This is a genomic window from Streptomyces sp. NPDC093586 (genome assembly GCF_044764905.1).
Taxonomy (GTDB): Bacteria; Actinomycetota; Actinomycetes; order Streptomycetales; family Streptomycetaceae; genus Streptomyces.
This window is the reverse complement of record NZ_JBIWJA010000051.1, coordinates 1-45,911: the sequence shown is the minus strand read 5'-3', so window position 1 is coordinate 45,911 and position 45,911 is coordinate 1. Positions and strand designations below refer to the sequence as shown.

45 protein-coding genes, 1 tRNA gene and 1 pseudogene are annotated in these 45,911 nt (G+C 72.8%); 22 read left to right on the top strand and 25 right to left on the bottom strand.

Translation table 11 applies throughout. The features are described from left to right. Nucleotides 1-124: 124 nt before the first annotated feature. Both ACIRFH_RS33325 and ACIRFH_RS33320 read left to right on the top strand, forming a co-directional pair. A complete protein-coding gene (locus tag ACIRFH_RS33325; protein ID WP_403529243.1) occupies nt 125-415 on the top strand; it encodes a YiaA/YiaB family inner membrane protein in 291 nt (96 codons plus the stop codon). A gap of 84 nt (nt 416-499) precedes the next feature. Continuing rightward, nucleotides 500-1,147, top strand: coding sequence for a TetR family transcriptional regulator (locus tag ACIRFH_RS33320; protein ID WP_403529240.1), 648 nt, complete (start codon nt 500-502; stop codon nt 1,145-1,147). A 52-nt stretch (nt 1,148-1,199) separates the two neighbouring features. On the opposite strand, the gene ACIRFH_RS33315 is transcribed toward ACIRFH_RS33320, so the two are convergent. After that, nucleotides 1,200-1,661 carry a MaoC family dehydratase gene (locus ACIRFH_RS33315; protein ID WP_403529237.1) on the bottom strand — a complete coding sequence of 154 codons (462 nt, stop codon included), beginning with the start codon at nt 1,659-1,661 and terminating at the stop codon, nt 1,200-1,202. A 143-nt stretch (nt 1,662-1,804) separates the two neighbouring features. Between ACIRFH_RS33315 and soxR the strand changes: the two genes are divergently transcribed. Then, complete coding sequence (gene soxR, locus ACIRFH_RS33310) at nt 1,805-2,323, top strand: redox-sensitive transcriptional activator SoxR (RefSeq protein ID WP_403529234.1); 519 nt, start codon at nt 1,805-1,807, stop codon at nt 2,321-2,323. 160 nt (nt 2,324-2,483) lie between these two features. Here soxR and ACIRFH_RS33305 read toward each other — a convergent pair whose 3' ends face one another. Both ACIRFH_RS33305 and ACIRFH_RS33300 read right to left on the bottom strand, forming a co-directional pair. Beyond that, nucleotides 2,484-3,215 carry a 3-keto-5-aminohexanoate cleavage protein gene (locus ACIRFH_RS33305; RefSeq protein WP_403529231.1) on the bottom strand — a complete coding sequence of 244 codons (732 nt, stop codon included), beginning with the start codon at nt 3,213-3,215 and terminating at the stop codon, nt 2,484-2,486. Between the two features lie 69 nt (nt 3,216-3,284). Further along, entirely contained in the window at nt 3,285-3,887 is a 603-nt protein-coding gene (locus tag ACIRFH_RS33300) for a hypothetical protein (RefSeq protein WP_403529228.1), read from the bottom strand. Nucleotides 3,888-4,123: 236 nt separating this feature from the next. On the opposite strand from ACIRFH_RS33300, the gene ACIRFH_RS33295 reads away from it, so the two are divergent. After that, the gene (locus ACIRFH_RS33295; protein ID WP_403529226.1) at nt 4,124-6,931 is read left to right on the top strand and encodes a penicillin acylase family protein; all 2,808 of its coding nucleotides are present in this window, start codon (nt 4,124-4,126) and stop codon (nt 6,929-6,931) included. Nucleotides 6,932-6,960: 29 nt separating this feature from the next. On the opposite strand, the gene ACIRFH_RS33290 is transcribed toward ACIRFH_RS33295, so the two are convergent. Further along, nucleotides 6,961-8,214 (bottom strand): exo-beta-N-acetylmuramidase NamZ domain-containing protein, encoded by a 1,254-nt coding sequence (locus ACIRFH_RS33290; protein ID WP_403529223.1) that lies wholly within the window; start codon nt 8,212-8,214, stop codon nt 6,961-6,963. A gap of 160 nt (nt 8,215-8,374) precedes the next feature. Between ACIRFH_RS33290 and ACIRFH_RS33285 the strand changes: the two genes are divergently transcribed. From ACIRFH_RS33285 to ACIRFH_RS33275, 3 genes are read left to right on the top strand one after another with little or no spacing between them, the layout of a single operon-like run. Continuing rightward, entirely contained in the window at nt 8,375-9,145 is a 771-nt protein-coding gene (locus ACIRFH_RS33285; protein WP_403529221.1) for an SDR family oxidoreductase, read from the top strand. Next, a complete protein-coding gene (locus tag ACIRFH_RS33280) occupies nt 9,142-10,812 on the top strand; it encodes a class I adenylate-forming enzyme family protein (protein ID WP_403529218.1) in 1,671 nt (556 codons plus the stop codon). Before ACIRFH_RS33285 ends, ACIRFH_RS33280 begins: the two co-directional genes overlap by 4 nt. A 25-nt stretch (nt 10,813-10,837) precedes the next feature. Continuing rightward, nucleotides 10,838-11,431, top strand: coding sequence for a TetR/AcrR family transcriptional regulator (locus ACIRFH_RS33275; RefSeq protein ID WP_403529215.1), 594 nt, complete (start codon nt 10,838-10,840; stop codon nt 11,429-11,431). A 42-nt stretch (nt 11,432-11,473) separates the two neighbouring features. Here the strand turns inward: ACIRFH_RS33275 and ACIRFH_RS33270 are convergent, their stop codons facing one another. The 3 genes from ACIRFH_RS33270 to ACIRFH_RS33260 all read right to left on the bottom strand — a co-directional run bounded on the left by ACIRFH_RS33270 (nt 11,474) and on the right by ACIRFH_RS33260 (nt 14,184). Beyond that, the gene (locus ACIRFH_RS33270; RefSeq protein WP_403529213.1) at nt 11,474-12,688 is read right to left on the bottom strand and encodes an acyl-CoA dehydrogenase; all 1,215 of its coding nucleotides are present in this window, start codon (nt 12,686-12,688) and stop codon (nt 11,474-11,476) included. A gap of 6 nt (nt 12,689-12,694) precedes the next feature. Further along, the gene (locus ACIRFH_RS33265; RefSeq protein ID WP_403529210.1) at nt 12,695-13,720 is read right to left on the bottom strand and encodes a phosphotransferase family protein; all 1,026 of its coding nucleotides are present in this window, start codon (nt 13,718-13,720) and stop codon (nt 12,695-12,697) included. Between the two features lie 167 nt (nt 13,721-13,887). After that, nucleotides 13,888-14,184 carry a hypothetical protein gene (locus tag ACIRFH_RS33260; RefSeq protein ID WP_403529207.1) on the bottom strand — a complete coding sequence of 99 codons (297 nt, stop codon included), beginning with the start codon at nt 14,182-14,184 and terminating at the stop codon, nt 13,888-13,890. A 135-nt stretch (nt 14,185-14,319) separates the two neighbouring features. Between ACIRFH_RS33260 and ACIRFH_RS33255 the strand changes: the two genes are divergently transcribed. Then, a complete protein-coding gene (locus ACIRFH_RS33255) occupies nt 14,320-15,285 on the top strand; it encodes an NADP-dependent oxidoreductase (RefSeq protein WP_403529204.1) in 966 nt (321 codons plus the stop codon). A 227-nt stretch (nt 15,286-15,512) separates the two neighbouring features. On the opposite strand, the gene ACIRFH_RS33250 is transcribed toward ACIRFH_RS33255, so the two are convergent. From ACIRFH_RS33250 to ACIRFH_RS33235, 4 genes are all read right to left on the bottom strand, one after another. Next, nucleotides 15,513-15,857, bottom strand: a complete 345-nt coding sequence (locus tag ACIRFH_RS33250) for a DUF202 domain-containing protein (protein WP_403529201.1) — start codon at nt 15,855-15,857, stop codon at nt 15,513-15,515. After that, complete coding sequence (locus tag ACIRFH_RS33245) at nt 15,845-16,237, bottom strand: YidH family protein (RefSeq protein ID WP_403529199.1); 393 nt, start codon at nt 16,235-16,237, stop codon at nt 15,845-15,847. The genes ACIRFH_RS33250 and ACIRFH_RS33245 overlap by 13 nt, the downstream gene beginning before the upstream one ends. 378 nt (nt 16,238-16,615) lie before the next feature. After that, nucleotides 16,616-17,131 (bottom strand): NUDIX hydrolase, encoded by a 516-nt coding sequence (locus ACIRFH_RS33240; protein WP_403529197.1) that lies wholly within the window; start codon nt 17,129-17,131, stop codon nt 16,616-16,618. Nucleotides 17,132-17,164: 33 nt separating this feature from the next. Further along, a complete protein-coding gene (locus tag ACIRFH_RS33235; protein ID WP_403529194.1) occupies nt 17,165-18,058 on the bottom strand; it encodes a DMT family transporter in 894 nt (297 codons plus the stop codon). A 134-nt stretch (nt 18,059-18,192) separates the two neighbouring features. Between ACIRFH_RS33235 and ACIRFH_RS33230 the strand changes: the two are divergent. Beyond that, nucleotides 18,193-18,557, top strand: a pseudogene (locus tag ACIRFH_RS33230) (hypothetical protein); the annotation flags it as partial. Between the two features lie 231 nt (nt 18,558-18,788). Here ACIRFH_RS33230 and ACIRFH_RS33225 read toward each other — a convergent pair. Continuing rightward, nucleotides 18,789-20,186, bottom strand: a complete 1,398-nt coding sequence (locus ACIRFH_RS33225) for a gluconate:H+ symporter (protein ID WP_403529191.1) — start codon at nt 20,184-20,186, stop codon at nt 18,789-18,791. Between the two features lie 112 nt (nt 20,187-20,298). After that, on the bottom strand, nt 20,299-20,826 hold the full coding sequence (locus ACIRFH_RS33220; RefSeq protein ID WP_403529189.1) for a gluconokinase: 528 nt from the start codon (nt 20,824-20,826) through the stop codon (nt 20,299-20,301). Nucleotides 20,827-20,956: 130 nt separating this feature from the next. Here ACIRFH_RS33220 and ACIRFH_RS33215 point away from each other — a divergent pair, with 130 nt between their 5' ends. Beyond that, nucleotides 20,957-21,658, top strand: a complete 702-nt coding sequence (locus ACIRFH_RS33215; RefSeq protein ID WP_403529186.1) for a FadR/GntR family transcriptional regulator — start codon at nt 20,957-20,959, stop codon at nt 21,656-21,658. A gap of 191 nt (nt 21,659-21,849) precedes the next feature. On the opposite strand, the gene ACIRFH_RS33210 is transcribed toward ACIRFH_RS33215, so the two are convergent. Both ACIRFH_RS33210 and ACIRFH_RS33205 read right to left on the bottom strand, forming a co-directional pair. Then, complete coding sequence (locus ACIRFH_RS33210; RefSeq protein ID WP_403529183.1) at nt 21,850-22,224, bottom strand: YchJ family protein; 375 nt, start codon at nt 22,222-22,224, stop codon at nt 21,850-21,852. 71 nt (nt 22,225-22,295) lie between these two features. Then, nucleotides 22,296-22,383 (bottom strand) — tRNA-Leu (locus ACIRFH_RS33205). A gap of 186 nt (nt 22,384-22,569) precedes the next feature. Here ACIRFH_RS33205 and ACIRFH_RS33200 point away from each other — a divergent pair. The 3 genes from ACIRFH_RS33200 to ACIRFH_RS33190 all read left to right on the top strand — a co-directional run bounded on the left by ACIRFH_RS33200 (nt 22,570) and on the right by ACIRFH_RS33190 (nt 25,194). Then, nucleotides 22,570-23,895, top strand: a complete 1,326-nt coding sequence (locus tag ACIRFH_RS33200; RefSeq protein WP_403529180.1) for a M20/M25/M40 family metallo-hydrolase — start codon at nt 22,570-22,572, stop codon at nt 23,893-23,895. 167 nt (nt 23,896-24,062) lie between these two features. Beyond that, nucleotides 24,063-24,296: a chaplin ChpH gene (gene chpH / locus ACIRFH_RS33195; RefSeq protein ID WP_403529177.1), complete on the top strand. Its 234-nt coding sequence runs from the start codon at nt 24,063-24,065 to the stop codon at nt 24,294-24,296. A gap of 178 nt (nt 24,297-24,474) precedes the next feature. Then, entirely contained in the window at nt 24,475-25,194 is a 720-nt protein-coding gene (locus tag ACIRFH_RS33190) for a chaplin family protein (protein WP_403529174.1), read from the top strand. 87 nt (nt 25,195-25,281) lie between these two features. On the opposite strand, the gene ACIRFH_RS33185 is transcribed toward ACIRFH_RS33190, so the two are convergent. Further along, entirely contained in the window at nt 25,282-25,470 is a 189-nt protein-coding gene (locus tag ACIRFH_RS33185) for a DUF5703 family protein (protein ID WP_161163089.1), read from the bottom strand. Nucleotides 25,471-25,517: 47 nt separating this feature from the next. On the opposite strand from ACIRFH_RS33185, the gene ACIRFH_RS33180 reads away from it, so the two are divergent. Beyond that, a complete protein-coding gene (locus ACIRFH_RS33180) occupies nt 25,518-26,246 on the top strand; it encodes a hypothetical protein (RefSeq protein WP_403529170.1) in 729 nt (242 codons plus the stop codon). 90 nt (nt 26,247-26,336) lie between these two features. Here ACIRFH_RS33180 and ACIRFH_RS33175 read toward each other — a convergent pair whose 3' ends face one another. Together ACIRFH_RS33175 and ACIRFH_RS33170 are read right to left on the bottom strand one after the other, a co-directional pair. Beyond that, nucleotides 26,337-28,649, bottom strand: a complete 2,313-nt coding sequence (locus ACIRFH_RS33175; protein ID WP_403529167.1) for a helix-hairpin-helix domain-containing protein — start codon at nt 28,647-28,649, stop codon at nt 26,337-26,339. Then, nucleotides 28,646-29,632, bottom strand: coding sequence for an aldo/keto reductase (locus ACIRFH_RS33170; protein WP_403529164.1), 987 nt, complete (start codon nt 29,630-29,632; stop codon nt 28,646-28,648). The genes ACIRFH_RS33175 and ACIRFH_RS33170 overlap by 4 nt, the downstream gene beginning before the upstream one ends. A gap of 112 nt (nt 29,633-29,744) precedes the next feature. Here ACIRFH_RS33170 and ACIRFH_RS33165 point away from each other — a divergent pair, with 112 nt between their 5' ends. After that, entirely contained in the window at nt 29,745-30,800 is a 1,056-nt protein-coding gene (locus tag ACIRFH_RS33165) for an LLM class F420-dependent oxidoreductase (protein ID WP_403529161.1), read from the top strand. Between the two features lie 324 nt (nt 30,801-31,124). Beyond that, a complete protein-coding gene (locus ACIRFH_RS33160; RefSeq protein WP_403529158.1) occupies nt 31,125-31,913 on the top strand; it encodes a ferritin-like domain-containing protein in 789 nt (262 codons plus the stop codon). A gap of 22 nt (nt 31,914-31,935) precedes the next feature. Here ACIRFH_RS33160 and corA read toward each other — a convergent pair whose 3' ends face one another. Continuing rightward, nucleotides 31,936-32,925 carry a magnesium/cobalt transporter CorA gene (gene corA / locus ACIRFH_RS33155; protein ID WP_403529155.1) on the bottom strand — a complete coding sequence of 330 codons (990 nt, stop codon included), beginning with the start codon at nt 32,923-32,925 and terminating at the stop codon, nt 31,936-31,938. 61 nt (nt 32,926-32,986) lie between these two features. Between corA and ACIRFH_RS33150 the strand changes: the two genes are divergently transcribed. The 5 genes from ACIRFH_RS33150 to ACIRFH_RS33130 all read left to right on the top strand — a co-directional run bounded on the left by ACIRFH_RS33150 (nt 32,987) and on the right by ACIRFH_RS33130 (nt 37,568). Continuing rightward, the gene (locus tag ACIRFH_RS33150) at nt 32,987-33,673 is read left to right on the top strand and encodes a histidine phosphatase family protein (RefSeq protein ID WP_403529153.1); all 687 of its coding nucleotides are present in this window, start codon (nt 32,987-32,989) and stop codon (nt 33,671-33,673) included. An 84-nt stretch (nt 33,674-33,757) separates the two neighbouring features. Continuing rightward, nucleotides 33,758-34,348, top strand: a complete 591-nt coding sequence (locus ACIRFH_RS33145) for a DUF3090 domain-containing protein (protein ID WP_403529150.1) — start codon at nt 33,758-33,760, stop codon at nt 34,346-34,348. After that, nucleotides 34,312-35,142, top strand: a complete 831-nt coding sequence (locus ACIRFH_RS33140; RefSeq protein WP_403529148.1) for an SCO1664 family protein — start codon at nt 34,312-34,314, stop codon at nt 35,140-35,142. The genes ACIRFH_RS33145 and ACIRFH_RS33140 overlap by 37 nt, the downstream gene beginning before the upstream one ends. A gap of 103 nt (nt 35,143-35,245) precedes the next feature. Continuing rightward, nucleotides 35,246-36,475, top strand: coding sequence for a cysteine--1-D-myo-inosityl 2-amino-2-deoxy-alpha-D-glucopyranoside ligase (gene mshC, locus ACIRFH_RS33135; RefSeq protein ID WP_403529145.1), 1,230 nt, complete (start codon nt 35,246-35,248; stop codon nt 36,473-36,475). A gap of 130 nt (nt 36,476-36,605) precedes the next feature. Beyond that, nucleotides 36,606-37,568 (top strand): superoxide dismutase, encoded by a 963-nt coding sequence (locus ACIRFH_RS33130; RefSeq protein ID WP_403529143.1) that lies wholly within the window; start codon nt 36,606-36,608, stop codon nt 37,566-37,568. A gap of 37 nt (nt 37,569-37,605) precedes the next feature. Here the strand turns inward: ACIRFH_RS33130 and ACIRFH_RS33125 are convergent, their stop codons facing one another. The 6 genes from ACIRFH_RS33125 to ACIRFH_RS33100 form a co-directional block, all read right to left on the bottom strand. After that, complete coding sequence (locus ACIRFH_RS33125; protein ID WP_403529140.1) at nt 37,606-38,592, bottom strand: PAC2 family protein; 987 nt, start codon at nt 38,590-38,592, stop codon at nt 37,606-37,608. A 132-nt stretch (nt 38,593-38,724) separates the two neighbouring features. After that, nucleotides 38,725-39,300, bottom strand: coding sequence for an SMI1/KNR4 family protein (locus tag ACIRFH_RS33120; RefSeq protein WP_403529137.1), 576 nt, complete (start codon nt 39,298-39,300; stop codon nt 38,725-38,727). A gap of 123 nt (nt 39,301-39,423) precedes the next feature. Further along, nucleotides 39,424-41,040 carry an FAD-dependent oxidoreductase gene (locus ACIRFH_RS33115; protein WP_403529134.1) on the bottom strand — a complete coding sequence of 539 codons (1,617 nt, stop codon included), beginning with the start codon at nt 41,038-41,040 and terminating at the stop codon, nt 39,424-39,426. Between the two features lie 8 nt (nt 41,041-41,048). After that, on the bottom strand, nt 41,049-42,587 hold the full coding sequence (glpK, locus tag ACIRFH_RS33110; RefSeq protein WP_403529131.1) for a glycerol kinase GlpK: 1,539 nt from the start codon (nt 42,585-42,587) through the stop codon (nt 41,049-41,051). 84 nt (nt 42,588-42,671) lie between these two features. Beyond that, nucleotides 42,672-43,466 carry an MIP/aquaporin family protein gene (locus tag ACIRFH_RS33105; protein WP_403529128.1) on the bottom strand — a complete coding sequence of 265 codons (795 nt, stop codon included), beginning with the start codon at nt 43,464-43,466 and terminating at the stop codon, nt 42,672-42,674. A 342-nt stretch (nt 43,467-43,808) separates the two neighbouring features. Then, entirely contained in the window at nt 43,809-44,573 is a 765-nt protein-coding gene (locus ACIRFH_RS33100; RefSeq protein ID WP_403529125.1) for an IclR family transcriptional regulator, read from the bottom strand. Nucleotides 44,574-44,961: 388 nt separating this feature from the next. Between ACIRFH_RS33100 and ACIRFH_RS33095 the strand changes: the two genes are divergently transcribed. Then, on the top strand, nt 44,962-45,911 hold a 950-nt coding region (locus ACIRFH_RS33095; protein WP_403529122.1), incomplete at its 3' end, for a homocysteine S-methyltransferase family protein.

Here is a 45,911-nt window from a genome sequence, read left to right as displayed (position 1 = left end):
GGGGGGGGGGGGGGGGGGGGGGGGGGGGGGGGGGGGGGGGGGGGGGGGGGGGGGTTTTTGTGGGGGGGGGTTGGGGGGGGGGGGGGGGGCGCCCCCCCCCCCCCCCCCCCCGACGCTTGTCCCCATGAGTGACACACCGGTCAAGCAGCAGAGCACCGCCGCCTTCTACGGGCAGGCCGTCGCGTCCTTCGCAGTCGCCATGGCCGCCACCGCCATCGGCATCTACCAGCTCCAGGCCGACGCGTGGGTGCGCGCCTTCCTCGCCATCGCCGTCCTGTACCTCGTCACGTCCGCCTTCACCCTGGCCAAGATCATCCGGGACCGGCAGGAGGCCGGGCAGATCGTCAGCCGCGTCGACCAGGCCCGGCTGGAGAAGCTCCTCGCCGAACACGACCCCTTCGAGAAGCTGGGCTGACGCCTTCCCGCCGGACGTCCCTAAGCGCCCGCTCAGCTTCGACGGTATGGTGGAGCTCCTGTCACCGAGAGGGGCGAACGAGCGATGAGTACGGCGGCCGAGACGGCGTGCGGCGACAACGAGCCGTGGGAAGAGGTCACGCCCGACGCGGCCCGGCGACTGCTGGTCGCCGCCGTGGAAGCCTTCGCCGAGCGCGGATACCACGCGACCACGACCCGCGACATCGCCGGGCGGGCCGGCATGAGCCCGGCCGCGCTCTACATCCACTACAAGACCAAGGAAGAGCTGCTCCACCGCATCAGCCGGATCGGCCACGACCGGGCGCTCGGCATCCTGCGCGCGGCGGCCGAGGGCGAGGGCAGTGCCACGGAGCGGCTCGCCGACGCCGTCAGCTCCTTCGTGCGCTGGCACGCCGGGCGGCGCACCACCGCGCGGGTGGTGCAGTACGAGCTGGACGCGCTCGGGCCGGACGCCCGTGCCGAGATCGTCGCGCTGCGCCGTCAGGTCGACGCCGAGGTGCGCGGCATCATCGAGGAGGGCGTGGCCTCGGGCGAGTTCGAGGTGGCGGACGTGCAGGGCACGACGCTCGCCGTGCTCTCCCTCTGCATCGACGTCGCCCGCTGGTTCAACGTGAACGGCCCCCGTACGCCCGACGAGGTCGGCGCGCTCTACGCCGACCTCGTGCTGCGGATGGTGCGGGCCAAGGAGCCCGGCGCCGCTCAGGGGCGGTAGCGGCCCGCGGGCGGCGGCTCGCGAGTCGTGACGGCCCGCGGGTGGCGGCGGCTCACAGGTGGTAGCGCGAGACGGACTCGGCCACGCACACCGGCTTGTCGCCGCCCTCGCGCTCCACGGTGAAGGCGACGGTCACCTGGATCCCTCCCCTGACGTCCTCGACGCCGGTGATCGTCGCCGTGGCGCGCAGCCGCGAGCCGACCGGGACGGGGGAGGGGAAACGGACCTTGTTGGTGCCGTAGTTGACGCCCATCTTCACGCCCTCGACCCGGATCAGCTGCGGTCCGAAGAGCGGGAGCAGCGACAGGGTCAGGTACCCGTGCGCGATGGTGGTGCCGAACGGGCCCGCGGCCGCCTTCTCCGGGTCCACGTGGATCCACTGGTGGTCGCCGGTCGCCTCCGCGAACAGGTCGATCCGCTTCTGGTCGACCTCCAGCCAGTCGGTGTACCCCAGCTGCTCGCCCACCGCCGCCTTCACGTCGTCGGCGGATGTGAAGATCCTCGGCTCTGCCATGTCCCGGCCTCCCGTGTCTGAGGTACTCGTAGCTCTGCTGGCCCAGTGCCCGCCGCTCGATGCTAAGCAACTGCTTAGCATGGTGCTCCGCGAAGCCCATGTCAACGGACCGGAGGGGTGAGCGGGTGGGTAGGGTTCGGGGAGTGCCTCAGATTCCCGAGAAGATCCACGAGCTCACGGTCGGCCAGCTCGCCGCGCGCAGCGGCGCCGCCGTCTCCGCCCTGCACTTCTACGAGTCCAAGGGCCTGATCACCAGTCGCCGCACCTCGGGCAACCAACGCCGCTTCAGCCGCGACGCCCTGCGCCGGGTCGCCTTCGTGCGGGCCGCGCAGCGCGTCGGCATCCCGCTCGCCACGATCCGCGAGGCGCTCGCCGAGCTGCCGGAGGAGCGCACGCCCACCGAGGAGGACTGGGCCCGGCTCTCCGCGGCCTGGCGCTCCGAACTGGACGAGCGGATCAAGCAGTTGAACCGGCTGCGGGACCACCTCACCGACTGCATCGGCTGCGGCTGCCTGTCCCTGGACACCTGCGTCCTGTCCAACCCCGACGACGTCTTCGGCGAGAGCCGCGCGGGCTCCCGCCTGCTGGTGGAGCGGAGGGCCGGGAAGACGCCGGCCGGCAAGCGCGCACGGGCCGCCTCCGACACCGCCTGCTGCGACTGACGCCCCCGCCGCCGACGCCCGCGAGGCGAACGCGGTCGCCGCGCGAGGAACCCGCATCCGGCCCCGGTGCCGGCCCGTGCGGCGTCACGTCCCTCGCGTCCGGGGCGGCGTCACGTCCCGCGTCGCCCGGCCGCCACTCGGCCGGTGCCGCCGGGCCGTGTCACGCACCGGCGGCCCGACGCCACTCGGCCAGTGCCGCCCCGACCAGCTCGGCGTTCGAGCGGGCGGGGCGGCCGTCCGGCATGAGGAGGGTGTCCTCCAGGCCGATGCGGGTCGCGAGGCCCAGCCGGCCGGCCAGGCGCAGTACCGGCCAGGCGCCGCCGTCCTCGCCGTGCAGCAGCACCGGACGGCCGTGCGCCGCGTCCAGAGCGGCCAGCAGGGACCGCGCGGACGCCTCCGCGGTGTCCGCGTCGGTGTCCGTGACCTCCGCCAGTACCCGCAGCACCCTCGGGCCCAGCGGCGAGCGCGCGAACCGTTCCGCGCCGTCCGTGCCGGACCAGATGCCCGCCTCGACCCCCACCCCCCGCTCGATCAGCGCGGCGGCGACCGCCTCGGCGCCCGGCTCGTGCCAGTTCACCGAGGCGTGGTCGGGCAGCGCCCGCCAGCTCCGGACGCGCGCGACCCGGGCGTCCGGCCCGGGCTCGGCCCACGCCCCCGTCGTCACCCCGACCGGCACCGGCTCCGGCGACCGCGCCCGTATCGCCGCCAGGGTCACCGCGAGGACCCGCGGCGACAACGTGTCCCGCCCGCACGGGGTCTTGGGGTGGACATGGACGTCCGTGGCCCCGGCGGCCACCGCCTCGGCCACGGCGTCCGCCATCGCCTCCGGCGTCAGCGGCACCACCGCGCCGTCGGCGCCCCCGCGGGCCCCGTTCACACACACCTGCACCATGCCTCCAGGGTGCCGGGCGCCACTGACACGTACCCCCGGCACCGCGGCCCGGCACACCCCCCTCGACCCCTACGCCGACATCAGCAGCCGTTCACGCCGGGCGTCCGCCAGGGCCTGCGGGGTCAGCACCGGCCGCGGCACCAGGATCCCGCAGTCCGTGCAGACGGGCCCCGCCGACGGTTCGTGGTCCAGGTCGTACTTCCAGACCAGCCGGTCCCCGTCGCACACCGGGCACACCACCCCCGGTTCGCGCTCCAGCGCCGAGATCAGCCGGCGCAGCACCTCCGCCAGCGGCCCGTCGGGATGCAGCCCGGGGTCGTCGCACCAGGCCACCCCGAAACCGCCCCAGGTCATCCGGTGCCAGTCGTCCACGCTGCCCGGCCTGCGCAGCCCGCCGTACTTCTCCTTCCTGCGCCGCTCGGCGAACTCCGCCTCGTAGGCCAGCCACACCGAACGCGCCTCCTCCAGCTCCTCCAGTGCGGCCACGAGCCGCGCCGGGTCGGGGGAGCGGTCCTCGGGGCCGAACCCGGCCCGCGAACACAGATGGTCCCAGGTCGCCCTGTGCCCGTAAGGGGCGAACCGCTCAAGGCACTTGCGCAGCGAATAGCGCCGTAGCGCCAGGTCGCACCGTGGATCGCGGACCTGTCTCGCCAGACTCCGGAAACCGGCCATCGCCCTGCACCTCCGTCACACCTGCACCTGCACTTCGGTCACTTCGGCGTCGTCGTACGGAGTCGTCCTCCCGACGTCGCCGAATAGACGTATCGACACGCGATTCGGCTCCATCCGATTTCCGATGCCTCCCATAAGCCGATCGCACCCGCTTCCGGAAAGTGACGCACGTTCATCTTCCAACTCGGGGATACCGGCGGTAACGTCCGGGCTCACCCTCGTCGGGAGGAGCTGCCATGCCACGGCGCACCCCACGCAACGCCCTTGACGGACTGAGAACTCCCCGCGGCTTCCACGGGTTCCTGAAGGGCGCATCACTATGCGCCCTCATTGCCGGTCTTTTGTCACCGCTTTCCCCCGCGGTGGCCGCCGGCGCGAACACCCCCACCCCCACGACCACGCGGGCGACGGCCGAGGACCACTGCGGCGGCCGGTGTTCCGACATCCTGCCGCCCGGCCAGAACGGCAACGCCACCCTCGCCCAGATCCTCCTCAACCAGGCCCTCGGCACCCAGCCCGCGCACGCCGAGGACCAGCTCGGCCCCTACGCGAGCCTCGCCACCGGTTACTCCGGGCTCACCAACGAGAAGGTCGACACCTTCTTCAACGACGCCTCCTTCGGCGTCCCCGCCGATCAGGTCGCCTCCACCGTCCGCCCCGCCGGACGCGACGACGTGACCATCGTCCGCGACAAGAAGACCGGCGTGCCGCACATCACCGGCACCACCCGCTACGGCACCGAGTTCGGCGCCGGCTACGCCGCGGCCCAGGACCGGCTGTGGCTGATGGACCTCTTCCGGCACGTCGGGCGCGGCCGGTTGACCCCCTTCGCCGGCGGCGCCCCCGCCAACCAGGGCCTGGAGCAGCAGTTCTGGCGCAGCGCCCCGTACACCGAGGCCGACCTGGAGGCGCAGATCCTGAGCGCCGCCGCCAAGGCCGGTGAGCGCGGCGAGCAGGCCCTCGCCGACGTCGACGCCTACGTCGCCGGCGTCAACGCCTACATCGACGCCTCCGACAAGGGCCGCTATTTCCCGGGCGAGTACGTCCTGACCGGCCACAAGGACGCCATCACCAACGCCGGCACCATCGACCGCTTCAAGCGCACCGACCTGATAGCCCTGGCCTCCGTCATCGGCTCCCTCTTCGGCGCCGGCGGCGGCGGAGAGGTCGACAACGCGCTCTCCCTCCTCGCCGCCCAGGAGAAGTACGGCGTCGCCGAGGGCACCAGGGTGTGGGAGTCCTTCCGCCAGCGCAACGACCCCGAGGCGGTCCTCACCCAGCGGAGCGGCAGCTTCCCGTACCTGCCCCGCCCCGACGCCCCGCAGGGCCGCGCCCTGCCCGACGCCGGCTCGGTCCGGGCGGAGCCCCTGGTGTACGACCGCACCGGCGGCGCGGCCACGGCGAGCGCGGCCGGCGCCTCCGCCACGGCGGCGGACACCGCCGTCACCTCGGCCCGGCGCGGCATGTCCAACGCCCTCGTCGTCAGCGGGAAGCACACCGCGAGCGGCCACCCGGTCGCCGTGTTCGGCCCGCAGACCGGCTACTTCGCACCCCAGCTGCTCATGCTCCAGGAACTCCAGGGGCCGGGCCTGAGCGCCCGCGGCGCCTCCTTCGCGGGCCTGAGCATGTACGTCGAGCTCGGCCGCGGCCAGGACTACGCCTGGAGCGCGACCACCTCCGGCCAGGACATCATCGACACCTACGCGGTCGAGCTGTGCCAGGACGACCACCACTACCTCTACCGCGGCACCTGCACGCCGATGGAGAAGATCGAGCGCCGGAACGCCTGGAAGCCGACCGTCGCCGACTCCACCGCGGCCGGCTCCTACACGATGCGGGTCTGGCGTACGAAGTACGGCCCGGTCGAGTACCGCGCCACGGTCGGCGGCAAGAAGGTCGCCTACACCACGCTGCGCTCGTCCTTCCTGCACGAGGCCGACTCCATCATCGGCTTCCAGATGCTCAACGACCCGGACTACCTCGACAGCCCGGAGCGCTTCCAGAGCGCCGTCCAGCACATCAACTACACCTTCAACTGGTTCTACGCCGACTCCGGGCACACCGCGTACTACAACAGCGGCGACAACCCGGTACGGGCGGACGGCGTCGACGCCGAGTTCCCGGTGTGGGCGCGTGAGGCGTACGAGTGGCGGGGCTGGGACCCGGCCGCCAACACGGCCCGGTACACGCCGGCCTCCGCCCACCCGCAGTCCCTGGACCAGGACTACTACATCTCCTGGAACAACAAACAGGCCGAGGACTACCCGGCCGCCTCCTGGGGCAACGGCTCCGTCCACCGCGGCGACCTCCTCGACGACCGCGTCGGGAAACTCGTCGCCCGGGGAGGCGTCACCCGGGCCGCGCTGGTGAAGGCCATGGCCGAGGCGGGCCTCGCCGACCTGCGGGCCGAGGACGTGGTGCCCGGTCTGCTGAAGGTGATCGAGTCCGCGCCGGTGACCGACCCCGCGGCGAAGGCGGCCGTCGACCGGCTCAAGGCCTGGCTGGCGGCGGGCGGTCTGCGCACGGAGACCTCGGCGGGCTCGAGGAAGTACGCCCACGCCGACGCGATCCGCACCCTGGACGCCTGGTGGCCGCTGCTGGTGAAGGCCGAGTTCGAACCGGGCCTCGGCAGTGACCTCTACACCGCCTTCACCCGCAACCTGCCCGTCGACGAGTCGCCGTCCGCCGCCCACGGCCCGACCGGCGCCCACGCCGGCAGCGCCTTCCAGTACGGCTGGTGGAGTCATGTCGACAAGGACATCAGGGCGGTGCTCGGCGAGCCCGTCAAGGGCCCGCTGGCCCGCGAGTACTGCGGCGGGGGCGACCTCGCCGCCTGCCGGGACACCCTGGTCTCCACCCTGAAGGAGGCCGCGGGCCGTACCGCCGCCCAGGTCTACCCGGGCGACGACAGCTGCTCCGCGGGCGACCAGTGGTGCGCCGACTCGGTGATCCACCGCGCCCTCGGCGGCATCAGGCACGGAGGTGTCAGCTGGCAGAACCGGCCGACCTACCAGCAGGTCGTGGAGTTCACGACCCACCGGTGACCGGCCGGCACCGCGATCAGCGGCAGGGGTCAGCGGTACAGGAGGTACTGGCGGCGCGTCCTGCGGAACGCCGCCAGGTCCCGCTCCCAGCCGTCCACCACCTCGTCGGTGTCCGCGCCCGCGTCGATCATCGTGCGCACCCGCGTGGAGCCGGTGAGCTTGTCGATCCAGTTGTCCGGCCGCCAGGCGAAGCCGTTCCAGCTCCGCCTGGCGGTCACCAGCAACGCGATCCCGGTGCGCACCGGGTCGAAGGCGGCCCGGTCGTGCACGTGGAGCTGCACGCCGCCGACCGTCCTGCCCTGGAACTTGGAGAAGGTCGGCGCGAAGTACGCCTCCCTGAACCGCACGCCCGGCAGGCCGAGTCCGTTCGCCGCGGCGGCCCAGCGCCCGTCGATGCCCTCCGCGCCGAGCAGTTCGAACGGGCGGGTGGTGCCGCGCCCCTCCGACAGGTTCGTGCCCTCGAACAGGCAGGTGCCCGAGTAGACCAGGGCGGTCTCGGGCGTCGGCATGTTCGGGCTCGGCGGCACCCAGGGCAGCCCGGAGGCGTCGAAGAACTCCGACCGCTTCCAGCCCGTCATCGTGACGGTCTCCAGCGGCACGGGCGAGGGCAGGAACTCGCCGTTGAAGAGCAGAGCGAGCTCGGCGACCGTCATGCCGTGCGCCTGGGCGATCGGCTGCCGCCCGACGAAGGTGGCGAACTCCTTGCGCAGGACCGGGCCCAGGGCCGCCCGCCCGGTCACCGGGTTCGGCCGGTCCAGCACCACGAACCGCTTGCCCGCCAGCCGGGCCGCCTCCATGCAGTCGAACAGCGTCCAGATGTACGTGTAGAAGCGCGCGCCGACGTCCTGGATGTCGAAGACGACGGTGTCCACGCCGGAGGCCGTGAAGACGTCCGCGAGCGGCTGCCCGCTCTTCAGGTACGTGTCGTAGACGGGCAGCCCGGTCGCCGGGTCGTCGTAGCGGCCCTCGGAACCGCCGGCCTGCGCGGTGCCGCGGAAGCCGTGCTCGGGACCGAAGACAGCCGTGAGGTTCACCCGTTCGTCGGCGTGCATCACGTCCACGATGTGGCGCACGTCCCGGGTGACGCCGGTGGGGTTGGTGACGATGCCGACCCGCTCGCCGGCGAGCAGGTCGTAGCCGTCGTCGGCGAGCCGCTCGAACCCGGTGCGCAGCCGTCGGCCGCCGCCCGAGGGGGCCGCCTGGGCCGGGCCGGCGCCGGCGGCCGAGGCGCCGGCCGCCACCGCGGCCGAGGTGGCGAGCAGGGTCCGTCTGGACAGCGTCATGCGGTGACCTCCGTGATCGCGGCGGGTGTCATGCGCACGCACGCTAACCCGCGCCCCGGGTCCCGCGGAACGAGTCGGACCGCGTTTCACCTCTTCCGCCGTGCATACCGACTGGTTAGTCTGTCGTCCGGCAGCGCCCGAGCCGCGTCGAAGGAGACCGATGGTGGAAGCCGTGCAGGATGCCTCAGTCGTCGTCACCGGGGCGGGAGGCGGCATCGGCGCCGCGCTGGCCCGCCGCTTCGCGGCCGAGGGCGCCCGGGTGGTCGTCAACGACCTGGACGCCGGACGGGCGAAGGCCGTCGCCGAGGAGATCGGCGGCATCGCGGTCCCCGGGGACGCCTCCGCGGTCATCACCGAGGCCCGCGACGCGCTGGGCGGCACGGTGGACGTCTACTGCGCCAACGCCGGTGTCGGCTCCGGCGGCTCGGAGGCGGCCGACGAGGCCGTCTGGGCGCTCGCCTGGGACGTCAACGTCATGGCCCACGTCCGCGCGGCCCACGAGCTGATCCCCGACTGGCTGGAGCGCGGCACCGGCCGCTTCGTCTCCACCGTCTCGGCGGCCGGACTGCTCACCATGATCGGTGCCGCCCCCTACAGCGTCACCAAGCACGGCGCCTACGCCTTCGCCGAGTGGCTGTCCCTCACCTACCGCCACCGCGGGATCAAGGTGCACGCCATCTGCCCGCAGGGCGTGCGCACCGACATGCTCACCGCCAGCGGCAGCGCCGGCGAGCTGGTGCTCGCGCCGACCGCGATCGCGCCCGAGGACGTCGCCGACGCCCTCTTCAAGGGCATCGAGGAGGACCGCTTCCTGATCCTGCCGCACCCCGAGGTCGCCGAGTACTACCAGGCCCGCGCCGCCGACCCCGAGCGCTGGCTGCGCGGCATGAACCGCCTCCAGCGCCAGTGGGAGGAGGGGACGGCCCGATGACCGGCTCCCGCTACGCCGCACGGCCCTGGCTGGACCTGCTGACCGACGCCCAGAAGGCCCCGCTCGACCCCGACGCCTCCCTGGTGCACGCCCTGCGCCGGGCCGCCGCCGAGGCCCCCGACCGCCCCTTCCTCGCCTACTTCGACGGCCGCCTCACCTACCGCGAGACGGACGAGCTGAGCGACTCCGTCGCCGGCCACCTCGCCGCCCGCGGCCTGGAGCGCGGCGACCGGGTGGCGGTCCTGCTGCAGAACTCCCCGCACTTCGTGCTCGCCGTCCTCGGCGCCTGGAAGGCGGGCGCGGTCGTCGTGCCCGTCAACCCCATGTACAAGTCGGGGGAGGTCGGCCACGTCCTGCGCGACGGCGAGGTGGCCGCCCTGATCTGCTCCGACCGGGCCTGGGAGGGGTACCTGCGCGAGACGGCCGCCGACTCGCCGGTGCGGACCGTGCTCACGGCCTGCGAACTGGACTTCCAGACCCGCGGCGACGCCCGCGTGCTGACCTTCGAGCGGCTGCCGCGGACCGGCGACGCCGACGACCTCACCGAGGTGGCCCGCGCCGGCCACAAGGCACCCGAGGGCCGCGACCCCGAGCCCGCCGGCGCCGCGCTCATCAGCTACACATCGGGCACCAGCGGCACGCCCAAGGGCGCCACCAACACGCACCGCAACATCATGTACAACGCCGAACGGCAGCGCACCGGCCTCGGCCTGCCCGAGGCGCCGGTCTACTTCGCGCTGGCGCCGCTGTTCCACATCACCGGCATGGTCTGCCAGCTCGGCGCCTGCCTGAACAGCGTGGGCACGCTCGTCCTGGCGTACCGCTTCGAGGCGGGCGTCGTCCTGGACGCGTTCGCCGAGCACCGGCCGCACTACACGGTCGGCCCGTCCACCGCCTTCATGGCGCTGGCCGCCCATCCGTCCGTCACCCGGGAGCACTTCGCGTCCTTCGCCGTCATCTCCTCCGGCGGCGCCCCGCTTCCGCCCGCCCTGGTGGAGAAGTTCCGCACGGGCTTCGGCCCGTACATACGCAACGGCTACGGGCTCACCGAGTGCACCGCGCCCTGCGCCTCCGTACCGCCCCACCTGGAGGCGCCCGTCGACCCGGTCTCCGGGACCCTCGCCGTCGGCGTGCCAGGACCCGACACGGTCGTGCGCATCGTGGACGACCTGGGCGAGGAGGTGCCCTTCGGCGAGCAGGGCGAGATCGTCGTCAGCGGCCCGCAGGTCGTCCCCGGCTACTGGCGCCGCCCCGACGCCACCGCCGAGACCTTCCCCGGCGGCGAGCTGCGCACCGGCGACATCGGCTTCATGGACGAGCGGGGCTGGCTCTACGTCGTCGACCGCAAGAAGGACATGATCAACGCCTCCGGCTTCAAGGTCTGGCCCCGCGAGGTCGAGGACGTCCTCTACACCCACCCGGCGGTGCGCGAGGCCGCCGTCGTCGGCGTCCCCGACGGGTACCGCGGGGAGACCGTCAAGGCGTACATCAGCCTTCGTCCGGGCGCCGACACCGACCCGGACACGCTGGCCGCGTACTGCAAGGAGAGACTGGCCGCCTACAAGTACCCGCGTCAGGTGGAGATCCTGACCGACCTGCCGAAGACGGCGAGTGGCAAGATCCTCCGTCGGGAACTGCGTTCCCGTACGCACGACGACGGACAGTGAGACAACGGAAAGGCAGGTGACGGCAGTGCCCAGGACCACGGACGGGGACGGCACTCCGGTGCCGCAGCGGCTCCTGGCCGCCGCCACCCGGCTCTTCGCGGAGCAGGGCTACGACCGCACCTCGGTGCAGGAGATCGTGGAAGCGGCAGGCGTCACCAAGGGGGCGCTCTACCACTACTTCGGCTCCAAGGACGACCTCCTGCACGAGGTCTACGCCCGCGTGCTCCGCCTCCAGCAGGAACGCCTGGACGCCTACGCGGACTCCGACGAGCCGGTCGAGAAGCGGGTGCGCGACGCGGCGGCCGACGTCGTCGTCACCACCATCGACAACCTCGACGACGCGTCGATCTTCTTCCGCTCCATGCACCAGCTGAGCCCGGAGAAGAACAAGCAGGTGCGCGCCGAGCGCCGGCGCTACCACGAGCGCTTCCGCGCGCTCATCGAGGAGGGCCAGCGGGCCGGCGTCTTCACCGAGGAGGTCCCGGCCGACCTCGTCGTGGACTACCACTTCGGCTCCGTGCACCACCTGTCGACCTGGTACCGCCCCGACGGCCCGCTCAGCCCGCAGGAGGTGGCCGACCACCTGGCCGACCTGCTGCTGCGGGCCCTGCGTCCCTGAGGCGACGCGGGCGCCCCCCGCTTCCGGGGGGCGCCGCTTCGTTCACAGGTACTTCTTGATCTCCCGGCGCGCCAGCGAGCGCTGGTGCACCTCGTCCGGGCCGTCGGCGAGCATCAGCGTGCGGGCGCCGGCGTACAGCTCGGCCAGCGGGAAGTCCTGGCTCACGCCGCCCGCGCCGTGCAGCTGGATCGCCCGGTCGAGGATGCCGACCACCGCACGCGGCGTGGCGATCTTGATGGCCTGGATCTCGGTGTGGGCGCCCCGGTTGCCGACGGTGTCCATCAGCCAGGCGGTCTTCAGCACCAGCAGCCGCAGCTGCTCGACGGTGACCCGCGCGTCCGCGATCCAGTTCTGCACGACGCCCTGCTGGGCCAGCGCCTTGCCGAAGGCCGTGCGGGAGGTCGCCCGCCGGCACATCAGCTCGATCGCCCGCTCGGCCATGCCGATCAGCCGCATGCAGTGGTGGATCCGGCCAGGACCGAGCCGGGCCTGGGCGATGGCGAAGCCGCCGCCCTCCTCGCCGATCAGGTTCGTCACCGGCACGCGCGCGTGGTCGAAGGTCACCTCGGCGTGGCCGCCGTGGTAGTGGTCCTCGTAGCCGAAGACCTGCATCGCCCGGTTCACGGTCACGCCGGGCGTGTCGCGGGGGACCAGCACCATGGACTGCTGGCGGCGGATGTCCTCGCCGTCCGGGTCCGTCTTGCCCATCACGATGAAGATCCGGCAGTCCGGGTTCATCGCCCCGGAGATGTACCACTTGCGGCCCGTGATGACGTACTCGTCGCCGTCGCGCTCGATGTGCGTGGTGATGTTCGTGGCGTCCGAGGAGGCCACGTCCGGCTCGGTCATCGCGAACGCCGAGCGGATCTCACCGGCGAGCAGCGGCTCGAGCCACTGCTTCTTCTGCGTCTCGTTCCCGAACTGGGCCAGCACCTCCATGTTCCCGGTGTCGGGCGCCGCACAGTTCGTCGCCGTGGGCGCCAGCTGAGGGCTGCGGCCGGTGATCTCGGCGAGCGGCGCGTACTGCAGGTTGGTCAGGCCCGCCCCGTACTCGGCGTCGGGCAGGAAGAGGTTCCACAGACCCTGGCGGCGGGCCTCGGCCTTGAGGTCCTCCACGACCTGCGGGGTGTCCCACGGCGACGCCAGCCGGGCGCGCTGCTCGTGGGCGACCTGCTCGGCGGGGTGGACGTACTCGTCCATGAAGGCGAGCAGCCGGGTGCGGAGTTCCTCGGTGCGTGCGTCGAACGCGAAGTCCATGGCGGTTCAGCCCTCCTGAAGGGTGGTCAGGCCGTGCTCGATGAAGACGGGGACGAGTTCGCCGATGCGGTCGAAGCCGCCACCGACCGTCCGGCCCAGCGTGTAGCGGTAGTGGATGCCCTCCAGGATCACGGCGAGCTTGAACCAGGCGAACGCCGTGTACCAGGCGACCGACGACACGTCGCGCCCCGAGCGAGCGGCGTACCGCTCGATCAGCTCGGCGGGGGCGGGGTGGCCGGGGGCCCGGGCCGTGGTGGAGACGGGGGAGTCGGGGATGTCCAGCGGGCTGCTGTACATCACCAGCAGACCGAGGTCGGTGAGCGGGTCGCCGAGCGTGGACATCTCCCAGTCGAGGATCGCCCTGATCTCGTCGTCCTCGCCGCCGATCAGGACGTTGTCGAGCCGGTAGTCGCCGTGCACGACGGTCGGTGCGGGGGAGCGGGGCAGCTCCCGGCCGAGCGTGGCGTGCAGCTCGTCGATGCCGGCCAGGTCGCGGTTGCGGGAGGCGTCCAGCTGCTTGGCCCAGCGGCGGAGCTGGCGGTCGAGGAAGCCCTCGGGACGGCCGAAGTCGGCGAGGCCCGCCTCGGCGGGGTCCACCGCGTGCAGTCCGACGAGCGTGTCGACCAGGTTCAGCACGGCGGCCCGGGTGCGCCCGGGGCCGAGCGGGGCGAGCTGCTCGGACGTGCGGTACGGGGTGCCCTCGACGAACTCCATGACGTAGAACGGCGCTCCGAGGACCTCCTCGTCCTCGCACAGCAGCACCGGGCGCGGCACCGGTACGTCCGTCGGGTGCAGGGCGCTGATCACCCGGTGCTCGCGCCTCATGTCGTGCGCGGTGGCCAGCACGTGGCCGAGCGGGGGGCGCCGCACGACCCACTTCGAGGCGCCGTCGGAGACCGCGTAGGTGAGGTTCGAGCGACCGCCCTCGATCAGCCGGCCGGACAACGGGCCGCTCACCAGCCCGGGCCGCTCGCGGTCGAGCAGGACACGCAACCGGTTGAGATCGAGTCCGGGCGGGTGGTCGGGGCTCATCGTCGCTCCTCGGGCAGGTGAACACTACCCGACTCATGATGCCGACCGGTCGGTATGGCGTCCAGGGGGTGAGCGGAACGTGATCGGGGCCACGATAGGCCGACGGCTCCCCGCGCGGGAGCGCGGGGAGCCGTCGAAGGGGCGGCGTCCGGGACGCGGTCCGTCGGTCAGTGGTCGTCCCAGTGGCCGTCGTGGGCGGCGTGGCGGTGGCCGTCGTGGAGGTAGTCGACGTGGTCGCCGTGGGGCACGCGCGCGTGCCCGCAGTCCTCGCCGTGCCGGTGGTCGTGGCTCTCGTGGGCCGTGTGCCCCGCGGTCTCGCACTCGTCCCAGTGGCCGCCGTGCTCCCGGTGCAGATGCCCGTCGTGCGCGTAGTCGACGTGGTCGCCGTGCGGCACCTCGGTGTGCCCGCAGGCCGGGCCGTGGGTGTGCGTGTGGGCGGTGTGTTCCTGATGGAGGGCGGTCATGGTGCTCACCTTCGTGGGTGCGGGGCGTTCGCCGGTCGATGACGTCGGACAGGCTGCCACGCGAATGTCGCAGAAACGGTGCATATACGGTCATTCGGCTTGCGTGGCGTCCGGGTACCCCGGAGGGTCGGAGCCATGAAGGCGATCAGCTACGCGCAGTACGGCGGCCCCGGGATGCTGGAGTACGGAGACGTCCGCGATCCGCGGGTGGGCCCCGACTCGGTGCTGGTGAAGGTGCGGGCCGCCGCCGTGAACCCCGTGGACTGGAAGTGCCGCGAGGGACACCTCGACCCGATCCTCCAGCCCGTGTTCCCGGTGGTCCCGGGGTGGGACGTGTCGGGGGTCGTCGTGCAGCCCGGCGCGTCCGTCACGGAGTTCGCCGTCGGGGACGAGGTGATCGGCTACGTCCGCGAGGACTTCCTCTCCCGGGGGACCTTCGCCGAGTACGTGGCGGCACCCGTGCGCACCCTCGCGCGCAAACCGCGCAATCTCTCGCACGAGGAGGCGGCCGGGCTGCCGCTGACCGGGCTGACCGCCTACCAGGTCCTGGTGAAGGCCCTGCGCGTCAAGCGGGGCGAGACCGTTCTCGTGCACGCCGCCGCGGGCGGGGTCGGCTCGATCGCCGTCCAGCTGGGCCGGCATCTGGGCGCGCGGGTCATCGGCACGGCCAGTGAGCACAACCACGGCTATGTGCGGGGGCTCGGCGGGGAGCCGGTGTCGTACGGGGAGGGCCTGGCCGAACGGGTGCGGGGGCTGGCGCCCGAAGGGGTGGACGCGGTGTTCGACACGGTCGGCGGCGAGACGCTGAGGACGTCGGCGAACCTGCTGGCCACCGCCGGCCGCCTGGTGTCGATCGCCGACGGGGACGTCGTCGGCTACGGCGGGCGGTACCTCTTCGTACGCCCCGACGCCGAGGACCTGCTGCGGCTGACCGAGCTGGCGGAGCAGGGGGTGATCGCCGTGCACGTCTCGGAGACGTTCCCGCTGGAGCGGGCGGCGGACGCGTACCGGCGGAACGAGGAGGGGCGCACGCGGGGGAAGATCGTGGTGACGGTGGACCGGGAGGCGGAGGAGGCGCCGGCCGCGCCGGACGCGTCCTAGTGCCGCACCAGGCGACGTCCGCCCCGTCGCGACGCCCGGCACGTTCCCCCGGAGGGGGTGCCCCCGCTCGCCGCACCGGCCGAAAGCCCGAGCACGTCCAGTACGAGGGCTTCCGGCCGGCACTCCCCCAGCCTCCGGCCGGGGGGGGACCCCCAGAGCCCGCACCGGACGCCGCCAGGCCCGCCCTCCGGGCGGACGACGGGAGTTTGACGACAGGACCTGGGGTCCTAGAGGACGAGGACCGCGCCGCACACCGCCAGCCCCACCGTGCACAGCGCGACCGCCGCGGCGCTGCCGGGGGCGATCACCGGGGGCCTGCTCGCCGAGGCGAGGGCGCCGATGCGGCGGTGGGCGAGGTACAGGAGGACCAGCCAGAGCGCGCAGCACAGCGCCACGGCGACGACCGCGGAGGGCGTCGGGCCGCCGTGCAGCGCGGCCTTCGCGGCGAGCACGGTCACGACGGTGCCGGACAGGGTCGTGCGGCGCCAGGCGAGCCGGGTGCGCTCGGGCTGGAGCCCGGGGTCCCGTTCCGAGGCGGAGCCGGGGCCGGGGGCCGCGCTCACCCCTCCCACCCGGCGAGGACCACGACGACCATGACGAGGGCGACCACCGCGACCACGAGGCCGAGCAGCGCCGGGAAGCGCGAGACGGGGAGGTCCTCGCCGCGGCGCATCGCCCGCTCGCAGCGCACCCAGTGGTTGACGGCGCGCAGGGAGCACAGCACCCCGGCCGCGAGCAGCGCGAGGGCGAGCCCGACCCGCCAGCCCCAGCGCAGGTCGGGCAGGAACTGGTCCACCGCGAACCCGCCGCCGATCAGGGCGAGGGCGGTACGCAGCCAGGCCAGGAAGGTGCGCTCGTTGGCCAGCGAGAACCGGTAGTCGGGCGTCCCGCCCTCCCGCCGCACCTCCTCGGGCACGAACCAGAGCCGGAGGTTCCGTACGAATGCGCTCACGCGGGGACCTTACCGGGCGGGGTGCCTGCGGCGACCTGTGCGGGTTCGGTGGGGGGGCGGGGTGCCTGCGGCGCCTGTGCGGGGCGGGTGGGGGTGCGGGTGGCGCGGTGCGTGGGCTGTGGGTCGGGGCCGCGCCGGGGGGTGTCCGTCCTCGGAACGGCGCGGAATCGGTCGGCCGCAGAAGTACCGGCGCGGACGCGCCAACCGCTGCGGGCGGACACCCCCCGACACGTCCCCTTCCCGCCGTACGCGACTGACCCGCCGTCACCCACTCGGCTGCGGGCAGCCGTGCCGCTGGGAGGCACTCCGACAGCGCCGGACGCGCGACCCACTCCCGCCTCACACCCACGCCGGACACCCCCGCAACGCGGCGTCACCTCACCCACCCTCCCCCCGCCAGGCCCGCAGCCGGGCATGCGCAGCCAGGCCGTCCGGCACCCACTCCCACTCCCGGAGCCGCCGCTCCACCTCCGCCTCCTCCAGGAACCCCCACCACGCCACCTCCTCCGCCTGCGGGGCGACCCGCGACGTGACGCGCACGTCGTACACCGCCGACCACCACGTCCGCCCGGCCCCGTCGTCGTACAGGAACTTGAAGAGGAACTCCGGCTGCGCCAGCCCCCGCACCCCCAGCTCCTCCTCCGCCTCCCGCAACGCCGCGTCGTCGTAGGACTCGCCCGCCCCCACCACCCCACCGACGAACATGTCGTACAGCGACGGGAAGACCAGCTTCGTCGGCGTGCGGCGGTGGACGAAGACGCGGCCCCGCGCGTCCCGCGCCCGCACGAACACGCAGCGGTGGCGCAGCCCCCTGGCGTACGCGTCACCCCGCCGGGCCTGCCCGGTCACCCGGTCGTTCTCGTCGACGATGTCGAGGATCTCGTCAGCGCTCATGCCCTCATCCAAGCAGCGCCGACGGGGTGGGCGTCAGCGCCGTTGCAGATCCCGCGCCGGTCCCCGCTCGCCCGTGCCCTGCGGCATCGCCGGATGCATCCCGAGCAGCACGATGCCCGTCACCACCGCCGCGAGACCGCCCGCCTCCCACGCCAGCGCCCCGGCGTCGGTCCGCAACCGGTCGCCGAGGAAGCCGATCCCGCAGACGATGCCCGCGAGCGGCTGAGCCGCCGTCAGGGCGGGCAGCGACCTGCGCAGCGGCGCCGTCTCGAACGCGCTCTGCACCAGGATCAGGCCGGTGACGCCGAGCACCACCACCGCGTACGGCTGCCAGCCGGTCAGCAGCTCCGCCGGGCCGCCCGCCGACAGGCGCTGCCCGCTGACCCGGGTCAGGGCGTCCTGCACCCCGTACACCAGCCCCGCGGCCAGCGCCAGCAGCGCCGGGCCCCAGGTCAGCCGCGCCCGGCCGGCGCACGCCGTGAGCAGCAGGGCCAGGCCGAGCACCACGCCGAAGACGACCCAGTGGCGCACGGGATCGGTCACCGCGCTGCCGCCGCGCGGTTCGCCCGCCACGATGAACGCGCTGACCCCGCCGGCCAGCAGCGCGAGACCCGCCCAGCCCTGACGGCCCAGCGGCTGCCGGGTCTGCACGCGGGAGAGAGCCAGGGCGAAGAGCAGGTTCGTCGCGAGGAGGGGCTCGACCAGGGTGATCTCGCCGCCGCCCAGTGCGAACGCGCCCATCACCATCCCGGCCACCATCAGACCCGTGCCGCCCAGCCAGCGCGGCACCCGCGTCAGATCGAGCAGCAGTCGCGGGGAGAGGAAGTCGCCCAGCGGGGCGCGCTGGGCGGCGTTCTGCTGGAGGACGAAGCCGAAGCCCAGGCAGCACGCGGCGCTCACGGCGAGAACCAGAACCAGAACCGACACGCTGCGTACCTCGATCGTCAGGCCGGGCCACGGGGTGCGTGGGAACCGACTCTAGTGCGGGCGGTCCCGGTACGCCGGGCGAGTGCCCGCATCCGGGTGGCCGACACCGCCGAGGAGCGGCGACGCGCGCAGCAAGTCGCCCTGTTGTGAAGCGAGTTGACGCGCGCAACGGCGCCGCGGGCCTTGACGTCGAACAGGCCCCCGTCGACTCCCCGCCGGCCGTCCGACGGTGGTCGCGCATGCCGAGCGCTACCGCGTGCTGGCCGCCGCCGGACACGAGTCCGCCGACCCGAAGGCGGCCTTCGACCGGTGGCTGGAGTGGGAGCAGGACGGTCACCCGCGCCGCCTGGTCGACCTCGACTTCCTCGCGCACGCCAAGTCCTGCGAGGGCCACGGCGCCGAGGCCGCCGCCCTCTTCCACCGCATCGGCGAGTACGTCACACCCGTTCCGTGGTCGTACCCCGACCGCGGCCCGTACCCGGCCTTCGCGCCGGTTCGCTGGGCACCGCCTGACACCCCGGCACCCCACAGCCCCGCACCCCGAGCGGCACGCCCGCACCGGTCCGGGCGGCGAGGCCTTCCAGCCGGACAAGGCGGCCGGGAGGACGTCCTGAGGCGCCGGAGCGACCGAACCGCGAGGGGCGCCCGCCCCGGTGTTCCGGGAACGGGCGCCCCTCGCGGTCGTGCCGCGCGGCGCGGACCGCGGACTCGGCCTCCGCGATCCGTACCGCTATATGACCAAGGAGAGCAGCAGGACCAGACCGCCTCCGACCACCGAGATGATCGTCTCCATGAGGGACCACGTCTTGATGGTCTGGCCGACGTTCAGGCCGAAGTACTCCTTCACCAGCCAGAAGCCGGCGTCGTTGACATGGCTGAAGAACAGCGAGCCGGCGCCGATGGCCAGGACCAGCAGGGCCGCGTGGGTCGTCGACATGTCGGCCGCCAGCGGCGCCACCAGACCGGCCGCCGAGACGGTCGCCACCGTCGCCGAACCGGTCGCCAGCCGGATCGCCACCGCGATCAGCCAGGCCAGCAGCAGCGCCGGGATCGACCAGTCCTTGGAGATCTCCAGGATCATCCGGCCCACGCCGGAGTCGATCAGGGTCTGCTTGAAGCCGCCGCCCGCGCCGACGATCAGCAGGATGCCCGCAATGGGCGCGAGCCCCTTCTCCACCAGCCCCGAGACACGGTCCTTGGCGAAACCGGCGGGCCGCAGCAGCGTGAAGATGCCCACGATCACGGCGGCGAGCAGGGCGATCAGCGGCGAGCCGACGACGTCGAAGACACGCTGCACCAGCGCGTCGGGGTCGTCGACGATGATGTCGACGAGCGCCTTGGCGAGCATCAGCACGACCGGCAGCAGGATCGTGGCCAGGGTGGCGCCGAAGCTCGGGCGCTTCTCCAGCGTCTCGGAGGCGCGCTGCGGGATCATGCGGTCGGGGGCGGGGACGTCCACCCAGCGGGCCGCGTACTTCGAGAACACCGGACCGGCGATGATCACCGTCGGGATCGCGACCAGGACACCGAGGGCCAGGGTCACACCGAGGTTGGCGCCGACCGCGTCGATCGCGACCAGCGGGCCGGGGTGCGGCGGAACCAGGCCGTGCATCACGGACAGACCGGCCAGCGCCGGGATGCCGATGCGCATCAGGGAGAAGTTGCCGCGCTTGGCGACCATCAGGACCACCGGGATCAGCAGCACGATGCCGACCTCGAAGAACAGCGGCAGTCCCACGACGGAGGCGATCAGCACCATCGCCCACGGCATCGACCGGACGCTCGCCTTGGCCAGGATGGTGTCCACGATCTGGTCGGCGCCGCCGGAGTCGGCGAGCATCTTGCCGAGGATCGCGCCGAGGGCGATCAGGACGCCGACGCCCGCGACCGTCGAGCCCAGCCCGGCGGTGAAGCTGGCGATGACCTTGTCCAGCGGAGCCCCGGCGAACGCGCCGAGCGCCAGTGTCCCGATGGTCAGGGACAGGAAGGCGTGCAGCTTGAACTTGGTGATGAGCAGGACGATGACGGCGATGCCCAACAGCACGGCGATGCCCAGCTGGGCATGACCGGCCGAGGTGATCGGCTCGACGGTGTCCGCTGCCAGCATCTCGACGCTGAGTCTGGTCACGGTGATTCCCTTGCGGTGATGGGGATTCGGGGGAGGCGAGGCCGCGCGCACCGGTGGTGGCACGGCCCCGGGGGAGGTCGTGGGGGGTCGGCCCGCTGTCGGGGCCGCCGGGTTACAGGGCCGGCTCGGAGAAGGCCTTCAGGGCGTCCATCGCCCGCTCGGTGATCTCCTCGGGGCTGCCGGCGACGTCCACGGCGACCCCCGCCTCGTCCGGCTCCAGCGGCTGGAGCGTGGCGAACTGGGAGTCGAGCAGGGCCGTCGGCATGAAGTGCCCCTCACGGTGCGACATCCGGTCCTCGATCAGCTCGCGGCTGCCCGTGAGGTGGACGAAGACGACGTCGGGAGCGGCGGCCCGCAACCGGTCGCGGTACGACCGCTTGAGCGCCGAACTGCTCACCACCCCGCCGAGCCCGGCCCGCCCGTGGGCCCAGCCGCCGATGGCGTCCAGCCAGGGCCAGCGGTCCTCGTCGGTGAGGGGGGTCCCGGCCGTCATCTTGGCGATGTTGGCCGGCGGGTGGAAGTCGTCGCCCTCGGCGTAGGGAACGCCGAGCCGGGCCGCGAGCAGGGGACCGATGGTGGTCTTCCCGGTGCCCGCTACGCCCATGACCACGACGACGTGGGGGGTGTGCAGTTGCTGCATCGCACTCTCGCTGTCTTCGTCGACACGTGATGTCCAGGTAACTGAAACCCATTAGGTACGACGAATTCAAGAGAGTGTGACTTATAAGTCTGACTTTTTGTTCTCGTGACGTGCCCCGTACGCTGAGTGCATGAGCACACCGGGCCGGGGGCTGCACGGCCGCGTACTGGACACCCTCGGCCCCGCGATCACCGCGGGTGAGTACCCCGCGGGCAGCGTCCTGCGCACGGACGAGCTGGCGCAGCGTTTCGAGGTGTCGCGCTCCGTGATGCGCGAGGCCGTCCGCGTACTGGAGTCCATGCACCTGGTCGAGTCACGCCGCCGTGTCGGTGTGACCGTCCTGCCCGAGTGCGAGTGGAACGTCTACGACCCGCAGGTCATCCGCTGGCGCATGGCCGGCGCCGACCGCGCGCGCCAGCTGCGCTCGCTGACCGTGCTGCGGTCGGCGATCGAACCGGTCGCGGCGGGACTGGCCGCCCGGCACGCCACCTCGGAGCAGTGCGCGGAACTCACCGAGTGCGCACTGGGCATGGTCGCCAACTCACGCGGTCACCAGCTGGAGGGGTACCTCTTCCACGACGTGGCCTTCCACCGCGTCATCCTGACCGCGTCCGGCAACGAGATGTTCGCCCGCCTCGGCGGTGTCGTCGCCGAGGTCCTGGCCGGTCGCACGCACCACGACGTGATGTTCGAGGACCCCGACCCGGCCGCGGTCACCCTGCACGTCCGGGTCGCCGAGGCCGTCCGCGCCCGGGACGCCGAACGCGCCGAGCGGCTGACCCGAGAGATCACGGTGGGAGCGCTCCAGGAACTGGACATCCTGGCGCCGTAGCCGGGCTGGGACCTGTCGTTCGGATCATGCCGGCGTCGCGGGGCGTGGCACGCACGTCTGCGGCGTTGTCGTCGGTTGTCAACGCTCCGCGTCGACGCCCTCCTCCGCCTTGCAGCCGCACGCACCACGCCCCGCTCGGGCCGGTCGAAAGGCGCCGTTTCCCTCAGCCGTCCTGATCCGAACGGCAGGTCCTAGTCCAGGAACTCCCCGTCGACGTACACCCACGCCCCGTCGACCCGCTCGAACCGGCTCCGCTCGTGCAGCGAGCCGCCGCGGTACGAGGCGCGGAAGGTGACCGTGCCGGTGGAGTGGAACGCGGACCCGTCGGCCGTGTCCAGGATCTCCAGCCCCGTCCACCGCGTGCCCGGGTCCAGATCGAGCCGCGCCGGCCGCGTCCTCGGATGCCACGTCCGCAGCAGGTACCCCGCGTCGCCCTTCACGAAGGCGCTGTACCGCGAACGCATCAGCGCCTCGGCGCTCGGCGCGGCCGCCGCCCCCGCATGGAAACGGCCGCAGCACTTCTCGTACGCCTCGGGCAGCCCGCACGGGCAGGAACGCGTGGTCATGGCGGCCATTGTGCCCGCTCGGGGCGCTGTCCCGGAAAAGCAGAAGACCCCTGCTCGGCAGGGGTCTCAGCTGGTGTCCGAGGGGGGACTTGAACCCCCACGCCCGATAAAGGGCACTAGCACCTCAAGCTAGCGCGTCTGCCATTCCGCCACCCGGACAAGGTGTCTGTCGTTCGGGGTCTTCCCCGCGGCGACGACGTAAACATTACCAGGCTTTCGGGGGTGCCCGATCACCCCCCGTCCCGGCGTGAACGGCGTGTGACGGGCCGGGTCCGGTCTTGGGCCCGGACGGCCGGAGGGGGAGGATGAGGGGAACCCACCAGCAGTGACAGCGGGAGGAAGCACGTGAGCGAGTCGGGCACGGCCAGGAGCGTCACCGGCGAGGACGAGGTCGTCGACCTCTGCCGCGAGCTGATCCGGATCGACACCAGCAACTACGGCGACCACTCGGGCCCCGGCGAGCGCAAGGCGGCCGAGTACGTCGCCGAGAAGCTCGCCGAGGTGGGACTGGAACCGCAGATCTTCGAGTCCCACCCGGGACGCGCCTCCACGGTGGCCCGGATCGAGGGCGAGGACCCGTCGCGGCCCGCGCTGCTCATCCACGGCCACACGGACGTCGTTCCGGCCAACGCGGACGACTGGACCCACCACCCCTTCTCCGGCGAGGTGGCCGACGGGTGCGTGTGGGGCCGCGGCGCCGTCGACATGAAGGACATGGACGCGATGACCCTCGCGGTCGTCCGCGACCGGATGCGCAGCGGACGCAAGCCGCCCCGGGACATCGTCCTGGCGTTCCTCGCCGACGAGGAGGCCGGCGGCACGTACGGCGCCCGGTACCTGGTCGACAACCACCCGGACCTCTTCGAGGGTGTCACCGAGGCGATCAGCGAGGTGGGCGGCTTCTCCTTCACCGTCAGCGAGCAGCGCCGGCTGTATCTGATCCAGACGGCCGAGAAGGGCATGCACTGGATGAAGCTGACCGTGGCCGGCACCGCCGGGCACGGGTCGATGATCCATCGCGACAACGCCATCACCGAGCTGTCGGAGGCCGTCGCGCGCCTCGGCCGGCACACGTTCCCCGTCCGCGTCACCAAGACGACCCGGGCCTTCCTCGACGAACTGGGCGACGCGCTCGGCACCGAGCTGGACCCGGAGAACATGGAGGGAACGCTCGCCAAGCTGGGCGGCATCGCCAAGCTCATCGGCGCGACCCTGAGCAACACCGCCAATCCCACGCAGCTGGGCGCGGGCTACAAGGTCAACGTCATCCCGGGGGAGGCGACCGCGCACGTCGACGGGCGGTTCCTGCCCGGACACGAGGAGGAGTTCCTCGCCGACCTCGACCGGATCCTCGGGCCGAAGGTGCGACGCGAGGACGTCCACTCCGACAAGGCCGTCGAGACCACGTTCGACGGAGCCCTCGTGGACGCGATGCAGTCCGCGCTGGTGGCGGAGGACCCGGCCGCGAAGGCGATCCCGTACATGCTCTCCGGCGGGACGGACGCCAAGTCGTTCGACGACCTCGGCATCCGGGGCTTCGGCTTCGCGCCGCTCAAGCTGCCGCCGGAGCTGGACTTCGCTGGCATGTTCCACGGCGTCGACGAGCGTGTGCCGGTGGACGGACTGCAGTTCGGCGTGCGGGTGCTCGACCGGTTCCTCGACGCGTCCTGAGAGAACCGCCGGAACGAGAATTCACCCTTCACCGGTATTCGACCGCACGTGCGGGAGGTGACCGGGAAGGGTGAATACGCTCATAGGCTCGTAGCCTCATTACTCCGTCCTCGTTACAGCTGATGCGATCGGCAATCTCGGATCGCCTTTGTCAACTAGGAGGAATAATGCTCAAGAAGGTCGTCGCCGCTGCGGTCGCCACCGGTGGTCTGGTCCTCGCGGGCGCGGGTGTGGCCGCCGCCGACTCCGGTGCGCAGGGCGTCGCCGCCCACTCCCCGGGCGTCGTTTCCGGCAATGTCGTCCAGGTTCCCGTGCACGTCCCGGTGAACGTCTGCGGCAACACGATTTCCGTGATCGGCGCGCTGAACCCCGCCTTCGGCAACGCCTGCGTCAACAAGTGACGTCGCGTCTCGCCCCGTGAGGGTCTGAGTCCGCCGGCCCCGGAGCGCACGCCACGCGCTCCGGGGCCGCGGGTTTTGGGACAAGGAACATTCAGTGTGCACCAGTGCCGGAGACGACGGAATTCTCGGCGCTGAGGGACTGCACTACGGGACTAGGGCAAGGCAAGGGATTTCTGAAATGCGACAGGTCACCCGCAAGGGCCTGATGACGGTGGCGGCCGCCACCGGCGTGCTCGCCGCCGTGGGCGGCGCCGCCCACGCCGACTCGGGAGCGCACGGATCCGCCTCGGATTCGCCCGGCGTACTGTCCGGCAACACGGTGCAGGCGCCCGTGCACGTGCCGGTGAACGTCTGCGGCAACACGGTCGACGTCGTCGGCGTCCTCAACCCGGCGGTGGGCAACGCGTGCGCCAACCGGGGCGGCGACTCCGGCGGCCACGACGGCTCGCACGGCGGTTCGCACGCCGGCGGACACGCCGCCGACTCGCCCGGGGTCGGCTCCGGCAACCACGTCGAGGTGCCGGTCCATGTGCCGGTGAACGTCTGCGGCAACAGCATCGACGTCGTGGGCGTCCTCAACCCGGCCGCGGGCAACGACTGCGCCGACGAGGGCGGCGGAGACCACACCACCCCACCGGGCGAGCCGGGCAACCCCGGTACCCCTGGTGAGCCCGGCAACCCCGCCACTCCGGGCAACCCGTCCACCCCGGGCGACGAGACGCCCGGCGGCTCCTCGCACGTCGACCGGCCGGGCGCCCGGACCGTCGCCCAGCCCGGGCACGGCGCGCAGCTCGCCGAGACCGGCAGCGACCTGCCGCTCGGGCTCGCCCTGCCGGTGGGCGCGGGCGCACTGCTCGCGGGCACGGTGCTCTACCGCAAGGCGCGCGCCGCGGCCTGACACGGCGCACCGGCATACGCAGCGGGCCCCGCACCGGCGGGGCCCGCTCCGGTCCCGTCACCGGCGCCGGGTCGCCCCGTGCGCCGGTCACCAGGTCGCGCGCACCTGGCGGATGATCCGCCGCCGCAGCCGCACCTTGCGACTGCCGTCGCGCAGCAGGCTCAGGCGGTACAACTCCCAGTGTCCGTACTCGGCGTGGTCGGTCAGCAGACGCGTCGTCTCCTTGCGGGAAACCCCGCGCGGCACGTACACGTCGACAAATTCGTATTCCGGCATCGCATCTATTGTGCGGTCTGGGGCCCGGTACGGATAGCGTCTGCACTATGTCTGATGCTGCGCAGCCCACCGCTGCCGAGGTACGCGCCGCCGCCGAGGCGGTCAAGACCGCGATCGACCGCCACCTGGCCGCGGTCGAACGCCGGTCGGGGGAGGACGACCCGGCCGTCTACCAGGCGTTCAACGAGCTGGCCGCGGCCGCGGAGGCGTACGACGAACTGCTCTACGAACGCTACGACGAGGTGACCCCCTTCGAGATCCCCGGTGCCGACGAGACGCCGCCGTACACGGGCCCCGAGGAACCGAACGCGCTGAGCGTACTGATCCGCCGCGACTACGCGGTGGCGGAGCCGCAGCGGCTGATGGCGCAGGCGCGGCGGATCGAGACGGCCGACGACGAGGCGGACGTGGGTGCGGACGTCTCCGGCACGGTCCACGGGGCACTCGGCATCCTGTTCGGCGAGTTCGAGGCGGACGAGATCGCCTCCCGGCACAAGGAGTTCGGCCTGGAGGAGGGCGACTCCACGCTCTGGGTGACGGCCTCGGACGAGAGCGCCGAACCGGGCGAGTGGCTGGAGGCGCCGTTCGACCAGGTCGACCCCCAGCGGGTGGTCTGCCGCTTCGACGTCAGCGCGGTCTTCGACGACGAGTTCGACGATGACGATGACGACGATGACGACGTGCCGGAACAGGAGGAGGACCTCGACACGGACCTGGACGAGGAGACGGACGAGGAAGAGGACGGCGAGCCGGAGCGGCTGCGGGCGGATCGCTGAGCGGCCCGCCACGCACGGCGGCGGCCGCGGGGACGTACCCCGCGGCCGCCGCCGTCGTCGTATCCGGGCCGGGCGCCCGCGCCCCGCGGCTCAGCCGCTCACCGGGACCTGCGGAGCGAGCAGCGCCGGCAGCCGGGTCGTGCGCGGCTTGGCCCGCATTTCGGCGACGGCACGGGGCAGCGCCTGGTCCACGCCGTGCACCACGGACAGATGGTGGGCGGCCCGTCCGAACGCCGTGTAGACCCACGGGCGGCTGAGCGCCTGCGCGGCGTCGCCGGGCAGGACCACGACCACCGCCGGCCAGCGCCCGCCGACCGCCTGGTGCGCGGTCAGCGCCCATCCGTGCCGCACGGTCCGCTCCACCTGCTCCTTCGGCACGACGACGGCCTCGCCCGCGCAGGACAGGTGCAGTCCGTCGGCGTCGGCCTTCACCACACGGCCCGGCAGCGTACGGCCCGGCACCGGGGAGTAGGCGACACGGTCACCGGGGTCGAAGCCGCCGAAGCGGCCGGGGCCCGGGTTCAGCCGCTCCTTCAGCGCCGCGTTGAGCACCCGCGTGCCCGCCGCGCCGCCGTGACCCGGTGTGATCACCTGCGTCTCCTCGGCCGGGACGCCGATCGCCCGCGGCACCGAGTCCGCGACGAGCTGCACGGTCCGGTGCACGGCCTCGCCCGCGTCCCGCACGGGCACGATCACGACCTCCTTGCCGGGCGCCTCGACCTGGTTCAGCTCGCCGATGCCGATGCCGGAGACCAGCTCGCCCAGCGGGCCCGGGTCCGGACGCCGCGAGGCGATCTGCGGACAGATCCGCGCCGCCAGCAGATCGGCGAAGACCCGCCCCGGCCCCACGGACCACAGCACACCCGGGTCGCCGGCCAGCACCAGCCGCGCCCCGTCGGGCAGCGACTCCACCAGCAGGGCGCCCGTCTCGACGTCCATCTGCGGTGCGTCGAGCACGACGAGAAGATCGAGGTCCAGCGCCCCGTCCGCGTCCCGCCCGGGTCCCTCGGCCCCGGCCAGCAGCCCGGCCAGGGTGACGACGCGCGGACCGTCCGGTGCGGGGGAGTCCGGGTGCGGTGCGGCCGGCCGGTCGGCCGGCAGGGCGGCGAAGCGGTCGCGGCCGAGCGGGCCGTGCGCGGCGGCCCAGGCGCGCAGCCCGAGGCCGTGCGCGGCCCGCAGCAGGGCCGCCGGTTCGGCCAGGGACGCCTCCCCGCCGGTGTGCAGGACCAGCCCGTGCTCCGCGACCGCACGGATCAGGTCGGCGGCGGAACCCCGCGCGGACGCGGCGGCCCGTTCCCAGCCGTCCGCCGCACCGTTCTGCTTCGGCGCCGAGCCGACCAGCCGGGCCAGGCCGTCGGCGAGGCTCTCCTCCGCGAGCGCGTACCGCTCCAGGCCGACCAGGGTCCGCACCGGACGTTCCTCGGCCTCGTCCGCGCCCTCCGCCCCCGCGTCCCCGCCGCCCGGGCGGGCGCCGGTCTCCTCCAGGGCGTCCTGGAAGACCAGGGCATCGCCCTCGGCGAGCGTGCTCTGTACGGCGGCGTCGGGATCCGGCACGCCCCGCTGGGCCAGCGCTGCCGTGAGCCGCGGCAGCTCCAGGACCGTGTGCCCGGCCAGGGCCGCCTGCTCCAGCAGCCAGCCGGTGACCGCACGCCCCCGCCGCTCGTCGTCCGGTCCACACTCCGCGCCGAGCAGCGCCCGGGCGAACCCGTCGGCCTGCTCCGGCCGCACCCCGGCGACCCGCAGCAGCTGCCAGGGGTCCGCGCGCAGCGTCTCCTCCGCCGCCTCGCCGAGGAGCGCGGCGGTCTGCGGCGCGAGCGTGTCGGGCGCGCCGCCCTCGGCCAGGACGCGCCGTACGGCCTGGACGGTCTCCGGTGCGGGGCCGACGGACACGGCGGCGGGCGCGGCCGGGGTCGGCTGTGGGCGCCGTACCGGCTCGGGGGCGGGGCGGAGGGGCACGGGACGGGGCGCGTCGAAGACCGTGGCGGGCGGCTTCTCGCCGCTCTCCACGGCGCGCACGGCGGCGAGCAGCTCGGCCGCCGTGCCGCTGAGCTTGGCCCCGCTGGCGATCGGCTGCTGCTTCTCGGCCTTGCGCCGCTCGATCCGCTCCCGCTCCAGCCGCTGGGCGGCCAGCTCGGCCTCGGCCTCGGACATCCGGGCCGCCGCGTCTTCACCCGCGGTACCGGTGTGGCCCCCGGCCGGCCGCGCGTCGTCGGCGGCAGGCGGCTCACCCTCCCCGGCGGGCGGCTCACTTTCCCCGGCAGTCTCCTCGGCCGTCTCCACGGGGGCGTCCCGGCCTCCGGACGGGGCGTCGCCCTGCTCGGCCTCCTGCGCGGCGCCCGGCGTTCCCGGCCCGGTGTCCACGGCGTCCGCGGTGTCCTCGGCGGGTTCGGGCTGCGTGCTCACAGCGTGCTCCAGTCGTGATCGGGATAGCGGTGCACGGGCGCCGACACGTCGTCGAGCGCCCGGCGGATCTCGTCAGGAAGACTAAGGGCCTCCACTGACAACGCCGCCGTGAGCTGCCGCGCGTTGCGCGGGCCGATGATCGGGGCGACCACCCCGGGCCGGTCCCGGACCCAGGCCAGGGCGACCTGGAGCGGGGACACCGCGAGCCCGTCCGCCGCCGTCGCCACCGCGTCCACGATGTGACCGGCCGTCTCGTCGAGGTAGGGCTCGACGAAGGGGGCCAGGTGCTCCGAGGCGCGCCGCGAGTCCGGCGGGGTCGCGTCCTTGCGGTACTTGCCGGTGAGGACCCCCCGGCCCAGCGGCGAGGAGGGCAGCAGACCGATGCCCAGGTCCAGGGCGGCCGGCAGCACCTCGCGCTCGACGCCGCGCTGCAGCAGCGAGTACTCCATCTGCGTGCTCGCCAGCCGGTTGCGCACCCCCGGCGCCGCCAGCTGCCAGGTCGCCGCCTTGGCCAGCTGCCAGCCGCAGAAGTTGGAGACCCCGGCGTAACGGGCGCGGCCGCTGCTGACCGCCACGTCGAGGGCGTGCAGCGTCTCCTCCAGCGGTGTGTGCGGGTCGAAGGCGTGCAGGTGCCACACGTCCACGTGGTCCGTGCCGAGCCGGGCGAGGGAGGCGTCCAGCGCGGAGAGCAGGTGGCCGCGCGAGCCGTCGAAGCGGCGTTCGGGATCCGGAACGCTGCCGGCCTTGGTCGAGATCACCAGGTCCCGGCGCGGCACCAGGCCCTCCATGAGCCGGCCGAGGAGATACTCGGCCTCCCCGTCGCCGTACACGTCCGCGGTGTCGACGAGCGTCCCGCCCGCTTCCCAGAAGGTCTTCAGGAGATCCGCAGCGTCGTGCTCGTCGGTGTCCCTGCCCCAGGTGAGGGTGCCCAGACCGATGCGGGACACGCGCAGGCCGGTGCGGCCGAGATGCCTCTGCTCCATGAACGCCGACATTACTGGCCACGGCTTGCGCCGTGGGGGCCTGTGGACAACCGGATCCGCGCGCTAGGGTCGGGGCACCACGGACGTTACTGATCGGTAAGGGGAATCGGCCATGCAGCTCGGGATCAACCTCGGCTACTGGGGTGCCGGAATGGACGCGGACAACCTGGCCGTCGCCAAGGAGGCGGACCGGCTCGGCTACGCCGTGTGCTGGGCCGCCGAGGCCTACGGCTCGGACGCCGCGACGGTGCTCACCTGGGTCGCCGCGCAGACCGAGCGCATCGACGTCGGCTCGGCCATCTTCCAGATCCCCGCCCGTCAGCCGGCCATGACCGCGATGACGGCCGCGACCCTCGACTCCCTCTCCGGCGGCCGGTTCCGCCTCGGCCTCGGTGTCTCCGGGCCGCAGGTCTCCGAGGGCTGGTACGGCGTGAAGTTCGACAAGCCCCTCGCCCGCACCCGCGAGTACGTCGAGATCGTCCGCAGGGCGATGACCCGGGAGCGGCTGTCGTACGAGGGGCAGCACTGGACGCTGCCGCTGCCCGGCGGCCCCGGCAAGCCGATCAAGCTGACCGTGCACCCGCAGCGCGAGCACATCCCGCTGTACATCGCCGCGATCGGCCCGAAGAACCTGGAGCAGACCGGCGAGATCGCCGACGGCGCCCTGCTCATCTTCCCGTCCGCCGACCACCTGGAGGAGACCGCGGTCCGGCATCTGCGCGCCGGACGCGAGAAGGCCGGCAAGACCCTCGAGGGGTTCGACATCGTCCCCACCCTGCCGCTCGCCCTCGGCGACGACAAGGACGTCACCGCGCTCGCCGACACCTTCCGCCCCTACACCGCGCTCTACGTGGGCGGCATGGGCAGCCGCAAGCAGAACTTCTACAACCAGCTCGCCCAGCGCATGGGCTACGAGCGCGAGGCCGCCGAGATCCAGGACAAGTACCTGTCCGGCGACAAGCAGGGCGCCGCCGCGGCCGTACCGCACGACCTGATCGACCGGACGACCCTGCTCGGCAGCGTCGACCGGATCGCGGACCGGATGAAGGCCTACGCCGCCGCCGGTGTCACCACGCTGACCCTCGCTCCCGCGGGCTTCACCCTGGACGAGCGGATCGCCTCCCTCCGCGCCGGCACCGAGGCCCTGGAGCGCGCCGGGCTCGCCTGAGGGCGGCGCACGTCCGGAAGGATCTGCGGCCGTGGTGGGGGCTCGGGGGTCTTCCCCGCCACGGCCGTCACGCGGAACAACGCGCCCGCGCGCGTGCGGTTACGCCCCCTTCGTACGCCCCCTCGTACGCGCGCCCTCCTCCGTTCGGCGGACCTGCCCGTCGCACCTGTTGCCGGGTCCCGCGTCCCGCACTTGACTCGTTCTTTGCGGAACCCGTGGAATCGCGGAACACGCGGAACTCGCAGAACCCGCGACCCCGCGACCCCGTGCAGCCGCGAAACCGGAGAAGCCGCGGAGCCCTGCGGAGGCAGAGAGGTGCCAGCGATGCTTTCGGCCAAGAGCCTGTTCCAGGAGATCCTCGACAACGACGAGTCGTTCCGTCTCTTCTGCTCCATCGCCGCCGGCGGCGAGTCGCAGGGCGGCTGGGAGAACGCGCGCATCGCGGCGCTGGTGCCGGAGAGCGAGCGTGCCCTCGCCCCCAAGATCGCCCGGCACGGCGCGGACGAGGACAAGCACGGGCGGATCTTCAACGCCCTGCTGAGGAAGCGCGGCCTCGAACCCGTCGACGTGCCTCCCGACACCGACTACACCGGGCTCCTGGAGCGGCGCGGCATCGGCCTCGCCCACGAGAAGCTCAAGGCCGATCGGCCCCTGACCGTGCGGGACGTCATCACCTACCTCGCGCACAGCAGGGTCACCGAGCAGCGCGCGGCCGAGCAGATGGCGCTGCTCCTCGAGCACTTCGCGGACCATCCCGACCTGGGCCGGGCCGTGCGCATGATCTCGGCCGACGAGGACAACCACCTCGCCTACTCCCACGAGGAACTGCTGCGCTACGCCGCCGCCGGCCACGGCCGCTTCATCCGGCGGACGCTGCGCGAGTGCGCGCACGCCGAGATCCGCGTCCACCGGGACGTCAGCCTCGCGGTGATGGCCCGCATGGGCCGTCTGCTCGGCTGGTCGCGGGCGAGGTCGGCGCTGCTCGCGGCGGGCATCCACGCGGTGTACGCCTACGAGCGGCTGGCCGGCTGGCGCCGGATGGTGACCCTGCGGACACCCGAGCGGCGCGACGCCCTCGGCGGACCCGCGACCACGGCCCCCGAGTTCGCCTGAGGCGCGCGGGCCCCACCGGGACTCAGAGCCAGCCCCGGCGTTTGAACAGCCGGAACAGCAGCACCTCCAGGGCGGCCATCAGCGCGATCACCGCAGGGTAGGACCACACCCAGTGCAGCTCCGGCATGTGGTCGAAGTTCATGCCGTAGACCCCCGCGATCATCGTGGGGACCGCGGCCATGGCCGCCCACGCGGAGATCTTCCGCATGTCGTCGTTCTGGCGGACGCTCATCTGCGCCAGGTGTGCGGACAGGATGTCCGAGACCAGCCGGTCCAGACCCTCCACCGACTCGTTCACCCGCGTGAGGTGGTCGCTGACGTCCCGGAAGAACGGCCGTGCCTTGTCGTTCACGAACGGCACCCCGGCGCCGAACGACCCGGCCAGGCGGGCCAGCGGCGGTGCCAGCGGGCCCGTCGCGCGGCGGAACTCCAGGACCTGCCGCTTGAAGTTGTAGATGCGCGACGCCGTGTGCCGCGATCCGCCGCCGTCCGGCGAGAAGACCTCCGCCTCCAGCTCCTCCAGGTCGGTCCCCAGCTCGGTGGCCACGTCCAGATAGTGGTCGACCGTGGCGTCGGCGATCGCGTACAGCACCGAGGTGGGGCCCTTGCCGAGCAGTTCCGGCTCGTGCTCCAGACGCCGCCGCACGTCCTTCAACGGGGAGCCCTCGCCGTGCCGGACCACGACCACGAACGCGTCACCCAGGAAGATCATGAGCTCGCCGGTGGACACGGTGTCGCTCTCCGGCTCGTACACCACCGGTTTGAGGACGGCGAAGAGCGAGTCCTCGTACACCTCCAGCTTGGGCCGCTGGTGCGCCTTCAGGGCGTCCTCCACGGCCAGGGGATGGAGCCCGAACTCCTGGCTGACCAGGTCGAACTCCTCCTCCGTCGGTTCGTACAGCCCGATCCACACGAAGCCGCCCGCCTCCCGCGCCTCGCCGAGCGCGTCGGAGAAGTCCTCGGGCCCGTCCGTCCGGTGCCCGCCCCGGTAGATGGCACAGTCGACGATCACCGAACGCATTCTCCCTTCGCCCCGGCGCCCGAGCGCCGGGCTGTATGCCTACCCTGTCCGCATGCCCACGCTGATCCTGGTCAGGCACGGACGTTCCACCGCCAACACCGAAGGACTGCTCGCCGGCTGGACGCCCGGCGTCGCCCTCGACGAACGCGGGGCCGCACAGGCCGCCGCGCTGCCCGGGCGGCTCGCCGGCCTGCCGCTCGCCGAGGTCGTCGTCAGCCCGTTGCAGCGCTGTCAGGAGACGGTCCGGCCCCTGCTCGACGCCCGCCCCGGACTGCGGGCGCACACCGACGAACGGATCGGGGAGTGCCACTACGGCGACTGGTCCGGCCGCAAACTCGCCGAGCTCAAGGACGAGCCCCTGATGGAGGTCGTGCAGGCCCACCCCTCCGCGGCGGCGTTCCCCGGCGGCGAGTCGATGCGCGCCATGCAGACCCGCGCCGCCGAGGCGGTACGCGAGTGGAACGCGCGCGTGGAGCGCGACCACGGCGCCGACGCCGTGTACCTCATGTGTTCCCACGGCGACATCATCAAGTCCCTCGTCGCGGAGGCGCTCGGCCTCCACCTCGACCTCTTCCAGCGCATCTCCGTCGAACCCTGCTCCGTCACCGCGATCCGCTACACCCGGCTGCGGCCGTTCCTCGTCCGCCTCGGCGACACCGGTGACTTCGCCTCCCTGGCGCCGCGCGAGGAACCCGCGGAGGGCGACGCCCCCGTCGGTGGTGGTGCGGGCGCACCGTGATCGTCGGCCGCAGTAGGGTGAAGCGATCACAGCAGTGACCGCCCCCCGATTTCCGCTTCCCCCGACTTCCCATGGAGACAGGACGTGTCCCGTCAGGTGTTCCTCTACGACCGACCGGATCGTTTCGTGGCCGGCACGGTCGGGCTTCCCGGACGCCGTACGTTCTTCCTCCAGGCCGTCGCCGGCTCCCGGGTGACCAGCGTGGCCCTGGAGAAGACCCAGGTCGCCGCGCTCGCCGAACGCATGGACGAACTGCTCGACGAGGTCGTGCGGCGCAGCGGCGGCAGCACCGTCGTACCCGCCGTGGCCCCCACGGAGGCCGCCGACACGGCGCCGCTGGAGACCCCCGTCGAGGAGGAGTTCCGGGTCGGCACCATGGCGCTCGCCTGGGACGGCGAGGACCAGTGCATGGTCGTCGAGGCGCAGGCCCTCGTCGAGCTCGAGGCCGAGACCGAGGAGGACCTGGCCGAGGCCGAGGAACGGCTCCTCCAGGACGAGGAGAACGGCCCCCCGATGCTCCGGGTCCGCCTCTCCGGCGCGCAGGCCAGGGCCTTCGCCAAGCGCGCCCTCGACGTCGTCAACGCCGGGCGGCCGCCGTGCCCGCTGTGCAGCCTCCCGCTCGACCCGGAAGGACACGTATGTCCGCGCCAGAACGGATACCGCCGCGGAGCGTGACCACCGACGCGGCGACCGCCGAGCTGCTCGCCCGGGGCGAGCTGACCGTGCGCGGCCGCATCCGCGAGGCGTCCAACGCGGCGCTGTACTGCACGGTGGCGCACGAGGGACGCGAGGCGGCCTGCGTCTACAAACCCGTGGCGGGGGAGCGTCCCCTGTGGGACTTCCCGGACGGCACGCTCGCCCAGCGCGAGGTCGCCGCGTACGAGGTCTCCGAGGCGACCGGCTGGGGTCTCGTGCCGCCCACCGTGCTGCGCGACGGCCCGTACGGCGAGGGCATGGTCCAGCTGTGGATCGACGCCGTGCCGGAGTCGGAACTGCTCGCCCTGGTGGACGCCGAGGAGCCCGGCCCCGGCTGGAAGGCCGTGGCGTTCGCCGAGGTCGGCGAGGGCCGCACGGCGCTGCTCGTGCACGCCGACGACGAGCGGCTGCGCCGGCTCGCCGTCCTGGACGCCGTCGTCAACAACGCCGACCGCAAGGGCGGTCACCTGCTGCCCGCGGCGGGGGACCTGCTCTACGGCATCGACCACGGGGTGACCTTCCACGCCGAGAACAAGCTGCGGACGCTCCTGTGGGGCTGGGCGGGCGACCCGCTGACCGCGGAGGCCCTGGCGGTGCTCGACGCCCTCCGGGAGGCCCTGAAGGACGGCGCACCGCTGGCGGCCCGGCTCGGCGAACTGATCACCTCCGCCGAACTGGAGGCCACGCGCGCCCGTGTCGACGCCCTCCTGGCGTCCGGGAAGCACCCGGAACCGGGCGGGGAGTGGCCGGCCATCCCCTGGCCACCCGTGTAGGTGCCCGGCCTGCACAACGGCCGGTGACGCGCAAGAGCGCCTCACCGGCCATCCGGTCCGGTCCGGTTCGTGGACGGAACACCCGTCCGGTTAGGCTCATGACATGCATGCCTGGCCCGCTTCCGAGGTCCCCGCCCTGCCTGGTCAGGGCCGCGACCTGAGGATCCACGACACCGCGACCGGCGGCCCGGTCACCCTCGACCCCGGTCCCGTCGCCCGTATCTACGTCTGCGGCATCACCCCGTACGACGCCACCCACATGGGGCACGCGGCGACCTACAACGCGTTCGACCTCGTGCAGCGCGTGTGGCTCGACACCAAGCGGCAGGTCCACTACGTCCAGAACGTCACCGACGTCGACGACCCCCTCCTGGAGCGGGCCGAGCGGGACGGCGTCGACTGGACCGCCCTCGCCGAGAAGGAGACCGCCCTCTTCCGCGAGGACATGACCGCCCTGCGCATGCTCCCGCCGAAGCACTACATAGGCGCCGTGGAGGCCATACCCGGCATCGTCCCGCTCGTCGAGCGGCTGCGCGACGCCGGCGCCGCCTACGAGCTCGAGGGGGACATCTACTTCTCCGTCGAGTCCGACCCCCACTTCGGCGGCGTCTCCCACCTCGACACGGCCGCCATGCGGCTGCTGTCCGCCGAGCGGGGCGGCGACCCGGACCGGCCGGGCAAGAAGAACCCGCTCGACCCGATGCTGTGGATGGCGGCCCGCGAGGGCGAGCCCAGCTGGGACGGCGGCTCCCTCGGCCGCGGACGCCCCGGCTGGCACATCGAGTGCGTGGCCATCGCCCTGGACCACCTCGGCATGGGCTTCGACGTCCAGGGCGGCGGCTCCGACCTGGCCTTCCCGCACCACGAGATGGGCGCCTCGCACGCCCAGGTGCTCACCGGCGAGTTCCCCATGGCCAAGGCGTACGTCCACGCCGGCATGGTCGCTCTCGACGGCGAGAAGATGTCCAAGTCCAAGGGCAACCTGGTCTTCGTCTCCCAGCTGCGCCGCGACGGCGTCGACCCCGCCGCCATCCGGCTCACGCTGCTCGCCCACCACTACCGCTCCGACTGGGAGTGGACCGACCAGGTGCTGCGGGACGCCGTCGCCCGGCTGGAGCGGTGGCGCGCCGCCGTGTCCCGGCCCGACGGCCCGCCCGCCGAGGCGCTCGTCGAGGAGATCCGCGAGGCCCTCGCCGACGACCTGGACTCCCCGGCCGCGCTCGACGCCGTCGACCGCTGGGCCGCGCTCCAGGAGGAGACGGGCGGCACGGACACCGGCGCGCCCGGCGTCGTCTCCCGCGCGGTGGACGCGCTGCTGGGCATCGCTCTGTAGGACGCCGACAAGAGACAAGGGGGCTTCCGCGGCCAACCCCTGTGGAAGCCCCCGTTCATGTGGTGGGGTGTGGACGTCTGTTGACCGAACGGCCGGCCCGCGGGGCCGGCCCTCTGCGGAAGGACGCACAGTGCCACCCACCGATCGTTCCTTCGCACGACGAGGCTTCCTCGCCGGCACGGCCGCCCTGGGCGGAGCGGCGCTGCTCGGCGGCACCGCCCACGCGGCGGGGCAGGACTCCGCCCCGGCCGCGTGGCCCCGCAGGTTCCCGCTGCCCGACGGCTTCCAGCCCGAGGGCATCACCATCGGCAGGGCTCCGTTCGCCTATTTCGGTTCCATGGCGAACGGGGACATCTTCCGGGCGAGTCTGGCCACCGGCCGCGGCACGGTCGTGGCCAAGGGCCTCGGCGCCGGCCATGCCAGCGTGGGCCTGCGCATCGATCCGCGAGGCAGACTCTTCGTCAGCGGCGGCGACAGCGGGGAGATCCGCACGGTCGACGTCCGGACGGGCAGGACGGAGAAGGTGTACGCCACCGGCGGCACGTTCGTGAACGACGTGATCCTCACCCCGGGCGCCGCGTGGTTCACCGAATCCTTCCAGCCGGTGCTCTACCGGCTGGCCCTCGACCGGCACGGGCGGCCCGGTGCCGTGGAGACCGTCCCCCTGGGCGGTGACTGGGAGCAGGGCCCGGACTTCACCGCCAACGGCATCGAGCGCACCCCCGACGGCAGCGCGCTGCTCCTGGTCAACGCCTTCGCGAACGGCGGCGGCCTCATGCGGGTCGACCCGCGCACCGGGACCGCCCGCGCCGTCGACCTCGGCCCGGCCCGGCTCCCCAACGGCGACGGGCTCCTGCTGTGCGGCAGGATCCTCTACGCCGTCCAGCAGTGGCAGAACGCGATCGACGTGTTCCGGCTGAACTCGGCCGGTACCCGGGGCACCGCGATCGCCCGCATCACCGACCCGCGCTTCCGCATCCCGACGACGGTCGCGGCCTGGGGGAACCGGCTGTACCTGCCCAACGCGCGCTTCGACGTGGACCCGCCGCAGCCCGACACCGAGTACGACGCCGTGGCGGTGGACCGGGTCTGAGGTTCGGCGGGGGCGGGGCGTGCACGCCCCGCCCCCGTCACTCCTCTGTGGTCTCCTCGTCGTCCCCGCCCGCCTTCGGCGGCTTCGGCGGGCGGGTGCGGCCGCTCGGATTGTCCCGCAGGAACGGCGTCCCGGGCGTGCCGTCACCGCCGTCCGCCGTGGCGTGCCCGCCCGGTCCGGAGCCGCCGTCCCGGCGCCGCAGGTACCGCTCGAACTCGCGGGCGATCGCCTCGCCCGAGGCCTCCGGCAGCTCCGCGGTGTCCCGGGCCTCCTCCAGCGACTGGACGTACTCGGCCACCTCGCTGTCCTCCGCGGCCAGCTGGTCCACCCCGACCTGCCAGGCGCGCGCGTCCTCGGGCAGCTCGCCCAGCGGGATGCGCACGTCGATCAGGTCCTCCAGCCGGTTCAGCAGGGCCAGCGTGGCCTTCGGGTTCGGCGGCTGCGACACGTAGTGCGGCACCGCCGCCCACAGCGACACCGCCGGCACGCCCGCGTGCGTGCACGCCTCCTGGAGGACGCCGACGATGCCCGTGGGGCCCTCGTACTTGGTCTCCTCCAGGTCCATGCGGCGGGCCAGGTCGGCGTCCGACGTGGTCCCGCTGATCGGCACCGGACGGGTGTGCGGGGTGTCGCCCAGCAGGGCGCCCAGCACGACGACCAGCTCCACGCCCAGCTCATGGGCGAAGCCGAGCAGTTCGTTGCAGAACGAGCGCCAGCGCATGGACGGCTCGATGCCGCGGACGAGGACGAGATCGCGTGGCTTGTCCCCGCCGACGCGGACCACCGAGAGCCGGGTCGTCGGCCAGGTGATCTTGCGGACACCGCCGTCCATGAACACTGTGGGGCGGTTCACCTGGAAGTCGTAGTAGTCCTCGGCGTCCAGTGCCGCGAAGACCTCGCCCTTCCACTCCTTGTCCAGATGCGCGACCGCGGCCGAGGCGGCGTCACCGGCATCGTTCCAGCCCTCGAACGCGGCCACCATGACCGGGTCGATCAGCTCGGGAACCCCCTCGAGCTCGATCACCCAGCGCCTCCTTCCGACGTGCCCTCGCGTACCCCCCAACCTTACGGCGTGCCGAGGGACCGCCCGCAGCCCCCTTGCACGGGGGAGTGAACGGATCACTGCCCCGTGCACCGCCCCCGGACACCCCGGCCCTCACGCGGCCTCGGCATCGAACCACTCCTTGCCGTCGGCCCAGTGCCGCACCCAGCCGACGAAGCCGGACTCGGCGGTCGTACGACCGGACGCGGCACCGAAGGGCAGCGCACCCACGTCGGTGACCCGCCATATCCGGCCGCGGTGCGGCCCGGTGACGACGAGGTGCCCGTCCATGGCACAGCCGTCGGTGCCGAGCACGACCGAGCCGTGGTGGAGGACCCGGTCGATGACGGCGTCCCGGTCCTCCTCCGGCTCGTCGCTCTCCTCGTCCTCCTCCCGGAGCCAGGGTTCCGTCGGCGGGAACGGCTCGCTCAGGTCCCTGGCCGACGGGTCGCCGCCCCAGCCGGCGGGCAACTCGCCCGGCCCCAGGAGTCCATGGGCCGGCGGGCCCTGGCGGGAGCCGTCCGCGATCTGCGCGACGAAGGTGCGGTACGGCTCCGGCAGGACGATCCCGTGCTCCGCCTCGAAGGCGCGCACCGCCTCCGGACCGAGGGCCGGGGCCCTGCCGTCGTCGTCGACGAACGCGGCACGCAGTGCGGCGAGTTCGGCGGGGTCCACGCGGTCGTTGTTCATGCCCCATGGACACCAGCCGGCACCGACAACGCCCCACGGGGTGCGGAAGGGGCGCCTCCGTGCGGGGAGGCGCCCCTTCCGTCGCGCAGGGCCGTCCGGCCGTCGAGCCTTCCTCCGACGGCCCTACTTCTCGTCGAGCAGGTCCTGGACCTTCGCGCGGATCTCGTCCGTGGCCAGGCCGCGGATGGTCAGCGTCGTCCGGCGGCGCAGCACGTCGTCCTGCGTCTCGGCCCACTCGTGGTCACGGGCCCACACGACCTGCGCCCAGATCTCCGGGGCGTCGGGGTGGACGCGCTCGGCCAGCTCCGGGTTCTCGTTGGCGATGCGGGCGATGTCGAAGGCCAGCGAACCGTAGTGGGTGGCCAGGTGCCTGGCGGTGTCCGCCGCCATGCGCGGACCGGGCGCCGGGCCGTCCACCAGCAGCCGGTGGGCGACCGCGCGCGGGTTGGCGACGCCGGGCAGCGGCAGCTTCTTCGGCAGTGAGTTGACCGGCTCGAAGTCGTCACCGAGCGGGTGACCCGGCAGCGCCTCCAGCTTCTTCATCACCGTGCGGCCGATGTGACGGAAGGTGGTCCACTTGCCGCCCGCGACGGACAGCATGCCGCCCCGGCCCTCGGTGACGACCGTCTCGCGCTTGGCCTTCGCGGTGTCACCGGGACCGCCCGGCAGCACGCGCAGGCCCGCGAACGAGTATGTGATCAGGTCCCGGTCGAGCTGCTGGTCGCGGATGGAGAACGCGGCCTCGTCCAGGATCTGGGCTATGTCCTTGTCGTTGACCGCGACGTCCGCCGGGTCGCCCTCGTACTCCTCGTCCGTGGTGCCGAGCAGCAGCATGTCCTCCCAGGGGAGGGCGAAGGTGATCCGGTACTTGTCGATCGGGGTGGCGAGCGCGGCCTTCCAGGGCGCGGTGCGCTTGAGGACCAGGTGCGCGCCCTTGGAGAGGCGGATGGACGGCGCCGCGTCCGGGTCCTCCATCCGGCGCAGGTGGTCGACCCAGGGACCGGTGGCGTTGAGCACCAGACGCGCGTTCACGCCGAACTCGTCGCCGGAGAGCCGGTCCTTCAGCTCGGCGCCGGTCACCCGGCCCTTGGTGAAGCGCAGGCCGGTGACCTCGGCGTGGTTGAGGACCACCGCGCCCGAGTCGACCGCCGCGCGCACCGTCATCAGCGCCATGCGGGCGTCGTTCATCTGGTCGTCGCCGTACACGGCCACGGCCTTGAGGTTGTCGGTGCGCAGCTCCGGCACGTCCTGCGCGGCCTTGGCCGGGGAGAGCAGGTGGCCGACGCCGTCGCCGAAGGCGGACAGCGCCGAGTACGCGAAGACACCGGCGCCGAGCTTCGCCGCGCCGTGCGGCCCGCCCTTGTACACGGGGAGGTAGAAGGTGAGCGGGTTCGCCAGGTGGGGGGCCACCTGGCGGGAGACCGCACGGCGCTCGAAGTGGTTCTCCGCCACCAGCTTCACCGCGCCGGTCTGCAGGTAGCGCAGTCCGCCGTGGAGCAGCTTGGAGGACGCGGAGGAGGTGGCGCCGGCGAAGTCGCCGGCGTCGACCACGGCCACCCTGAGGCCGGACTGCGCGGCGTGCCAGGCGGTGGAGATGCCCAGGATGCCGCCGCCGATCACGAGAAGGTCGTACGACGCCTTGGAGAGCTGCTCCCGGGTCTCGGCCCGGCTCGGGTTCGAGCCGGAGGCCGGGTGCGTCCCCAGGGCAGGCACGGACTGCAGGGTGGACTGAGTGGTCATTGCGGTTCTTACTCCTCGTCCTCGAGCCAGCCCATGGTCCGCTCGACGGCCTTGAGCCAGCTCTTGTACTCACGGTCGCGGGTCTCCGCGTCCATGCGGGGGGTCCACTCGGCGGCCCGCCGCCAGTTGGCGCGCAGGTCGTCGGTGCTGTTCCAGAAGCCGACGGCGAGTCCGGCGGCGTAGGCGGCGCCGAGGCAGGTGGTCTCGGCGACCATCGGGCGCACCACGGGGGCGTCCACGAAGTCGGCGAGGGTCTGCATCAGCAGGTTGTTGGAGGTCATGCCGCCGTCGACCTTGAGGGCCGAGAGCTCGACGCCGGAGTCCTTCGTCATGGCGTCGGCGATCTCCCGGGTCTGCCAGGCCGTGGCCTCCAGGACGGCGCGCGCGAGGTGCGCCTTGGTGACGTACCGGGTCAGGCCGGCGATCACCCCGCGGGCGTCGGAGCGCCAGTACGGGGCGAACAGGCCGGAGAAGGCCGGCACGAAGTAGGCGCCGCCGTTGTCCTCGACCTGCATCGCCAGCGTCTCGATCTCGGCGGCGGTGGAGATCAGGCTCATCTGGTCGCGCATCCACTGCACCAGCGAACCGGTGACGGCGATCGAGCCCTCCAGGGCGTAGACCGTGTCCTGGTCGCCGATCTTGTAGCCGACCGTGGTCAGCAGGCCCGAGTACGAGTTGATGATCTTGTCGCCGGTGTTCATCACCATGAAGGTGCCGGTGCCGTACGTCGACTTCGTCTCGCCCTCGGAGAAGCAGGTCTGGCCGAACAGGGCCGCCTGCTGGTCGCCGAGCGCGGAGGCGACGGGGACGCCGCCGAGCAGGTCGCCGAGCCTGCCGCCCGTGATCTCGCCGTAGACCTCGGCGGAGGAGCGGATCTCGGGGAGCATCTGCATCGGCACACCGATGGACTCGCAGATGCGCGCGTCCCACTCCATGGTGTGCAGGTTCATCAGCAGGGTGCGGGAGGCGTTGGTGACGTCGGTGACGTGCTTGCCGCCGTTCACCCCGCCGGTCAGGTTCCAGATGACCCAGGTGTCCATGGTGCCGAAGAGCAGGTCGCCCGCCTCGGCGCGCTCGCGCAGGCCGTCGACGTTGTCGAGCAGCCAGCGGGCCTTGGGACCGGCGAAGTAGGAGGCGAGGGGGAGGCCGGTCTCGCGGCGGAAGCGGTCCTGGCCGACGTTGCGGCCGAGCTCGCGGCACAGGGCGTCGGTGCGGGTGTCCTGCCAGACGATGGCGTTGTGGACGGGCTCACCGGTGTTCCTGTCCCAGACCAGCGTCGTCTCGCGCTGGTTGGTGATGCCGATGGCCTTGATGTCGTCACGGGTGATGCCGGCCTTCCCGACCGCACCGGCGACGACCTCCTGGACGTTGGTCCAGATCTCCGTGGCGTTGTGCTCGACCCAGCCCGGCTTGGGGAAGATCTGCTCGTGCTCCTTCTGGTCGACGGCGACGATGCGCCCGTCGCGGTCGAAGACGATGCAGCGGGAGGAGGTGGTGCCCTGGTCGATGGCGGCGATGAAGGGGCCTGCGGTGTGGGCGTCGGTCACTGTGTGCTCCTGGTTTCCGTGGTGTGACGGCCGGTGCGTACGGCGCGTGTGCTGCGGCTCGGTGCTTGCCGAGCGGGGGACCGCTCAGGCGAACGCGACGTTGTAGACACCTCCGGCGATCGCTCCTCCGATCAGCGGACCGACGACCGGGATCCAGGCGTAGCCCCAGTCGGAGCCGCCCTTGTTGGGCAGGGGCAGCAGTGCGTGGACGATGCGCGGGCCGAGGTCGCGGACCGGGTTGATCGCGTAGCCCGTCGGACCGCCGAGGGACAGACCGATCGAGACGACCACGAATGCGGTGATCAGGGCGCCCAGGGTGCCGAGGCCGTTGCCCTCGTCGTTGAGGCCCTGGGTGAGGATGGCGAGCAGCAGGACGAAGGTGCCGATGATCTCCGTGGCGAGGTTCTGCACCACGTTGCGGATCTCGGGACCGGTCGAGAAGACGCCCAGCACCGGCCCGGCCCCGGTCTCCTGTGCCTCGACGGCCTTGGCCGTCGTGTCCTGCGCGCCCGGACCGCCGACGATCTCGCGGTCGGTGAGGTGGGCCTGGAACTGGCCGTAGTAGGCGACCCAGACCAGGACCGCGCCGATCATGGCGCCGAGAAGCTGGCCCGCGAGATAGGTCGGGACGTTGCTCCAGTCGCCGTCCTTGATCGCGATGCCGACCGTCACGGCCGGGTTGAGGTGCGCGCCCGACAGCGGGCCGGAGATGTACGCCGCCGTCATGACGGCGAAGCCCCAGCCGAAGGTGATGGCGAGCCAGCCGGCGTTGCGGGCCTTGGATGCCTTGAGCGTCACGGCGGCGCAGACACCGCCGCCGAGCAGGATGAGTATGGCGGTACCGATGGTCTCGCCGATGAAGATGTCGGAGCTGGACACCCGCGACTCCTTTGTCCTTCGTCCAGGGGAAGCCGAACCCCGGGTCCCTCCGGGTGTTCCGGCGCCCTCGGTGTGAGAGCGATGGCGGCCCTTGGCGTTGTCACACTCTAACGCGTATTGCCGGTAGGTGTTCGACAATGCCGACCGATGGACGGGAGTCTCGCTTCGGCGTCACGCGCGCGTCAAGAGCTCTGTTATCGAAAGCACGATCGTTATTGATCGCCGCGGGCTATCGGTCTCCGCGCGGAGGGTGCGCGGACCGCGGTGCCGAATGTCCGTTTCACGGTACGACGAGGGCCGGAACGCCACCCGGCGTCCCGGCCCCGCCCGCGTGTCCGCGCCTCAGAACCGCCCGGCGCCCAGGTCCCGCGACACCGCGCGGGCGCAGTCCCGCACCGCCGCGATCAGCTCCGGCCGCAGCTCGCCCTCCCGGCACAGCCGTTCCACGGCGCCGGTGATGCCGACCGCGCCGACCGGCATGCGGCGCCGGTCGTGGATGGGGGCGGCGATGGACGCGACGCCCTCCCAGGTCTCCTCCACGTCGGCCGCGTAGCCACGCGCGCGCGTGATGTCGAGGATGTGCTCGAAGCCGTCCGGCGCGCAGACGGTCCGGTCGGTGAACGCCTTGCGCTCGGACTCCAGTGCCTCGCTGTGCGCCACCGGGTCGTACGCCGACAGGACCTTGCCCAGGGCGGTGGAGTGCAGCGGCTGCATGGCCCCGATCTCCAGGACCTGCCGGCTGTCGTCGGGCCGGAAGACGTGGTGGACGATCAGCACGCCCTGCTGGTGAAGGACGCCTAGGTGGACGCTCTCGCCGCTGGACCGGGCGAGGTCGTCCGCCCACACCAGGGCGCGGGCCCGCAGCTCGTGCACGTCCAGGTAGGTCGTGCCCAGGCGCAGCAGCTCGGCGCCCAGCTGGTAGCGCCCCGAGGCCTCGTCCTGCTCCACGAAGCCCTCCTGCTGGAGGGTGCGCAGGATGCCGTGGGCGGTGCCCTTGGCCAGTCCCAGCGACGAGGCGATGTCCGACAGGCCGAGCCGCCGCTCGCCGCCCGCGAGCAGGCGCAGCATCGCGGCCGCCCGCTCGAGCGACTGGATGTTCCGTGCCATCGACGTACTGCCTCCGTCCCCTTCGACTGCCGACTTCGGCGTCGCTGACGTCGTTCGGCAATGCCGAACACTACCGGTCCATGCCGACCTCCCGCTAATGGTCGGCGGGCAACTGTCGCACCAGCACCGTGTTCCGCGGGGCTCCGGGGCCTCCGCTGCCCGCCCGCCCCCTGGCAGGGGGCGGCCGGCGGGGTTCGCCTCTTCGGGTGCCTGCGTCACCCCCGGGGCGGGGCATCCGGCCCTCCGTCCTCGTCCGTCTCGTGGACGCCCCGGTCACCGGTCACCGGTCCCGGCTACCCTGGCGGCGTGCGTTCTCTCCCGGACGTCCTCGACGGACGGCACCGGGAAGCGCAAAGCCGACAGCCGTCGCATTCTAGGGAGCCCCTTCATGGCCTCGTCGCCGTCCACCCCGTCCGCCGACACCCGGACCCGTGTGTCCGCCCTCCGTGAGGCGCTCGCCACCCGTGTGGTGGTCGCCGACGGGGCGATGGGCACCATGCTCCAGGCGCAGAACCCCACGCTCGACGACTTCCAGCAGCTGGAAGGGTGCAACGAGGTCCTGAACCTGACCCGTCCGGACATCGTGCGCTCGGTGCACGAGGCGTATTTCGCCGCCGGCGTCGACTGCGTGGAGACCAACACCTTCGGCGCGAACCACTCCGCTCTCGGCGAGTACGACATCCCCGAGCGCGTCCACGAGCTGTCCGAGGCGGGCGCCCGCATCGCCCGTGAGGTGGCCGACGCGTTCGCCGCCCGCGACGGCCGGCAGCGCTGGGTGCTGGGCTCCATGGGCCCCGGCACCAAGCTCCCCACCCTCGGCCACGCCCCGTACACCACCCTGCGCGACGCCTACCAGCGCAACGCCGAGGGCCTGGTCGCCGGCGGCGCCGACGCCCTCCTGGTGGAGACCACGCAGGACCTGCTGCAGACCAAGGCCTCCGTGCTCGGCGCCCGGCGCGCGCTGGACGCCCTGGGCCTCGACGTGCCCGTGATCGTGTCGGTGACCGTCGAGACGACCGGCACGATGCTGCTGGGCTCGGAGATCGGCGCGGCGCTGACCGCGCTGGAGCCGCTCGGCATCGACATGATCGGCCTGAACTGCGCCACCGGCCCGGCGGAGATGAGCGAGCACCTGCGCTATCTGGCCCGGCACTCCCGGATCCCGCTGTCCTGCATGCCGAACGCGGGCCTGCCCGTCCTGACCAAGGACGGTGCCCACTACCCGCTGAGCGCGCCCGAGCTGGCCGACGCGCAGGAGACGTTCGTCCGCGAGTACGGGCTGTCCCTGGTGGGCGGCTGCTGCGGTACCACGCCCGAGCACCTGCGGCAGGTCGTGGA

What these genes read in the sequence shown, in the direction of transcription:
- ACIRFH_RS33280 (WP_403529218.1), top strand. Translation starts at nt 9,142, where the DNA reads ATGACCGGCTCCCGCTACGCCGCACGGCCCTGGCTGGACCTGCTGACC.
- ACIRFH_RS33190 (WP_403529174.1), top strand. Translation starts at nt 24,475, where the DNA reads ATGCGACAGGTCACCCGCAAGGGCCTGATGACGGTGGCGGCCGCCACC.
- ACIRFH_RS33255 (WP_403529204.1), top strand. Translation starts at nt 14,320, where the DNA reads ATGAAGGCGATCAGCTACGCGCAGTACGGCGGCCCCGGGATGCTGGAG.
- ACIRFH_RS33165 (WP_403529161.1), top strand. Translation starts at nt 29,745, where the DNA reads ATGCAGCTCGGGATCAACCTCGGCTACTGGGGTGCCGGAATGGACGCG.
- ACIRFH_RS33180 (WP_403529170.1), top strand. Translation starts at nt 25,518, where the DNA reads ATGTCTGATGCTGCGCAGCCCACCGCTGCCGAGGTACGCGCCGCCGCC.
- ACIRFH_RS33160 (WP_403529158.1), top strand. Translation starts at nt 31,125, where the DNA reads ATGCTTTCGGCCAAGAGCCTGTTCCAGGAGATCCTCGACAACGACGAG.
- ACIRFH_RS33320 (WP_403529240.1), top strand. Translation starts at nt 500, where the DNA reads ATGAGTACGGCGGCCGAGACGGCGTGCGGCGACAACGAGCCGTGGGAA.
- ACIRFH_RS33265 (WP_403529210.1), bottom strand. Translation starts at nt 13,720, where the DNA reads ATGAGCCCCGACCACCCGCCCGGACTCGATCTCAACCGGTTGCGTGTC.
- ACIRFH_RS33305 (WP_403529231.1), bottom strand. Translation starts at nt 3,215, where the DNA reads ATGGTGCAGGTGTGTGTGAACGGGGCCCGCGGGGGCGCCGACGGCGCG.
- ACIRFH_RS33170 (WP_403529164.1), bottom strand. Translation starts at nt 29,632, where the DNA reads ATGGAGCAGAGGCATCTCGGCCGCACCGGCCTGCGCGTGTCCCGCATC.
- ACIRFH_RS33290 (WP_403529223.1), bottom strand. Translation starts at nt 8,214, where the DNA reads ATGACGCTGTCCAGACGGACCCTGCTCGCCACCTCGGCCGCGGTGGCG.
- ACIRFH_RS33220 (WP_403529189.1), bottom strand. Translation starts at nt 20,826, where the DNA reads ATGCAGCAACTGCACACCCCCCACGTCGTCGTGGTCATGGGCGTAGCG.
- ACIRFH_RS33270 (WP_403529213.1), bottom strand. Translation starts at nt 12,688, where the DNA reads ATGGACTTCGCGTTCGACGCACGCACCGAGGAACTCCGCACCCGGCTG.
- ACIRFH_RS33260 (WP_403529207.1), bottom strand. Translation starts at nt 14,184, where the DNA reads ATGACCGCCCTCCATCAGGAACACACCGCCCACACGCACACCCACGGC.
- ACIRFH_RS33240 (WP_403529197.1), bottom strand. Translation starts at nt 17,131, where the DNA reads ATGAGCGCTGACGAGATCCTCGACATCGTCGACGAGAACGACCGGGTG.
- ACIRFH_RS33215 (WP_403529186.1), top strand. Translation starts at nt 20,957, where the DNA reads ATGAGCACACCGGGCCGGGGGCTGCACGGCCGCGTACTGGACACCCTC.
- ACIRFH_RS33115 (WP_403529134.1), bottom strand. Translation starts at nt 41,040, where the DNA reads ATGACCACTCAGTCCACCCTGCAGTCCGTGCCTGCCCTGGGGACGCAC.
- mshC (WP_403529145.1), top strand. Translation starts at nt 35,246, where the DNA reads ATGCATGCCTGGCCCGCTTCCGAGGTCCCCGCCCTGCCTGGTCAGGGC.
- ACIRFH_RS33140 (WP_403529148.1), top strand. Translation starts at nt 34,312, where the DNA reads ATGTCCGCGCCAGAACGGATACCGCCGCGGAGCGTGACCACCGACGCG.
- ACIRFH_RS33185 (WP_161163089.1), bottom strand. Translation starts at nt 25,470, where the DNA reads ATGCCGGAATACGAATTTGTCGACGTGTACGTGCCGCGCGGGGTTTCC.
- ACIRFH_RS33300 (WP_403529228.1), bottom strand. Translation starts at nt 3,887, where the DNA reads ATGGCCGGTTTCCGGAGTCTGGCGAGACAGGTCCGCGATCCACGGTGC.
- ACIRFH_RS33285 (WP_403529221.1), top strand. Translation starts at nt 8,375, where the DNA reads ATGGTGGAAGCCGTGCAGGATGCCTCAGTCGTCGTCACCGGGGCGGGA.
- ACIRFH_RS33100 (WP_403529125.1), bottom strand. Translation starts at nt 44,573, where the DNA reads ATGGCACGGAACATCCAGTCGCTCGAGCGGGCGGCCGCGATGCTGCGC.
- ACIRFH_RS33325 (WP_403529243.1), top strand. Translation starts at nt 125, where the DNA reads ATGAGTGACACACCGGTCAAGCAGCAGAGCACCGCCGCCTTCTACGGG.
- ACIRFH_RS33315 (WP_403529237.1), bottom strand. Translation starts at nt 1,661, where the DNA reads ATGGCAGAGCCGAGGATCTTCACATCCGCCGACGACGTGAAGGCGGCG.
- ACIRFH_RS33210 (WP_403529183.1), bottom strand. Translation starts at nt 22,224, where the DNA reads ATGACCACGCGTTCCTGCCCGTGCGGGCTGCCCGAGGCGTACGAGAAG.
- ACIRFH_RS33295 (WP_403529226.1), top strand. Translation starts at nt 4,124, where the DNA reads ATGCCACGGCGCACCCCACGCAACGCCCTTGACGGACTGAGAACTCCC.
- chpH (WP_403529177.1), top strand. Translation starts at nt 24,063, where the DNA reads ATGCTCAAGAAGGTCGTCGCCGCTGCGGTCGCCACCGGTGGTCTGGTC.
- ACIRFH_RS33150 (WP_403529153.1), top strand. Translation starts at nt 32,987, where the DNA reads ATGCCCACGCTGATCCTGGTCAGGCACGGACGTTCCACCGCCAACACC.
- ACIRFH_RS33120 (WP_403529137.1), bottom strand. Translation starts at nt 39,300, where the DNA reads ATGAACAACGACCGCGTGGACCCCGCCGAACTCGCCGCACTGCGTGCC.